Source organism: uncultured Bacteroides sp. (assembly GCF_947632445.1).
Lineage (GTDB): Bacteria > Bacteroidota > Bacteroidia > Bacteroidales > Bacteroidaceae > Bacteroides.
Genome location: NZ_CANRPM010000002.1, coordinates 1 through 57671, shown reverse-complemented (window position 1 = coordinate 57671; position 57671 = coordinate 1). Strand labels below are relative to the sequence as shown.

The 57671-nt window shown below is 47.6% G+C and carries 51 protein-coding genes, 1 tRNA gene, 2 pseudogenes and 1 riboswitch (1 of these 55 running past the window's edge); of the genes and pseudogenes, 29 read left to right on the top strand and 25 right to left on the bottom strand.

Annotated elements, in window-relative coordinates:
- On the bottom strand, nt 1-1675 hold the 5' portion of the coding sequence (gene fucI / locus Q0Z70_RS00880; RefSeq protein ID WP_298071739.1) for an L-fucose isomerase. The gene continues 101 nt to the left of window position 1, outside the view; only the first 1675 of its 1776 coding nucleotides appear in the window; the start codon lies at nt 1673-1675; its stop codon lies off the left edge, out of view.
- 87 nt (nt 1676-1762) lie between these two features.
- Entirely contained in the window at nt 1763-2746 is a 984-nt protein-coding gene (locus Q0Z70_RS00875) for a GntR family transcriptional regulator (RefSeq protein ID WP_298071737.1), read from the bottom strand.
- A 168-nt stretch (nt 2747-2914) separates the two neighbouring features.
- Between Q0Z70_RS00875 and Q0Z70_RS00870 the strand changes: the two are divergent.
- From Q0Z70_RS00870 to Q0Z70_RS00850, 5 genes and pseudogenes are all read left to right on the top strand, one after another.
- Nucleotides 2915-3155: pseudogene (locus Q0Z70_RS00870) on the top strand (ABC transporter ATP-binding protein); the annotation flags it as partial.
- Nucleotides 3156-3235: 80 nt separating this feature from the next.
- A complete protein-coding gene (locus Q0Z70_RS00865) occupies nt 3236-3655 on the top strand; it encodes a DUF6769 family protein (RefSeq protein WP_298071735.1) in 420 nt (139 codons plus the stop codon).
- A gap of 110 nt (nt 3656-3765) precedes the next feature.
- Nucleotides 3766-4944, top strand: coding sequence for an efflux RND transporter periplasmic adaptor subunit (locus tag Q0Z70_RS00860; RefSeq protein WP_298071733.1), 1179 nt, complete (start codon nt 3766-3768; stop codon nt 4942-4944).
- A gap of 18 nt (nt 4945-4962) precedes the next feature.
- Complete coding sequence (locus Q0Z70_RS00855) at nt 4963-8085, top strand: efflux RND transporter permease subunit (protein WP_298071731.1); 3123 nt, start codon at nt 4963-4965, stop codon at nt 8083-8085.
- Nucleotides 8082-9308: a TolC family protein gene (locus tag Q0Z70_RS00850; protein ID WP_298071729.1), complete on the top strand. Its 1227-nt coding sequence runs from the start codon at nt 8082-8084 to the stop codon at nt 9306-9308. Before Q0Z70_RS00855 ends, Q0Z70_RS00850 begins: the two co-directional genes overlap by 4 nt.
- Before the next feature lie 39 nt (nt 9309-9347).
- Here the strand turns inward: Q0Z70_RS00850 and Q0Z70_RS00845 are convergent, their stop codons facing one another.
- Together Q0Z70_RS00845 and Q0Z70_RS00840 are read right to left on the bottom strand one after the other, a co-directional pair.
- Complete coding sequence (locus tag Q0Z70_RS00845) at nt 9348-10829, bottom strand: rRNA cytosine-C5-methyltransferase (protein ID WP_298071727.1); 1482 nt, start codon at nt 10827-10829, stop codon at nt 9348-9350.
- A gap of 283 nt (nt 10830-11112) precedes the next feature.
- Nucleotides 11113-11694: pseudogene (locus tag Q0Z70_RS00840) on the bottom strand (IS982 family transposase); the annotation flags it as partial.
- A gap of 127 nt (nt 11695-11821) precedes the next feature.
- Here Q0Z70_RS00840 and Q0Z70_RS00835 point away from each other — a divergent pair.
- The gene (locus tag Q0Z70_RS00835; protein WP_298071724.1) at nt 11822-12883 is read left to right on the top strand and encodes an acyltransferase family protein; all 1062 of its coding nucleotides are present in this window, start codon (nt 11822-11824) and stop codon (nt 12881-12883) included.
- A 600-nt stretch (nt 12884-13483) separates the two neighbouring features.
- Here Q0Z70_RS00835 and Q0Z70_RS00830 read toward each other — a convergent pair.
- Both Q0Z70_RS00830 and Q0Z70_RS00825 read right to left on the bottom strand, forming a co-directional pair.
- Complete coding sequence (locus tag Q0Z70_RS00830; RefSeq protein ID WP_298071722.1) at nt 13484-15784, bottom strand: TonB-dependent receptor; 2301 nt, start codon at nt 15782-15784, stop codon at nt 13484-13486.
- 180 nt (nt 15785-15964) lie between these two features.
- Nucleotides 15965-16309, bottom strand: coding sequence for a hypothetical protein (locus tag Q0Z70_RS00825; protein ID WP_298071720.1), 345 nt, complete (start codon nt 16307-16309; stop codon nt 15965-15967).
- A 242-nt stretch (nt 16310-16551) separates the two neighbouring features.
- Here Q0Z70_RS00825 and Q0Z70_RS00820 point away from each other — a divergent pair, with 242 nt between their 5' ends.
- The 6 genes from Q0Z70_RS00820 (at nt 16552) to Q0Z70_RS00795 (ending at nt 20817) form a co-directional block, all read left to right on the top strand.
- The gene (locus Q0Z70_RS00820) at nt 16552-17256 is read left to right on the top strand and encodes a DUF6249 domain-containing protein (protein WP_298071718.1); all 705 of its coding nucleotides are present in this window, start codon (nt 16552-16554) and stop codon (nt 17254-17256) included.
- Nucleotides 17253-17798, top strand: coding sequence for a sigma-70 family RNA polymerase sigma factor (locus Q0Z70_RS00815; RefSeq protein WP_298071716.1), 546 nt, complete (start codon nt 17253-17255; stop codon nt 17796-17798). Before Q0Z70_RS00820 ends, Q0Z70_RS00815 begins: the two co-directional genes overlap by 4 nt.
- On the top strand, nt 17785-18111 hold the full coding sequence (locus tag Q0Z70_RS00810; RefSeq protein ID WP_298071714.1) for a DUF5056 domain-containing protein: 327 nt from the start codon (nt 17785-17787) through the stop codon (nt 18109-18111). Before Q0Z70_RS00815 ends, Q0Z70_RS00810 begins: the two co-directional genes overlap by 14 nt.
- 178 nt (nt 18112-18289) lie before the next feature.
- Complete coding sequence (cls, locus tag Q0Z70_RS00805; RefSeq protein WP_366807069.1) at nt 18290-19438, top strand: cardiolipin synthase; 1149 nt, start codon at nt 18290-18292, stop codon at nt 19436-19438.
- A 73-nt stretch (nt 19439-19511) separates the two neighbouring features.
- A complete protein-coding gene (locus Q0Z70_RS00800) occupies nt 19512-20306 on the top strand; it encodes a thymidylate synthase (protein ID WP_298071710.1) in 795 nt (264 codons plus the stop codon).
- A gap of 22 nt (nt 20307-20328) precedes the next feature.
- The gene (locus Q0Z70_RS00795; RefSeq protein WP_298071708.1) at nt 20329-20817 is read left to right on the top strand and encodes a dihydrofolate reductase; all 489 of its coding nucleotides are present in this window, start codon (nt 20329-20331) and stop codon (nt 20815-20817) included.
- Between the two features lie 29 nt (nt 20818-20846).
- Here Q0Z70_RS00795 and Q0Z70_RS00790 read toward each other — a convergent pair whose 3' ends face one another.
- The gene (locus Q0Z70_RS00790) at nt 20847-21332 is read right to left on the bottom strand and encodes an Lrp/AsnC ligand binding domain-containing protein (protein ID WP_298071706.1); all 486 of its coding nucleotides are present in this window, start codon (nt 21330-21332) and stop codon (nt 20847-20849) included.
- 145 nt (nt 21333-21477) lie between these two features.
- Between Q0Z70_RS00790 and Q0Z70_RS00785 the strand changes: the two genes are divergently transcribed.
- Entirely contained in the window at nt 21478-22755 is a 1278-nt protein-coding gene (locus Q0Z70_RS00785) for an IgA Peptidase M64 (protein WP_298071704.1), read from the top strand.
- Between the two features lie 320 nt (nt 22756-23075).
- Here Q0Z70_RS00785 and Q0Z70_RS00780 read toward each other — a convergent pair whose 3' ends face one another.
- From Q0Z70_RS00780 to Q0Z70_RS00740, 9 genes are all read right to left on the bottom strand, one after another.
- A complete protein-coding gene (locus Q0Z70_RS00780) occupies nt 23076-23540 on the bottom strand; it encodes a biopolymer transporter ExbD (protein WP_298071702.1) in 465 nt (154 codons plus the stop codon).
- Nucleotides 23540-24130, bottom strand: coding sequence for a biopolymer transporter ExbD (locus tag Q0Z70_RS00775; RefSeq protein ID WP_298071700.1), 591 nt, complete (start codon nt 24128-24130; stop codon nt 23540-23542). The genes Q0Z70_RS00780 and Q0Z70_RS00775 overlap by 1 nt, the downstream gene beginning before the upstream one ends.
- A 10-nt stretch (nt 24131-24140) precedes the next feature.
- Nucleotides 24141-24626 (bottom strand): hypothetical protein, encoded by a 486-nt coding sequence (locus Q0Z70_RS00770; RefSeq protein WP_298071698.1) that lies wholly within the window; start codon nt 24624-24626, stop codon nt 24141-24143.
- Nucleotides 24627-24646: 20 nt separating this feature from the next.
- A complete protein-coding gene (locus Q0Z70_RS00765) occupies nt 24647-25453 on the bottom strand; it encodes a MotA/TolQ/ExbB proton channel family protein (protein ID WP_298071696.1) in 807 nt (268 codons plus the stop codon).
- 80 nt (nt 25454-25533) lie between these two features.
- Nucleotides 25534-25621 (bottom strand) — tRNA-Ser (locus Q0Z70_RS00760).
- A gap of 163 nt (nt 25622-25784) precedes the next feature.
- Nucleotides 25785-26567 (bottom strand): TatD family hydrolase, encoded by a 783-nt coding sequence (locus Q0Z70_RS00755; protein ID WP_298071694.1) that lies wholly within the window; start codon nt 26565-26567, stop codon nt 25785-25787.
- Nucleotides 26567-27280 (bottom strand): hypothetical protein, encoded by a 714-nt coding sequence (locus tag Q0Z70_RS00750; protein ID WP_298071691.1) that lies wholly within the window; start codon nt 27278-27280, stop codon nt 26567-26569. Before Q0Z70_RS00750 ends, Q0Z70_RS00755 begins: the two co-directional genes overlap by 1 nt.
- 38 nt (nt 27281-27318) lie before the next feature.
- Entirely contained in the window at nt 27319-28296 is a 978-nt protein-coding gene (locus Q0Z70_RS00745; protein ID WP_298071689.1) for a polyprenyl synthetase family protein, read from the bottom strand.
- A gap of 86 nt (nt 28297-28382) precedes the next feature.
- Entirely contained in the window at nt 28383-29075 is a 693-nt protein-coding gene (locus Q0Z70_RS00740) for an energy transducer TonB (protein WP_298071687.1), read from the bottom strand.
- A 281-nt stretch (nt 29076-29356) separates the two neighbouring features.
- Here Q0Z70_RS00740 and cmk point away from each other — a divergent pair, with 281 nt between their 5' ends.
- The 3 genes from cmk to pfkA all read left to right on the top strand — a co-directional run bounded on the left by cmk (nt 29357) and on the right by pfkA (nt 32064).
- On the top strand, nt 29357-30046 hold the full coding sequence (gene cmk / locus Q0Z70_RS00735) for a (d)CMP kinase (protein WP_298071685.1): 690 nt from the start codon (nt 29357-29359) through the stop codon (nt 30044-30046).
- Nucleotides 30047-30129: 83 nt separating this feature from the next.
- A complete protein-coding gene (locus tag Q0Z70_RS00730) occupies nt 30130-31008 on the top strand; it encodes a 4-hydroxy-3-methylbut-2-enyl diphosphate reductase (RefSeq protein WP_298071683.1) in 879 nt (292 codons plus the stop codon).
- Nucleotides 31009-31083: 75 nt separating this feature from the next.
- Entirely contained in the window at nt 31084-32064 is a 981-nt protein-coding gene (gene pfkA / locus Q0Z70_RS00725) for a 6-phosphofructokinase (RefSeq protein ID WP_298071681.1), read from the top strand.
- 102 nt (nt 32065-32166) lie between these two features.
- On the opposite strand, the gene Q0Z70_RS00720 is transcribed toward pfkA, so the two are convergent.
- From Q0Z70_RS00720 to Q0Z70_RS00710, 3 genes are all read right to left on the bottom strand, one after another.
- The gene (locus Q0Z70_RS00720; protein WP_298071679.1) at nt 32167-33012 is read right to left on the bottom strand and encodes an SDR family oxidoreductase; all 846 of its coding nucleotides are present in this window, start codon (nt 33010-33012) and stop codon (nt 32167-32169) included.
- Between the two features lie 2 nt (nt 33013-33014).
- A complete protein-coding gene (locus Q0Z70_RS00715; protein WP_298071677.1) occupies nt 33015-34238 on the bottom strand; it encodes an NADH:flavin oxidoreductase in 1224 nt (407 codons plus the stop codon).
- A 166-nt stretch (nt 34239-34404) separates the two neighbouring features.
- Nucleotides 34405-35172, bottom strand: a complete 768-nt coding sequence (locus Q0Z70_RS00710) for a DUF1295 domain-containing protein (protein ID WP_298071675.1) — start codon at nt 35170-35172, stop codon at nt 34405-34407.
- A 162-nt stretch (nt 35173-35334) separates the two neighbouring features.
- Here Q0Z70_RS00710 and folB point away from each other — a divergent pair, with 162 nt between their 5' ends.
- Nucleotides 35335-35709 (top strand): dihydroneopterin aldolase, encoded by a 375-nt coding sequence (gene folB, locus Q0Z70_RS00705; RefSeq protein WP_298071673.1) that lies wholly within the window; start codon nt 35335-35337, stop codon nt 35707-35709.
- On the opposite strand, the gene Q0Z70_RS00700 is transcribed toward folB, so the two are convergent.
- Nucleotides 35698-36714 carry a glycosyltransferase family 2 protein gene (locus Q0Z70_RS00700; RefSeq protein WP_298071798.1) on the bottom strand — a complete coding sequence of 339 codons (1017 nt, stop codon included), beginning with the start codon at nt 36712-36714 and terminating at the stop codon, nt 35698-35700. The genes folB and Q0Z70_RS00700 overlap by 12 nt on opposite strands.
- Before the next feature lie 25 nt (nt 36715-36739).
- Nucleotides 36740-38059 (bottom strand): tRNA (N(6)-L-threonylcarbamoyladenosine(37)-C(2))-methylthiotransferase MtaB, encoded by a 1320-nt coding sequence (gene mtaB / locus Q0Z70_RS00695; protein WP_298071671.1) that lies wholly within the window; start codon nt 38057-38059, stop codon nt 36740-36742.
- 217 nt (nt 38060-38276) lie between these two features.
- Here mtaB and Q0Z70_RS00690 point away from each other — a divergent pair, with 217 nt between their 5' ends.
- Nucleotides 38277-38477 (top strand): hypothetical protein, encoded by a 201-nt coding sequence (locus Q0Z70_RS00690; RefSeq protein WP_298071669.1) that lies wholly within the window; start codon nt 38277-38279, stop codon nt 38475-38477.
- 416 nt (nt 38478-38893) lie between these two features.
- On the opposite strand, the gene Q0Z70_RS00685 is transcribed toward Q0Z70_RS00690, so the two are convergent.
- Nucleotides 38894-40669, bottom strand: coding sequence for a RagB/SusD family nutrient uptake outer membrane protein (locus Q0Z70_RS00685; protein ID WP_298071667.1), 1776 nt, complete (start codon nt 40667-40669; stop codon nt 38894-38896).
- 21 nt (nt 40670-40690) lie between these two features.
- On the bottom strand, nt 40691-43909 hold the full coding sequence (locus Q0Z70_RS00680) for a TonB-dependent receptor (RefSeq protein ID WP_298071665.1): 3219 nt from the start codon (nt 43907-43909) through the stop codon (nt 40691-40693).
- Nucleotides 43910-44032: 123 nt separating this feature from the next.
- Between Q0Z70_RS00680 and Q0Z70_RS13510 the strand changes: the two genes are divergently transcribed.
- Nucleotides 44033-44161, top strand: coding sequence for a DnaJ domain-containing protein (locus Q0Z70_RS13510; protein WP_366807061.1), 129 nt, complete (start codon nt 44033-44035; stop codon nt 44159-44161).
- Nucleotides 44121-44249, top strand: a complete 129-nt coding sequence (locus Q0Z70_RS00675) for a hypothetical protein (RefSeq protein ID WP_298071663.1) — start codon at nt 44121-44123, stop codon at nt 44247-44249. Before Q0Z70_RS13510 ends, Q0Z70_RS00675 begins: the two co-directional genes overlap by 41 nt.
- A gap of 250 nt (nt 44250-44499) precedes the next feature.
- Here Q0Z70_RS00675 and Q0Z70_RS00670 read toward each other — a convergent pair whose 3' ends face one another.
- Together Q0Z70_RS00670 and Q0Z70_RS00665 are read right to left on the bottom strand one after the other, a co-directional pair.
- A complete protein-coding gene (locus tag Q0Z70_RS00670; RefSeq protein ID WP_298071661.1) occupies nt 44500-47193 on the bottom strand; it encodes a transglutaminase domain-containing protein in 2694 nt (897 codons plus the stop codon).
- Nucleotides 47194-47323: 130 nt separating this feature from the next.
- Nucleotides 47324-47488 (bottom strand): hypothetical protein, encoded by a 165-nt coding sequence (locus Q0Z70_RS00665; protein ID WP_298071659.1) that lies wholly within the window; start codon nt 47486-47488, stop codon nt 47324-47326.
- Nucleotides 47489-47670: 182 nt separating this feature from the next.
- Between Q0Z70_RS00665 and Q0Z70_RS00660 the strand changes: the two genes are divergently transcribed.
- From Q0Z70_RS00660 to Q0Z70_RS00620, 9 genes are all read left to right on the top strand, one after another.
- Nucleotides 47671-47799 (top strand): hypothetical protein, encoded by a 129-nt coding sequence (locus tag Q0Z70_RS00660; protein ID WP_298071657.1) that lies wholly within the window; start codon nt 47671-47673, stop codon nt 47797-47799.
- A 143-nt stretch (nt 47800-47942) separates the two neighbouring features.
- A riboswitch (TPP riboswitch) is annotated at nt 47943-48043 on the top strand.
- A 74-nt stretch (nt 48044-48117) separates the two neighbouring features.
- Entirely contained in the window at nt 48118-48741 is a 624-nt protein-coding gene (locus tag Q0Z70_RS00655; protein ID WP_298071654.1) for a thiamine phosphate synthase, read from the top strand.
- Between the two features lie 12 nt (nt 48742-48753).
- Nucleotides 48754-50478, top strand: coding sequence for a phosphomethylpyrimidine synthase ThiC (gene thiC, locus Q0Z70_RS00650; RefSeq protein ID WP_298071652.1), 1725 nt, complete (start codon nt 48754-48756; stop codon nt 50476-50478).
- Between the two features lie 166 nt (nt 50479-50644).
- On the top strand, nt 50645-52882 hold the full coding sequence (locus Q0Z70_RS00645) for a TonB-dependent receptor (RefSeq protein WP_298071650.1): 2238 nt from the start codon (nt 50645-50647) through the stop codon (nt 52880-52882).
- A gap of 17 nt (nt 52883-52899) precedes the next feature.
- On the top strand, nt 52900-53493 hold the full coding sequence (gene pnuC, locus Q0Z70_RS00640; RefSeq protein WP_298071648.1) for a nicotinamide riboside transporter PnuC: 594 nt from the start codon (nt 52900-52902) through the stop codon (nt 53491-53493).
- Nucleotides 53490-54119 (top strand): thiamine diphosphokinase, encoded by a 630-nt coding sequence (locus Q0Z70_RS00635; protein WP_298071796.1) that lies wholly within the window; start codon nt 53490-53492, stop codon nt 54117-54119. The genes pnuC and Q0Z70_RS00635 overlap by 4 nt, the downstream gene beginning before the upstream one ends.
- A 70-nt stretch (nt 54120-54189) precedes the next feature.
- Nucleotides 54190-54963: a sulfide-dependent adenosine diphosphate thiazole synthase gene (locus Q0Z70_RS00630; protein WP_298071646.1), complete on the top strand. Its 774-nt coding sequence runs from the start codon at nt 54190-54192 to the stop codon at nt 54961-54963.
- Between the two features lie 156 nt (nt 54964-55119).
- Nucleotides 55120-56211 carry a DNA polymerase IV gene (gene dinB / locus Q0Z70_RS00625; RefSeq protein ID WP_298071644.1) on the top strand — a complete coding sequence of 364 codons (1092 nt, stop codon included), beginning with the start codon at nt 55120-55122 and terminating at the stop codon, nt 56209-56211.
- A 132-nt stretch (nt 56212-56343) separates the two neighbouring features.
- Nucleotides 56344-57671 (top strand): FimB/Mfa2 family fimbrial subunit (locus tag Q0Z70_RS00620; protein ID WP_298071642.1); only part of this gene is annotated, 1328 nt, incomplete at its 3' end.

The window sequence follows — 57671 nt, the reverse complement described above, 5'->3', positions numbered from 1 at the left end:
CTTCCACATTGTGCATGCAGACGGGAATACGCAGCATTGATGCCAGCGTTATCAGGTCCAAACCGATGTGACCATAGCTGATAGCACCATGGTTGGCTCCCCAGTTATTCATGACCGAATAGACATCCTTGAAAGCAGGTTTGTCACAGAGACGAGGAACAAACCACGTCGTAGGCCAAGTCGGGTCGGTACGCATGTTCAGTTTCTCGTGGATTTCAGGATCGATGTCCACCGTCCATCCTTCTGCTATCTGAAGCACAGGGCCGAGACCTTTGACCAAGTTCAGACGCATCATAGTGACAGGCATACCGCCTTTGGACAGGAAGTTGGACGAGAAGCCACCTCCACGGAAGTAGTCACGGTCGGCAGGATACCAGGTTGTGGCCTTCAGACAGTTGTCCACATCGGCCTGAGTCATATTCCAAGGCTCTTTCATCACGGGATTGCCTACTTCATCCACTGACTGGCCTGAACCATCCAACGTCGTAGCACCAGAGTTTATCAGATGGATAATGCCATTGGATGCCAAGCCGGTCAATTCCTTACCTGTCACACGTTTCACTGCCTCAGGACTCCAATAGGTACGCACGTCGGAGAAGATTTGTGCACGATTGGTCAGCAGATGGCCGAAAAGCATGGCTACACCGTTGCAAGCATCGTTCTCTGTAGCCAACACAAAGGCTTCGCGGATGCCATTCCAGTCGAAGGAAGTGTTGAGCAGAGCTTCTGGATAGTCGCCGTTGGGATAGAAGTCGGTCCACTGACGCTGGCCTTGGAAACCTGCGGCGATGGCATTATGACCCAATGCCTCTTCCTTGAAGCCCATTTCCCTGAGTTTCGGATTGCCTGTCATCAGGTCGCGCATGATGATCATCATCTTTACAATGAACTCCCAGTCGGCATCTTTCTGCTCACGCGTCTTGCGTTTCTCAGGACGGTTCTTGAAGTCTTCCCCTTCGTTCACTTTACAATATTTCTCAGTCCAAGCCATCGCCTTGACATATTCTTCTTTGTCGTAGATGCCTTCCGTCATGCGGCGAATAATTTCGGTCAGATCGACAGACTCGTTACGCATGCCCAAATACTCCTGGAAGAAATCTGGATTGACGATAGATCCTGCGATACCCATAGACACGCTACCCATAGAGAGGTAGGATTTGCCACGCATCGTAGCTACAGCTTGGGCAGCACGTGCAAAGCGGAGTATCTTCTCAGCCACATCTGCAGGAATCGTATTGTCATCCAAGTCCTGTACATCACGGCCATAAATGCCGAATGCAGGAAGTCCTTTCTGAGCATGACCGGCCAACACGGCAGCCAGATAAACGGCACCCGGACGCTCTGTTCCATTAAATCCCCACACGGCTTTCGGGTAGTAAGGATTCATATCCATCGTCTCAGCGCCATAGCACCAGCAAGATGTGACGGTAATGGTAGAGCCTACGCCTTCGCGTTCGAACTTCTCGGCACAAGCAGCACTTTCAGCCACACGACCGATGGTTCCGTCGGCTATCACGCACTCTACAGGGCTACCATCGCCATTCTTCAGGTTATTGCTGATTAACTCGGCCACTGCTTTTGCCAAGCTCATGGTCTTTTCTTCCAAACTCTCACGAACACCGCCCTGACGACCGTCAATGGTTGGGCGAATACCAATTTTAGGATACTTTTTCATAAACTGTTCTATTTATATCTACAATATCTTCTATGTTTATTCATTCTGCTTTTCTACACTGAACTGTACTGAAAACCATTCAAAAAATCAAAGAGAATTTCGAAGCCTAACTTCCGTAGGCAGATATTTCTGCACCACCGCATTATCTAACACAAACCGCGCCACTTCATTTCCCATCTGCTCCCAGTCAATCGTTAAAGCCGTAATTCCTTCGTCAATCACTTCATAAGAAGGAATGTCATTATAGGCCAGCAAACCGAAATCCTTCCCACATTTCAGTCCTGTCAGCCGCCCCTGTTTCACCACTTTCACCACATCCTGTTGCTTAATCGCCAAATAGGCCGTACCTTTCTCCACTTTCAGGCTTTCAACATCTTCCTCCACACTTCCGAAAAGGTTGTAATCCTGACAGAAACAAAAGAAATAGTCTTTACTGCTTTGAGGATGTTTCAAAGAAGACGGGAAAAGAAAGACAAACTTCCGATACGAAGAAAAGCGATCGTTCAAACGTTGCAAAGCCCCATAAAAGGCCTCATCAAAATCCTGACAAAGATAGGAATAGCGATTCTTTTCAAACTTTCCAAAATCGAGCAATAACAGACGAGCAGGGTTAATTTTATTCAATGAAGTGCTGAACCTTTCATTATCAAAATTCATCACAACATATTTGCTATATTTTCCGACGGATTCCCGAACGATTGTACTGAAAAGACGTTCATTATATTGATGGAAAAGCAAATCTATCTTATAATTAACAGGAAGATGTTTGGCAAAACTATTATATAAAGTTTCCTTGAAAGGGGTATATTGATCCAGCAACAACAACACATTAGTGACCTGGTTTGTTACAAAATAACCCTTACGAGGAGTCGAGTCAATAAGTCCTCTTTCCCTCAAATCACAGAACGCTTTGAAGACCGTATCACGCGACACTCCATACCGACGACTCAATTCGTTGATGGATGGCAAAGAATCCCCTTCAAGAAACTCCCGCATGGAAATTGCTTGGCTAATCAAGTCTGCCAACTGGGTAACCTTACTCGATTGTTGTCCGAACCATTTAGCGTCCATCACACCTACTAATTTGAGTTTTTCTGTACTGAACTATGCTGATTCAAAGGAAGCTATTATTTCGGAAAAGAACAACCTTAAGGCTATGTTATGCAACATAAAAAACTTTTGCACTTCGTTCGGATTGCATTATCCTTACTCCCTTAACCAAAGACATTACATTATAATATGATAAGCATGAATGAACCGGACGTAGAGTTTGGCTGCACTACCCCATTCAGTGACATCTCTTTCGTAATCAACAAGAAAGACGGCATCACCCTTATGGACAAAAACGACGTAAGCAAAAGCGCCTTGCTGAAGATTTTGGCCGGTACATACAGCCCTGATCTTTGCCCACCTGTATGAGATGAAGACCGAGATAGAACACCTGAACAAGAAACTGGAAACGCACACCGACTACAATTCTCAGGGAAGAAAAAAATGGAGTCACTTAGCGAATTGGAAAAGAAATAATTGCTATCTTTGCACAACTTCACGCTGAACGTTATGATGATACGGAAGCCCTACATTACCGCACTGCTACTTCTGCTCAGCATCTTGATGCTGGCGGTGCCCGTCATACCTCATCATCATCATGGCAGCGAGGCCATTTGCCTGAAGAATGACCTGCATATCGATTGCGATAAAACAAATCATCACCACCATCCGGCAGGCCATCCCAACTGTTGCCACGACAAGGGTTGCCTTACCCATCAGTTCGTCCAGCGTACACCGCGAGTGGAGCGTCAAACTTCCCAGTCACAGCCTGTCCTGCAACCGGCCGATCTCAGTCTGCTCGTCAGTCTGTTGTGTTCCTACACAGATTCTCATTCAACCGCTTTATATTCCACCTACATCGAATCGCTGTTCGGTGTCTACATTGCCCGTGCCTCTGGATTAAGGGCTCCTCCCAGTCTTCTTGCATAAACGCTGCCGTGTGCACCAGCACATTGCAACCCAGTTGCGGCCTTTTGGCATTATCTTTGCAACTGAAAACCAAATCTATTTATATTGCAAGAACTTAATCCAATATATCAATGAAAAAACTGATATTTCTGGGAGCCCTCGTCGCATGCTCGTTGGGCTCCTGCAACACCCAGTCCGATCATGAACATAAAGGGCACGACCATGCCACCGAAGCTCACAGCCACGAAGCAGATACACACACTAAATCCGCCCATGCTGAAGGTACCTCGGACGAAATCGTCATGCCGCCTGCCAAGGCGCAGGCCGCAGGCGTGGAGACGGACACCATAAAACCGGGCAGCTTCACCCAGATCATCAAGACCAGCGGACAGGTACTGGCCGCACAAGGCAACGAACGTGTAGTCGTAGCAACTGTAGCAGGCATCGTGTCGTTCAAGGGGAAAATTATCGAAGGTATGAGTGTACACGAAGGCATGCCGCTCATCTTGCTCTCATCGGGCAACATCTCCGAGGGTGACCCCGTGCAAAAAGCCCGTGTAGTCTACGACGTATCAAAGAAAGAATACGAACGCATGCAGGTACTCGTGGAGAGTCGCATCGTATCGGAAAAAGACTTCGCGCAGGCCAAACAGGCGTATGAGAACGCCCGAATCAGCTACGAGGCCGTGGCCAAAAACCACACTGACCGTGGACAGGCTGTCATCGCCCCCATCAACGGCTATGTGAAGAGTCTGCTGGTGAAGGAAGGCGACTACGTCACCGTGGGTCAACCGTTGGTAAGCATCACACAGAACCGCCGCCTCTTCCTCCGTGCCGACGTGTCAGAGAAGCATTATGCCTCACTACCCGCCATCACCTCGGCCAACTTCTGCACGCCTTATAATAATAAGGTATATGCTCTACAGGACCTGAACGGCCGTCTATTGTCCTACGGCAAGACCTCGGGCGAAAGCAGCTACTACATTCCCGTGACTTTCGAATTCGACAATCGGGGTGACGTAGTACCCGGATCTTTCGTCGAAATCTATCTGCTGGCCCGTCCGATGGAGGGTGTCATCAGCGTGCCTCACTCAGCCCTGACCGAAGAGCAGGGTAGCTTTTACGTTTACTTGCAGCTGGATGAGGAGTGCTACCGCAAGCAACTCGTCACCTTAGGTACCGATAACGGTCAGCGAGTACAGGTACTCAACGGGCTGAAAGCAGGCGACCGCCTCGTCGTTCGCGGTGCCTATCAGGTAAAACTGGCCGGAGCGACGAATGCAATACCGGCTCATAGTCATGAACACTAACTGGAAAGGAGAAAGCTTATGCTTAATAATATCATACATTTCTCCCTACAGAATCGCATCTTGGTGCTTGTCGCCTCAGTGCTGTTGCTCGTGGGCGGTACCTATACCGCCATGCACACGGAAGTGGATGTATTCCCCGATCTCACCGCACCTACCGTAGTCGTCATGACTGAAGCCAACGGCATGGCGGCCGAGGAAGTGGAACAGCTCGTCACTTTCCCCATTGAGACTGCCGTTAACGGTGCTACACACGTGCGCCGCGTACGTTCCTCGTCCACCCACAGTTTTTCCGTGGTATGGGTGGAATTCGATTGGGACACGGATATCTATCTGGCCCGACAGATTGTCAGCGAGAAACTCTCGCTTGTGGCCGAAGAGTTGCCAGCCAGCGTGGGCAAACCGACACTGGGGCCGCAGTCGTCTATCTTGGGTGAGATAATGATTGTAGGTCTCACGGCCGATTCTACCTCCATGCTCGATCTGCGCACGATAGCCGACTGGACCATCCGTCCACGTCTGCTCTCAACGGGCGGTGTGGCTCAGGTAGCCGTATTGGGAGGCGACATCAAGGAATATCAGATACAGCTTGACCCTGAACGTATGCGCCACTACGACGTGACACTGGGTCAAGTGCTCGGTGCCACTCGCGGCATGAACCTCAACGCTAACGGAGGCGTTATCTACGAATACGGCAACGAATACATTGTGCGCGGACTGACGGCTACGACTAATACCGAACTGCTGAGAAAAACCGTAGTCAAAACAGCCACAAATGACGGACTGCAAGCCACAGGTTCCAGCCTGCCCGTCCTACTGGAAGACGTGGCCGATGTACGCATCGGTGCGCAGACGCCCAAACTGGGGCTGGCTTCGGAGCGTGCTAAACCCGCCGTGTTGCTCACCGTAACGAAACAGCCCGCCACCAGCACACTGGAACTAACCGGCAAACTGGAAGCCGCTCTAAAGGATCTGCAGAAGAACTTGCCCCCCGACGTGAAAGTATCAACAGACATCTTCCGCCAGAGCCGCTTCATAGAAAGCTCCATCGGCAACGTGCGCAAGTCGCTCATCGAAGGCGGCATCTTTGTGGTCATCGTGCTCTTCCTCTTCCTATCCAACGTTCAAACGACAATTATCTCGCTCGTCACCCTGCCCCTATCGCTGGTTGTATCCGTACTGGTGCTCCACTACATGGGACTGACCATCAACACTATGAGTTTAGGCGGTATGGCCATTGCCATCGGTTCGCTGGTGGACGACGCCATCGTTGATGTAGAGAACGTCTGGCACCGTCTGCACGAAAACCGCCTCCTGCCGTCAGATCGCCGTCTGCCCGTGCTTCAAGTGGTGTTCAATGCCTCGCGCGAGGTACGCATGCCCATCCTCAATTCCACACTCATCATCATCGTCAGCTTCGTGCCCCTATTCTTCTTGAGCGACATGGAAGGACGTATGCTCGTTCCGCTGGGCATCTCTTTCATTACCGCCCTGGCCGCCTCGACGGTAGTGGCACTGACACTGACGCCCGTACTCTGTTCTTACCTTTTAGATAAAAAACAATCTACCGATAAGAAAAAAGAAAGAAGTGACTCTGCTATAGCAAAAGCATTGAAGAAAGCCTATAAGGTTGTACTCGAAAAAACGTTACTCCATAAACGAGCCATACTGAGTTATACTGTCGCTCTCTTCGCTGTTACCTTGGGCCTGTTCTTCACCTTGGGGCACTCGTTCCTGCCGCCTTTCAATGAAGGGTCGTTCACCATCAACCTCTCCTCCCTGCCGGGTATCTCGCTCGAAGAGAGCAATGCCATCGGACGCCGTGCCGAAGAGTTGCTTCTTACCGTGCCCGAAATCCAGACCGTAGCCCGCAAGACAGGCCGCGCCGAGTTAGACGAACACTCGCGCGGTGTGAACGGGTCGGAAATCGAGGCGCCCTTCGAACTAAAAAACCGTTCACGCAGCGAGGTGGTGGCTGAGGTGCGCGAAAAGCTCGGTACCCTGTCCGGCGTGAACATTGAAATAGGACAGCCAATCAGCCACCGCATCGATGCCATGCTCTCTGGAACGAAAGCTAACATCGCCATCAAGCTTTTTGGTGACGACCTGAACCGCATGTTCAGTATAGCCAACGAAATCAGAAACAAGATACAGAACGTCGAGGGTGTAGCCGACCTCACCGTGGAGCAGCAGATCGACCGTCCGCAGCTCACACTGACGCCCCGCCGCGAGATGTTGGCCCGCTATGGCATTACTCTGCCCCAATTTGCAGAATACGTCAACGCCTGCTTAGCGGGCGAAACCGTGTCGCAGGTCTATGAGCAGGGCAAATCGTTCAACCTCACCGTCCGTCTGCGCGATGACCTTCGTGACCAGACCGGTAAGATAAGTGACCTGATGATTGACACGGGCGACGATCGCCAAGTACCATTGAACTATGTGGCAGATATTCGCTTCTCCATGGGCCCCAACAGCATCAGCCGTGAGAACGTGAAGCGTAAGATTGTTATTTCGGCCAACGTGGCCGACCGTGACCTGCGTTCCGTAGTGACCGACATCCAGGCACGTATCAATGCCGAAGTAAAGTTACCCGAAGGTTACCACGTGGAGTATGGTGGCCAGTTCGAGAGTGAACAAGCAGCCAGCCGCACGCTGCTGCTGACATCGCTCATGTCCATCGTCGTCATCTTCCTGCTGCTCTACCACGAGTTTCGTAGTGTCAAAGAGAGCGCCGTCATCCTCGTCAACCTGCCGTTAGCCCTCATCGGAGGCGTCTTCGCCCTACTGCTGACTACAGGCGAAGTGAGCATCCCGGCCATTATTGGTTTCATCTCGCTGTTCGGCATCGCCACGCGCAACGGCATGCTCCTCATCAGCCATTACAACCACCTGCAGCGCGAAGAAGGCTACTCGTTACATGACAGTGTCATTCGCGGCTCAATCGACCGATTGAATCCCATCCTAATGACGGCCCTGAGCAGTGCCTTAGCCCTCATCCCGTTAGCCTTAGGCGGTGACCTGTCCGGCAACGAGATACAAAGTCCTATGGCGAAAGTTATCCTCGGCGGTTTGCTAACGTCGACTTTCCTCAACGGGTTCATCATCCCCATCGTTTATCTGCTAATACACACCAAAAAAGAATGAAGAAGATAATAATCATCTGTGCATGCCTTGCCCTAGCGGCAGGGGTGCACGCTCAAAACAGCATTGAAGCCATACTCCAGCAGATCGAAACCAACAACAAGGAAATACAGGCCTACGCCCACACTACGGAAGCACAGAAACTGGAGAATCGTGCCTCGAACAATTTGGCCGACCCCACCCTGTCGTACGCCCACTTGTGGGACTCGCAAGACAAGAACATCACCGTGGGCGAGCTAATCATTACCCAAAGCTTCGATTTCCCCTCGCTCTATGTCAGCCGTGCCCGCATGAATCAGCTAAAAGCCAATGCGCTCAATGCGCAAACCAATGCTCAGCGACAGAGCATCCTGCTCCAAGCACAGGAGGCCTGCCTCGACATCATCTATCTCAACCGAAAGCAACAGTTGCTGGACGAGCGGCTGAAGAATGCCGAAGAACTAGCTGCCTGCTACCGCCTCCGTATGAAAACAGGCGATGCCAACACATTGGAAATCAATAAAATCAACCTCGAACTACTGAACGTGCGTACCGAGGCCCGCATGAACCGCACGGCATTGGACAGCAAACTGAAGGAACTCACAGCCCTGAACGGCAATCTGTCGCTCGTTCCTGGCCGCCCCATGCCCGACGGCTCTGCTGCCGCTACGGTACAGAACTTGGGTTTGACAGACTATCCGTCTGTACCCCTGCCTGCCGACTTCGGCCCTCTGTGCGAAGAGTTGCTGGCCTCCGATCCCGCCCTGATCTCGATCCAGCAGGAAAACCAAGCAGCACAAAAACAAGTATCTGTCAGCCGTCAGGGTTGGCTGCCCAGCCTAGAACTGGGCTATCGCCGCAACACCGAGAGCCGCCATCCTCTGAACGGCTTAGTGGTGGGCTTCTCGTTCCCCATCTTCCAGAACCACGGCAAGGTGAAAGCCGCCCGTTCACAGGCTATCAGCGCAGATTACCGGAAAGAGAACGCCCACCTCAGCGCCAGCACCGCCCTGTGGCAGCTCTACGAAGAGGCTTGCAATCTTCAAGCCTCCATGCAGGAGTATGCCGAGATCTTCGGCCGTCAGCAGGATCTGAAGTTGCTTCGCCAGGCTATAGAAGGCGGACAGATCAGCATGATCGAGTACTTTGTCGAAGTTTCCGTCATTTACCAGAGCCAAGCTAACTTACTACAGTTAGAGAACCAATATCAAAAAGTGATGGCGAGAATATATAAAAGTAAACTTTAAGAAATGGAGAATGGGGAGTCACTCATTCTCCATTTTCAGTTAAATTAAAGTTTCTATTTTTCCCGGCAGATAGGCGCTGCGAATGCGCCACTCCTGCGGATAGAGATTGTTGGCACGGGTGCCGACATTTTTCACAAAACCAAGAGAAAAACCTCGATAAGTAAGTAATACAAAACCGCGAGGAGCCGCACTTGAAAGGGTGACGATGTCTTTACGTAGATAAGCAATAGCCGTCGGATAGTCCACCTCTTCGTTGGCAAAAGCCTCACGATGAAGCAAACAACTCATAGCCAATGCATGAGCAGGAACGCAGTCCTTACCTTTCGCCTCGGCAAGCATCACGCCAGCCTGCAGGACACGAACATGATGCTTCAAAGCCGACAAAACAGGAAGCCACGACGTAGCGAAAGCAGTCAACGTTTGCCCGTCGGGTATCAGGCTATACCCTTCCGCCTCGTTCAGCCAGCCTTGTACCGCCGCCAATTGTTCCTTACCAAAAGCCGAAGAAGACGCAGTTTTGCCACCCTTCATTTTCTTCTCTTTCTGTTTACCCGAAACAATCTTATTTACATTCATCCTCCCCATCGGTGTCATCAGCGTGCCATTCGCCTCCTCGTCACCTGCTTTGCGCAACACAGCCAGAAAAAAACCTTCGCCTTGCGTCTTATGCGGCAAGAAACGATACACGGGGAAATTTTCCCCTGTCAGAAGATTGTCGGTAATCCCCCACTCGGCAGGCACATCAAGCGGCAGCACCTCCGCCCCCAGTTCGTCGCGAATCCAGCGCACGTTCTCCTCGTTCTCTTTCGTATTATAGGTACACGTGCTGTACACTAGCAGTCCGCCCGGCTTCAAACAGGGCCAAATGTCCGTTAGGATGCGTCGCTGGCGTTGCCAGCAGATTTCTACATTCTCTTCGCTCCATTCACTGACGGCCGTCTCATCCTTACGGAACATGCCTTCTCCCGAACAGGGCACATCGGCCAAGATACAGTCAAACAGATGTTCCAATGGAGTAAACTCCGCCGAATTGCTGTTCGTCACTATCACATCGGGATGTCCCCACTTTGTCAGATTCTCCGCCAGCACCTGCACTCGGTTGCGCATCACCTCGTTAGCCACCAACAGACTGCCCGCAGGCAAGAGACTGCGCAAGTGAGTAGACTTGCCACCCGGCGCAGCACAGAAATCGAGCACCGCTACCGCTCGGTCCGAAAGATATTGCCTCACCGCCTGCTCCACAAACATGGACGACGCTTCTTGCACATAGTAGCCTCCGGCGTGGAACAGAGGGTCGAAAGTAAACGTTAGGCGATGATCCAGATAGTAGGCATCGGTAGCCCAAGGAACATTTGAAAACGAAGAATGAAGAATGAAGGATAAAGAATGAACGAACTTCTGAGGGTTCAAACGGATGCTGACAGGTTGCTCGCCCTCCAGCAAAGTAACGGACAGACAGTCATATTCTTTTTCGCCCAACAGAGCACGGGTATAATTTACAAAAGGAACGGGTAGTTGCATGGCATATCTTCTGAGATGTTCGGGTACAAAAGTAAAGAAATTGAAGAAAAGTTATTCCCCTAATCCCATAGATATTTTTCCCTAACTGAGAAAAAGAGTTTCTGACTAAAAAGAAAAACAAACCACACCGATATGGCTCGACAAACAAAAGCTTATTAAGATCAATATTATCTACGAAATAACAGTATCCGTACACACTTACTGAAACGTAAAACAATCACTTCTCACTAAATTAACGTGAGTTCGACGAATTGTAAATCCTTATAAATTAGGATGCATCGGCAAGCTTCCCATATATAAATTCCACAAAGGCTTTGCATTCAAGAGGCTTACGATCATCCACATCACTGGGAGTAATCATGAAATTCAAGAGTTCTCCGCGTTCGTTGCATATGAGATGTAATTTAAACCCGAAAACCGGCCCATGGAGCATTTGCCTCTTTGTGCGATTCCTTGGAACGTCTTATGAATATGGATTCTCCGGTTCCTACACACTCGTAAAGGAGTACTGTCAATGAAGCTGATGCCGGTACATTTACCCAAAAGGACTTTCTTGATGAACAGGGCCGGCGGGATGGCCACTTCTTTTTCCAATTCTACAAAACGGTTATAGGAGACGACTTTTAAATAGATGGCGCATATGTCTGCATACCTTTTCCTGATAGAAATGTTTCAGACAACGGTAGCCTGAATCATGAAAAAGTATCATGACGAGCATGATTTCTGCCTTTGACAGGGTTGAAACACGGTGATATTTCCGCTTTGTAGCAGGTTTAAGCGTGTATTTTGTCATCATGGCTTCAAAAAACTTGTAGAAATCATCTGCCATACAGAATAATTCTATAACTTTGCTCTCGGTGAGCATAGCGATTATTGTTCGTAATTCTTTCTTTTTTAGCACTATAAAGATACAACAATTTTCGCCAATCACCAATTTTATAAGCATTTACAATTCGTCGAACTCACGTTAAATTATGAAATAGAGAACTGACATGGCTAAAGAAAGAATCGTATGGATAGATGCGCTTAACATCATGGCTTGTGCAGGGGTATTTTTGCTCCACTGCACCAATAAGGAGGTGCATGCTTTCTCCGGCACTCCCTCGGCCAACTGGTATATAGGGCTGTTCACGCATAGTTTCGTGCTGTGGCCGGTAAATATATTCTTTATGCTGTCAGGCTTTACCCTGATGCGCAAATCGTTAATCCATGACAACAGGCAAGATGCATGGGGGGGGGTAAAAACGTTTTATATGAGAAGATGGCAGCGGCTTGGTGTTCCGCTCATATTATGGAATCTTTTCTACATGTGCGTGCACATATTCACGCTTTACTTGAAAGGAGAGCCAATGGAGACGATTCCAACGTTGGTACGGAAATTTGTCCTCTTTGAATACAATGGTTTCATGTGGTTCTTCGTGCCGCTGATACTAATCTATCTTTCCATGCCGTTTCTGGCTGTGTTCGTACTGAATGCCGGGCGGAAACTGCTGCGCCTCTTCCTGATAACCGGACTGTTGCTTAGCTGGATTCCCCCATTGGATGCGGATTTCACTGCAAGAAACACTTTGGCGGACATTTACCTTTTAGGTTCTCGGTTTTTGTATTTCACCGTTCTGGGGTATTACGTGGGACATTATGAGATAAGCCGGGCCACCGGACGTAGAATATACATGACGGGGATTTTGTCCATGATTGTCATGTATGCGGGAACAGCCTTGTTGACTCTCTACGCCCCCGGACATTACAAGTATTTCCTGCAGTACACGAATGTGCCATGCATACTGAGCGCAACGGCGGTATTCCTGTTCGTCAAGAACTATGACTGGCAAAGACTGCTTGCCCGCCTTCACATCAGGGAGGAGAGCCTGGCTCATTATAGCTCATTGAGTTTGGGGATATATCTGGTACAATCAATCGGTTTCAAGGCACTCCATTATTTCAAGATACCGGAATCGGTGATACTCATACGTTTCGTTGTGATGTATGCTTTCTGTGTCCTTATCGTTTGGGTAATGAAAAGGATTCCGTTGGTGAAAGGGCTTGTGCCATAGAATATCGGCCACAATAGGCAACGGACGAAAAACTGACGTTCTAAACTATATACATAAATAGGACTGATGACAACTGCAATTAGAAGAATCCTGGAGTATGCAGTCGTTTTCTGCATAATATTGGAATTCAATACTCCATATTTAATATTCCCGGTAGTTAAAAAATGATACAGATATTTCCTGCGATAATTTTGGTATGCCTGATTCTGATGTCAAATTATTCCATACGCAAAAAAGTCAACGGCTGGTTGTTTGTTTATTGGGCTGGCTCTCATCTGCCATGCAGAATAATTCTATAACTTTGCTTTCGGTGATCATAACGATTATTGTTTGTAAACATTTATAAATCAGCACTATAACGTTACAACAATTTTCGCTAATCACCAAATTCATAAGAACTTAAAATTCGTCGAACTCACGTTAAATTAGAACTTAATCAGTTGCTAAGTACAGAACCGCAAAAAGGAGTCATTTCACGAAAGGAAAGAGGAACGCCTCCGGTAAAGTCGAACATACGATGCAGCATATACGATAGACATGTGCCGTGCCGGGATGTTCCTCTTTTTCTTTTGCAGGAGAATCTGTATCTGCCTCTACGCATCAGTAACTGAACTTCACTCCCGCAAAGTAAGAACGGGGCAGGCCGGGACCGTAGATGTAGCCGGAGTCACGCAGCTTCCCCTGGTCGAAATCTTTCTGATAGGCGTTGAAGAGGTTCTGCACGCCGACGTTCATCTGGAGGATGATGTTCTTGTAAAGGGTGAAGTCGTAGGCGGCTTTGAGGTTCATTTCCCAAAAACTGGGTGTAGTCTCTACACGGTCTTTCTCAATGTAGCCGGTACGGTGTTCCACCAGCATGCTACCTGTATAGGTGCCCGACAAAATAATACTCAACGGTTTCACAGGACTGTAAGTCAGCGTCATATAACCATAAGTGTCGGGGGTGCGGAAGATTCGCTTCTCTAAGGGAACAGTTTCGTCGTCGCTCCACTGGCGGACTTCCTTATACTCGGCCTTCTGCAGAGTGACACCCGCCTGAAGCAAAAGGGTGGTGAGCCAGGCCAGCTTGCCTTCGAGCGTCACGCCATAGACACGGGCTCCCTTCTCATTGTAGCGCTCGTTTTTCAGAATGCCGTCTTCGGTACCGATCTCACGCAGGGCAAACACGTCGGACAGGTTAGTGTAGAAACCTTCAAGCAGCAGATTACCCTGCCAAGCTCCCCAACGGTGATACATGTCGGCAGAAAGGCTGAAGCTGTGCGACTTCTCTTCACGCAAGTCCTTAGCCAGCTGGATCATGGACACATTGCCACCCACATTCTCGACATGCAAGTCTTCATCGAATGCTTGCGGAGCACGGAAGCCCACAGAGTAGGCAGCACGCAGATTAATATCTTCCGTAAGATTGTAGCGCAGGTTGACACGCGGACTGAAGATGACATGATCCAAGAGATTGTGTTTGTCCAAACGACCGCCCACAAGGAAACTCCAACAGTCGTTTTTCCACTCATTCTGCAGGAAGGCACCGGTGATGCGCACCGTCTGATCAATATAACGGTTATAGCCCCACATATTGTCGTGCATGACATCTTGGTTGTGCTCTATGCCGCCAGTCAGGTCGGCAGGCAAGAAAAGGCAGCGGTCAAAATGGTAGACATATTGTGAACCGACCACCCACGTCAAGTCTGTAGTGGCTCCGTAGGCATTGAGTGAATGGTCGCCACCATAGTAGCTGTCGCGGTCGATATGCTGCATGGAGGCATAGACATTCACTTTATGTCTTTCGTCAGGTGAGAAGTAGTCGAACTTCACACTACCGCTGTTGATGCTGTGCTCGGTCTGTTCAGTTATGTCGGTTTCGTGAGGCGGACGGTCAAGCAAGTTGCCGCCACGACGGAGTTCCTGCAGATGATGGTACTCGAAGGTCAGTTTAGAGTAGTTGCTTGTCTTGAGGAAGGAGCGGAAACCTACGGTCTGGTTGCGCAGCTTGGGCAATTCGGTGAAGCCGTCGCCGTCATAGTCGAATCCACTACGCTGACGGTTCTGCCCAAAGACATAGATGCCTGCCTTGTGGTTATCGGTCACTAATGAGGCGTTCATCGTCGTATTATTATCAAACGACGAAAGACCGCCCACGCCCATAATGGTATATCCCAGTTGGGCAGAATTGCGTAAGGGTTCCTTTGTGATGATGTTGATGGTTCCCGCAATAGCCGACGCGCCGAAGAGAGCCGAACCGCCTCCACGCATCACCTCCACACGCTCAATCATGTTCGCCGGTATCTGCTCCAATCCGTACACCCCTGCCAGGGCGCTGAACACGGGGCGCGAATCAATCAAGATCTGCGTGTAAGGGCCGTCAAGACCATTAATGCGCACCTGCTGGAAGCCGCAGTTCTGGCAGTTGTTCTCCACACGCACGCCGGGCTGGAAGTTCAGCCCCTGAGCAAGCGTAGTGGAGTTGGTCTGCTCGAAGAGTTTGAAATCCATGACATTGACCAGCGTGGGAGCCAGGCGGCGGGTAGTCTCACTGCGGTTGGCGGTGACCACCACACCGTCCAATGTCACGAGGTCTTCCTCCAATTCAAAGTTTTCCTCCAGCGTGACGCCCTTCTTCAGAACAACTTCTCGCGTCAAGGTCTTGTAGCCCACGGAACTGACTTGCAATGTAAAGCGACCTTCAGGCAAGTTTTTCAGAAAATAGTGACCCGTGACATCGGTCAAGGTACCGATAGTGGTACCTTTCAATGAAACGGTAATATAAGAAAGGTGTTCTTTGGTATGTTTCTCCAGTACATGTCCTACGATGTTGGCATCCGAGCTTTTCAAATTCTCGGCCATAAGGGTAGCGGGCAACAGTGCACACAGCACAGCTACCACAAGAAAGATATATTTTTTCATGTGTCTTCTATCTTATTATTTAAATAAAGGAAAGAGTAGATGTACCTAAACTAATACTCACCACAGATTACGCAGATATTGTCCTCAAACACAGAAAATCAGATGGAACAATCTATAACAATCCGAGTAATCTGCGGTGAATCCATGAACACCTACCGGTCACAACTATAAATCGGTCAATCAGAGGACATAAACGGGAGGAGCACGCAGACGGATGCCATCCTCCAACTTCGACAAACTAAGACGCGCCCTGCGAGGAACAGCCAGCATGCCCAACAAAGCACAGAAGCAGGGAATGGCAACCAACAGCACAGGAACGGAAGAAGCCACGTAGTGATCGAGAAAGAAGATGGTCTCGGCCTGACCCTGAGTGTGCTGATGGCCGGTTTTGAAGGGATGCGAATGCACAATGATGACCCCGTTCACCACATGTGAATGGGTGAACAGCAAGACTCCTCCCCAATACGTCAGAAACAACAGGGGAAGAAAATACTTCATGATGCGGCGCAGTTTCTCCAAAAACATTTGTCTATAATAAATTGTGGCGGCAAAGATAGGGGTATTTATACGACCAAACAAATTTTCAGTCTACCCACTTATAGGGATTTAGTGTACGATTAAAATGTCTCTGCGACTTTTATGGGAAAATAGGAGCTATCCGAAGAAATCTGAAAAAAAAGTTGTCTCTTTGCAACTTGGCGGGTGTATATTCCGTCTGACAGATAAAGAAAACAAAAAAATAAGCAACGAATAAAAGACTGACGAATATGAAACGTATCCTTATCCTATTCGGCCTGATGGCCGTCACCAGCCTGGGCATGCAGGCCGGAAACAGAACTGTAACTATCACTGCAAATGACATGAAACGCGTCATCGAGCTGCAAGACACCGTGATAGACGGCCAACGAACCACCGACACTCTGAGCATTACCACTTACGAAGGCACCGACTCCGGTGAAGCCGACAACGACGGCACCTACCACCACCGTCACGACAGCAGCAGCCCGCAATGGACGGGCTTCAACTTCGGCGATGATGTATCGGAAACTATCGTCGCCATAACGGCTATCATCTTCGTATTTGGCCTGCCCGCGCTACACATCTTCATCATCTTCTACTTCCGCTACAAGAGCCGAAAGGCCAAATATCGCCTGGCCGAACAGGCATTGGCTGCCGGACAACAGCTGCCTCCCGATTTTTTCAAGGATGCCAAGGAAACAGGAACAAAAGATCTGCGCAATCGAGGCATCAAGAACATTTTCTTAGGCATCGGGCTTTTCATCTTCCTGTGGGCCTTTACAGACGAATTCGGTCTGGGCTGCATCGGACTGCTCATCATGTTTACGGGATTCGGACAGGTGACTATCTATTATACCCAGCCGAAACAAGGCGACAGCCAGCCTATCACCCGCACGGAGCATAACGAAAAAAACACGCTTAATGCCGAAGACACAAACGAACCGGAAGCATGAGCCAACTCAACGACATATCGCTGATTACGCAGGTCGTGGTGTTCCACAACACCCGCGCCTTCGACCAACTGGTCAGGAAATACCAGTCGCCCGTAAGGCGCCTCTTCCTGAACCTGACCTGCGGCGACAGCGAACTGAGTGATGACTTAGCGCAAGACACCTTTATCCGTGCCTACACCAACCTGGCCTCCTTCAAGAACCTGTCCAGTTTCTCCACCTGGCTCTACCGCATTGCATACAACCAATATTATGATTATCTTCGAAGCCGAAAGGAGACAGACGATTTAGATACGGCGCGGGTAGATGCCCAATGCTGCGTGCGCCAGCCGGACACGGGCCTGCATTCAGACCTGCACCGTGCGTTGGCCACACTGAGAGACATCGAGCGTACCTGCATCACCCTCTTCTACTTGGAAGACCAAAGCATAGACAAGATCGCGAGCATTACCGGATGCCCCACGGGAACCGTAAAAAGCCATCTTTCGAGGGCCAAAGGAAAGATGGCAACATACTTAAAACAGAATGGTTATGACGGAAAATAATGACAAGTTACTGGAAAACTTCTTCGCCGGACAAAGGCAGGAAGTGGCCGACAACGGATTCACACGCCGCGTGATGCGCCGCCTGCCCCATCGAAGCAACCGCCTGGCACACCTATGGACAGCCGGAGGATTTACGCTGGCCGCCGTGCTGTTCGTCCTGCTGGACGGAGTGCAACTGGTGTGGGATACGCTGCGCGAGACGTTCACCACCACTATAGAAAACGGTATGATGCAGACAGATCCCAAATCACTGGCAGTGGCTGTTGTCGTACTGCTGTTTCTTATGTACAAAAAAATAGCTTCTTTGGCATAAAAACGACTTTTTCCCCTGCACAAAGAACCGTATTGTCCGTGAGATGTTATATCTTTGCTATCGTAAAAAAACTGACATGGCAAAGAAAGGTTTTATATATCATTTATTACTGACAACGGCATTACTATTCCATACGGGACATACCGTTGCCCAAACCATCCATAGCGACAGCATCGTCATGCACCGTCTGAAAGATATGGGTGCGCCGCTGGCTTACAATAACCGGGTGAAGCTACTTATGAGCGGCGAAGACAAGTTCATTGACCTGTTTGAAGCGATCCGAGGTGCACGCCACCATGTCCATTTGGAATACTTCAACTTCCGCAACGACTCCATTGCCGGAGCCCTTTTCCGGCTATTGGGCCAGAAGGTCAGGGAGGGTGTAGAAGTGCGTGCACTGTTCGATGCCTTCGGCAACCTGTCGAACAACCAGCCTCTGACAAAGGAACACATGAAAGCAATCCGCGAACAAGGCATCGAGATTGTCAAGTTCGACCCGATTACCTTCCCCTGGTTCAACCACGCCATACACCGCGACCACCGCAAGATCGTAGTCATTGACGGAAAGACAGGCTATACGGGCGGAATGAATGTGGCCGACTATTATATCAAGGGCCTGCCCAAGATCGGGGAATGGCACGATATCCATGCCCGAATCGAAGGCGATGCCGTCCGCTACCTGCAAGGTATCTTCCTGACCATGTGGAACCGTGAGACGGGGCAGCACATCGGCGGACCGGAATACTTCCCCGACGCACCCCAACTGCCGGACAGCATTGCTGAGGAGATTATGATTGTAGACCGTATGCCACGTGAGACACCACGCTCCATCAGCCGTGCGTACGCCACTTCCATCTGCGAAGCCGACAGCCTGATACGCCTCGTAAATCCTTACTTCGTACCTACCAAGTCCATCAAGAAAGCCATTAAACAAGCATTGAAGAAGGGGACGGAAGTGGAAATCATGGTTCCTTCAGTATCCGATGTACCCTTTACGCCCGAAGCGGCCTTCTACATCCTGCACAAACTGATGAAGAAAGGTGCCAAGATATACCTGTTCAACGGCGGTTTCCATCACTCCAAGGTTATGATGGTGGACGACAGCTTCTGCACCGTAGGTACGGCTAACCTAAACAGTCGCAGCCTGCGCTACGATTATGAGACGAATGCCTTCATCTTCGACCCCGAAACGACAGCCGAACTCACTGAAATGTTCAACAAAAACAAACAGAACAGTACGCTGATGACACCCGAATATTGGAAAGAACGATCGGCATGGAAGAAGTTTGTGGGGTGGTTTGCCCATCTGTTCACGCCGTTCCTCTGAAAATTCCCTACGGCCGTCTCTTCATTCTTTGCCTAAAAAGGTTACCTTTGCATCCCAATAAAGGAGTTACGCCATGAAACAATATTTAGACCTGCTCAACCGCATACTGACCGAAGGCGTCGAGAAAAGCGACCGGACCGGCACGGGCACCCTCAGCGTGTTCGGCCACCAAATGCGCTTCAACCTGGACGATGGGTTTCCCTGTCTCACCACCAAGAAGCTGCATTTGAAATCCATTATCTACGAACTGCTTTGGTTTCTCAAAGGTGACACCAACGTGAAGTACCTGCAAGATCATGGTGTACGCATCTGGAATGAATGGGCCGATGCAAACGGCGACTTGGGACACATCTACGGATACCAATGGCGTTCGTGGCCCGACTACCAGGGTAACTTTATCGACCAGATTAGCGAAGCCGTGGAAACCATCAAGCACAACCCCGACTCGCGCCGTATCATCGTGAGCGCTTGGAACGTAGGGGATTTGAACAACATGAATCTGCCGCCCTGCCACGCTTTCTTCCAGTTCTACGTAGCCAACGGACGACTGAGCCTGCAACTGTACCAACGCAGCGCGGACACCTTCCTGGGCGTACCTTTCAACATCGCTTCGTATGCCCTACTGTTGCAGATGATGGCACAGGTAACGGGTTTGAAGGCGGGCGACTTTATCCACACGCTGGGCGACGCACACATCTACCTGAACCACTTGGAGCAGGTGAAACTGCAACTGACGCGCGAACCTCGCCCCCTGCCGCAGATGATAATCAACCCGGACGTAAAGAGTATTTTCGACTTCCGGTACGAGGACTTCGAGCTGGCAAACTATAACCCGCATCCGCACATTGCAGGCAAAGTATCCGTATAACCCCGAAACAGAAAGAAAAGACATGATCAGCATCATAGCCGCCGTAGATCGCCGCATGGCCATCGGTTACCAGAACAAACTGCTCTTCTGGTTACCCAACGACCTGAAGCACTTCAAGGCACTGACCACTGGGCATACCATCATCATGGGCCGCAAGACCTTCGAATCGCTACCTAAAGGCGCCCTGCCTAACCGGCGCAACATCGTACTCTCGTCCAACCCCGCTGCCAACTGCCCCGGCGCAGAAGTATTCACTAACTTGGAAGAAGCCTTAGGACATTGCAGTACTGACGAAGAGGTCTATATCATTGGCGGCGAAAGCATCTACCGGCAGGCCATGCTGCTGGCCGACCGTCTCTGTCTGACAGAGATAGACGCAGAAGCTCCACAAGCGGACGCTTACTTCCCGCCGGTACGGTCTGAGACATGGCACGAAAAAAACAGGGATGTCCATCCTGCCGATGAAAAACATCCCTGTCCGTATGCTTTTGTAGACTATGTCAGGTACTAATGCCTGACATATCACAGCTTCCCCTTCATTCAATCTTCTTTCTGCTCCTCATCTTCTATCAGAATCGGCATCTGGCGCTTAATCACTTCGTGGAAGGAAATCAACGTTTCCGTCCGTGCCATGCCCAGCGGCTGTAGTTTCTCCTGAATAATATTCTGCAGGTGATGGTTGTTGCGGGCATAAAGCTTGATGAACATGTCGTACTTACCGGTAGTGATATGACACTCCACAATCTCAGGAATATTCTTCAAAGCCTTGATAACCGTATCTGATGAGGAGGGGTCTTTCAAATAGATACCGATGTACGCACACGTTTCATAACCGATCTTTTCGGGGTCAATGACATATTCCGAGCCTTTCAGTACTCCCAGATTGGTCAGTTTCTGAATGCGTTGATGAATGGCAGCGCCAGACACATCACAGACACGAGCCACTTCCAAGAAAGGAATACGGGCATTATCAGCTATCAGTTTCAGAATCTGCTCGTCCAAAGTATCCAATTGATGATGTCCCATTTTTAATTCTCTTTAATTATAATGACTAAAATTACTACGCTGCAAAGTTAGCGTTTTTTTCAGCAAAAAAGAGCGGGATTGTTACTTTTCTTGTATATATATGATAAAATCTGTATCTTTGCGTTTCCCATAAAAAGAAAAAGGTATGAAAAAATATGCATGCATGCTCATTCTGCTACTGACTGCCGGTACACTGGCTGCGCAGGACTTTTCGCAATATTTCACGGACATGACTCTCCGTGTGGACTATTTCTTTACCGGCAACGCCGAACATCAGGAGATCTGGGTAGACGAGCTGTCGGTACTGCCCGGCTGGAGCGGACGCAAGCACAATCTGGACCGGCTGCCCCTCACCGGCTGCGGACAAATAACGGTTCGCAAACAGGAAAACGGGACAGTCATCTACCGCACGTCTTTCTCTACCCTCTTTCAGGAATGGCTGGAAACCGACGAAGCCCACAAGGTGCAAAAAGGTTTTGAAAACACGTTCTTACTGCCTTATCCCAAACAACCGGTTGAAGTAGAAGTAACCCTCCTCGATAAACGTCTGAAGCCGAAAGCCAGCATGAAGCATACGGTAGATCCTGCCGACATCCTGATTCATCCGAAAGGATTTAACGGCGTGACGCCCCATAAATATCTGGTGCAAAGCGGGAACTCAGCCCGATGCATCGACGTAGCCATCCTGGCGGAAGGCTATACGGAGGCCGAAATGGAAACATTCTATCACGATGCATCCACTGTCTGTGAAAGTTTGTTCGGACACGAACCGTTTAAGTCGTTGAAGAACCGCTTCAACGTAGTGGCCGTAGCCAGCCCGTCGAAGGACAGCGGCATCAGCATTCCACGCCTGAACGATTGGAAACAAACCGCTTTCGGTTCACACTTCAGTACATTCTACTCCGACCGTTATCTGACAACTTCGCGCGTAAAGTCCATTCACGACGCACTGGCCGGCATCCCCTACGAACATATCATCATCCTGGCCAATACGGATGAATATGGCGGCGGAGGCATCTATAACGCCTATACACTAACCACTGCCCACCATCCGATGTTCCGCCCTGTGGTGGTGCACGAATTCGGACACAGTTTCGCCGGACTGGCCGATGAATACTATTATGACGACGACGTTATGACCGATACCTATCCGCTGGACGTGGAGCCGTGGGAACCCAACATCAGCACCCGCGTAGACTTTGCGTCGAAATGGGAAGATATGCTCGATAAGGGAACACCGATTCCCACCCCAACGACGGCAAGCAAAAGTTATCCGGTAGGAGTGTATGAAGGAGGAGGCTATTCCGCGAAAGGAATCTACCGCCCGGCTGACAACTGCCGGATGCGTACCAACGAATATCCGACGTTCTGCCCCGTCTGCCAGCGGGCCATCCAACGGATGGTGGAATTTTATACCGAATAAAAAACGATCATACATCCATAAACAATACACAAAGGACATATCCTTTTGCAGAACACCTACTCACGCAGTGCTTTGTGAGGGTTTCACACAGTGCTTCATGACAGGGTAACACAGTGCTTCATGACAGGGTAACACAGTGCTTCGTGAACCCCTCATACAGTGCTGAATGAGGATCTCATGCAGTGCTCCGTCAAGGGCACAAGTCATACATTGTAAACAAGCCACACTAAAGTTCCGGTACATAATATTCCCTTATAAAGGAAACAAAAAAGGGCACATCCATTTGGGATATGCCCTTTTTCCAATATTTATATCAACTATTACTCACGCGGCTTCGCAGAATAGTTAATCTTCAATGCATAAGCTTGACGGAGAGCCTCCTTGATTTCAGTAACAATACCCATCTTGGTGTCTTGGTCAATCTTCAAAGAAACAGTCATGTTCGGCTGATCCTCTTCTTTCATACTGGCACGCTCACCGTTGATGTAGTCGTACACTTCAGAAACTTCAGCAAAGCTGTCGTTCAATTGGATACGGCTCTCATCACCCAACTTCTTACGAAACTCAGCAGTCGGTTTACCTACATATATAAACGTCACCAAAGATTTCTTCTCAAGCTTTTCCAACTCTGTAGCTTGCGGAACCTTAAACTCAACCTTCAATGTTACCTCACGCATTGTTGTTACAATCATAAAGAAGAACAACAAAGAGAAGATAAGGTCAGGCAGAGAAGAAGTGTTCAACGCCGGCATTCCGCGTTTACCTGTTTTACTAAATTTTCCCATTACTTCTTTTCTCCGTACTTTTTAGGTTCTGCCTCAGAGATTACCTGAGGATAAATCTGACGTATAGCATCCTGCTGCTCTTCATTCAAATCAGCATAATCTTTCTGCCACTTAGACTGTGCCAGTTCATTACGCAATTCATTGTAGGCAACTACCAGTTCATTCTGTACAGCAATATATGCTTTATAGGACGTACCGCGGTCACAACGTAAAGAGATAACGTGGAATTTAGTTACCATCTGAGTTCCAAAGAAAGGAACTTCGACAGAGACTTTTTCCGGTAACTTTTCATCGTTGTATGGATTGGCAATGAATTCCTTTGCCTTTTCGCGCAGTTGTTCTACACTGACATAGTCACTTCCACACATCAACTGGTCATTAAAGTTCACGAAGACCTGCAAAATGTTGCGATCCTTAATTTCCTTATCTTCCTGCTTCTGGTTTTCCTGCGGTGGTTCGGGTAAACGTCTTGCCAAACCACGGTCGGTATCCATAGAGGTGGTAATCAAGAAGAAGATCAGCAACAAGAAAGCCATATCCGCCGTTGAACTGGAGTTGATTTCTGGAGTGCGTCTTTTTCCTTTAGCCATTTGTCTCTAATTATTTAAATTTCTTTGTAATTCCAAATCCGATGATTAACAATACTGTTACACCCATCAGAATATAGATCGTGTACAAGAACATATCGCTCAGTTTCAACCAGAAAGGAACGTTTTCACTTCCATCATAACCTGGTATTGCCAAAGCCTGCTCGCTGCCGATTACCCATGAGAAAATCATAACGACAACCAAGAACACTACTCCAAGAAGCGACTTGATGGTAGCCTTCGGAGAGTCGATGAAATTGGTAACCAACTGATAGATTGCAGCAACCAAAGTAACTGCGACCGTGACACCAAACAATATGTACATCCAATAGATAAGGAGATCTGTTTGTGCAGGCTCTGACAAAGAAGGATCTGCGACCAAACGTTGCTCCATCGGAGTCTCACCACCAAAGAAGAACATGGCTATCACAACAACTGTGAGAAGCAGCATGACCAACAAGGCTGAGCCCGAAATATTTTGAATTTTAAACTTCTTCATAATATCGCAGACAGTATAGATTATTTCTTATATTTCAAATCGTATTTGATAATCATATCCAACAGCGTGATAGAAGAATCTTCCATTTCGCTAGTCAGAGCTTCAATCTTAGAAAGGATGTAGTTGTAGAATACCTGAAGGATCAAGGCTACAATCAAACCGAAGATAGTAGTAATCAAGGCCACCTTCATACCACCTGCAACAACCGTCGGAGAAATATCACCTACCTGCTGGATCTTATCGAATGCCTCCACCATACCGATTACCGTACCCAAGAATCCCAGAGACGGAGCCATCGCGATGAACAGCGTGATCCAAGAACAACCTTTTTCCATGTAGCCGGCCTGAACACCACCGTAAGAAACTACGGACTTTTCAACTACATCTACACCTTGATCAAGTCTCATCAGACCCTGATAGTAGATAGAAGCAATAGGACCTCTTGTGTTACGGGCAATGTCTTTGGCACCTTCTACATCGCCTTTTTCCAAAGCTGCTTCAACAGCACCAACAAACTTCTTTGTGTTAATTTCAGCCAAGCTCAAGTAAACGATACGCTCGATACAGAATGCAAGACCGATAACCAATGCAATAGCAGGGAAACTCATGAAGAATGCAGAACCTTCGATAAACTTGGTCTTCAATTCTTTGTGAATACCACCTTCTTCTACCACTGCAGGAGCAGCAGCATCGTCAGCAGCTGCTTCTACGGCAGGAGCAGCCTGTTCTGTTTGTTCCGCTACAGGAGCATCCTGAGCTTTAGCAAGTTGAGTTGAGCCAAATGTTAAGACTCCCATCACAGCAACAATTGCAAATAACTTTTTCATTGTGTGTCTAATTTTTAAGATTAATTAATTAAATTGTTTGTTATTATGTTCATTTACTATTCGCCTTTTATTGTCTGTTGCGGAGAGAGGGGGATTCGAACCCCCGATACCCTTTAGGGGTATACACGCTTTCCAGGCGTGCCTCTTCAACCACTCGAGCATCTCTCCTTATCCATAATTTCCTCAAATCGGCTGCAAATTACAAAAAAAATTGCGAACCATCAGCATTTTCAGCTACAAATGTATTCTTTTTTTTGTTCTTGCATCGCATTCTTCGCGTATAATCTTTAATAAAATCCCTAAATTAATAAACTTTAAAATCTTTGCGTCCTTATTTGAGCATTCCAAACACTTTTAAAGCGCTTTCAGCTGTTTGCTTTGCTACCTCATCGGGCGTACACTGACAAGCCTCAGCAACCTTCAGCAAAACATACTGTATATAGGCGCTTTCATTTCTGCGTCCCCGATAGGGAACCGGAGTCAAATACGGAGAGTCTGTCTCCAACAAAATACGATCCAAAGGAACAGATGACAGCAATTCGGGCAGATGGGATTTCTTAAAAGTCACCACACCATTCACTCCTAAATAAAAGCCTGGAAATTCCAAGATACGCTGCGCTTCATCGGCTGTACCCGTAAAGCTGTGAAAGACTCCCCGAAGATTGGTAGAACGATAGTCTTCCAATACCTTATATATAGGTATAAACGCTTCACGGCAATGGATCACAACCGGCAAATCATAATCCAAAGCCCAATCCAACTGACGACGAAACACCTCCTCCTGCTCTTTCCGAAAAGTCTGATCCCAATATAAATCCATACCAATCTCGCCAATGGCTACATACTTCCGGTCTGCAGCCAATTCACGGGCAACCACAGCCAGTTCATTTTCATAATCTTCGGCACGGACAGACGTAGGATGAAGCCCGATCATCGGGAAGCAATACCCTTCATAGCGACGGCAAACATCCAGCATCGGCTGGAGAGTCGTACTGTCAATATTAGGCATAAAGATATGACTGACACCCGCCTGGCGCGCCCGTTCTATCACTTCAGGCAAGTCGTCGGCAAATTCTTCCAAAAAGAGATGGGAATGTGTATCAATTATTGTCATCAGTATTCTCCTTTTACTTTCATTTTCTCACTGGTTCGATAATAATAAACCAGTCCATACGAACGGCAAAGTTCGAGACGTTTTTCATTGGGAACTATCTGCTCAAACTTCGCTTCCACCTGATTCCAAATATCTAAAATCAGCGCATCGGCTTCCTGACGCATGGCTGCCAAGGCCTCCAAAGCACGAGCTGTGGCCGACTGAAAGTTTTTCTGCCTTTCGTACCCCTCTACAAAAATATCATAATGGACTTTCACCTTGGCAATGGTAGGATTATAAATAGGAATGCCTCCTTGTGAAACACGGCGGTTCTCTCCCTCGATTACCTTGCGCCCCCACTCTACCAAGGCCTGTTCGCTGGACAAATCGGGAAGGGAGTTTTGGGCATCCATGCCATAATATGCCTTATGAGAGAGACGTATCTCCGAACGTATCACGGCCAAATTGAGTACCTGAATGAAATGAGAAAGATATAGACGCGCCTTTTTTACATGCGACTGATGTTTCTTTCCAGCAGCAGCCTGCCTTTCATAACACTCCATATAGAAGAGGTGGGCTGCCTCAAAACGAGGCAGAAAATTTCTTGCAGCTCCAAGTACTTTGAAACTGAAAGGAATTCCATACGGATTGTCATAGGCATCGGCTTTTTCTATCGCAGCTTTCAAAGCCCGAATGCGAGCCTGATCCGTATTGGGTAATCTTCTATAGGGCATTTATATCTTACTAATTTAGACTTTCACAATTATGCCAATCACGACTCTCGATGCACCAGGGTTTCCAGCAGTACCTGCAACTCATGTTTGCGTTCGCCTGCCACCCCTACCTGCAAAAGGCTTTCTTCCGCCAGCCGGGTGTATTCATGGATTTTTCGCTCACACAATTCTTTGATGCCAATCTCGTCATACAGGCGCGTTACCGCTGCAATTTTCTCGGCCGGTACAAAATCAGCAGCAGCCAACCAATATTCCAATTCTTTCCGCTGGTCGTCAGAAGCACGTTCAAAAGCCTGTATCAACAAGTAGGTTTTCTTATTGCACAAGATATCACCACCAATATTTTTACCAAAGACTTTCGGGTCGCCATAAACATCCAGCAAATCGTCCTTCAACTGAAAAGCCAAGCCCATATCGACGCCATAGTCATACAGACGGTCAGCATCTTCCTGCAAAGCGCCGCCCAACAAGGCTCCCAACTTCAGACTGGCCGCAAGCAGGACAGAAGTCTTAAGCCGAATCATTTCCAGATACTCCGCTTCCGATACATCGCTGCGACTCTCAAATTCCATGTCAAACTGTTGTCCTTCACAGATTTCAAGGGCCGTCTGCCCGAACAAATCCATGACCGGCTTCAAAAGGTCGGCAGGACACCCTTCGGCCATATACCGATAGGCCAACACCAACATGGCATCGCCCGAAAGAATGGCCGTATTTTCATTCCAAACCTTATGTACTGTCGGCTTACCACGACGACGGTCTGCATTGTCCATCAAATCATCGTGCAATAAGGTATAATTGTGATACACCTCGATTCCCGTTGCCTGATTGAAAATTGTTTCTACATCTTCTTTATATAAGTTGTAAGCTAACAACATCAACACCGGGCGTATGCGCTTCCCTCCTAATGAAAGGACATAAGACACTGGTTCATAGAGCCCTTCAGGATGACGGGTAAACTGAAGGCCGGCAATATGGGCATTGATTTTTTCAAGCAGTTCGGATGATTTAAACATAACTAATCTCGGAAAGAAAAAGGAAGGGATAAGAACGAAAAGAGGCTGCTCATACGGCAACCTCTTCCCTTATTATCAACTATAAATTACTGCAACCTGAACATTACAGGTACCGTATATTTCACACGTACAGCCTTACCACGTTGCATACCGGGTTTCCACTTCGGCATGGAGTTAATCACGCGGAGAGCTTCCTTATCCAAATAGGGGTCCACACCACGGATAACCTTGGCATCTACGATACTACCGTCTGCATTTACTACGAACTGCACGGTTACACGACCTTGCGTACCGTTCTCCTGTGCGATAGTCGGATACTTGATATTCTTGCTCAGGAACTGCATCAAACCAGCCATACCACCATTAGGGAATTCCGGCATTTGTTCAACGACTTCAAAGATTTCCTGCTCTTCCACTTCTTCTTCCTCTACCGTAGGAGGCACGTAAGCGATTTCTACAGCCTGACCCGTTTCCTCAGAAGAAGCGATTTCTGTTGACTCGATATCCATATCGTCATCCACAATTGTCAAAGTCTCGACAATGGCGGGTGCTTCAGGAGGAGGCGGAGGAGTATTCATTTCCGGTTGTTCCGTAATAGGAATTTCAATTTCCTCTTCAAACACAAGGTCAGCTACAGCCTGGCTCATGTCAATCTTCACGTCACGGTCCGCCCATTCTAAAGAAACGAACATGAAAGCGAGCACAATCACATAACCGATGAGCAGCCAAGTCGATTTCTTATTCTCCAGGTCTGCCTTAGGCGATTTTTTTACTTCCATAATTTATTATTAATTTTAAAGTTTTCCATTGGGGGCAAATATAGCACTTTTCCTTCGAAATGTCACACACGGATGTTTTTTTTTACACATTCCATACCGCATTTTCATTTTTTTAATTGTTCAAAAGACTACATTCGCTTTTATGCTACAAATGTAACGAGATATTTTAAAAATACCCTTATCTTTGGCATGTTTTTTTGAACAAAAAAATGAAATGTTTTTGTTTTACGACGAAGAACGTCCCATTTGAACAGACAACCACCTTATTATATATAGGAAAAATGAGAAAGATAACTATCGCTATTGACGGATTTTCCTCCTGCGGCAAAAGCACCATGGCCAAAGACCTGGCCCGCGAAATCGGCTATATCTACATCGACAGCGGAGCCATGTACCGCGCCGTTACTCTGTACTGCATCGAGAACGGACTCCTGCACGACGGGCAGATTGACGTGGAAAAACTTCGGAACGAGATAAACAACATCCACATCACGTTCCGACCCAATGCGGAAACCAACCGTCCCGACACTTTCCTGAACGGCATGAACGTGGAGAACAAAATCCGCACCATGGAGGTTTCCTCGCATGTAAGCCCCGTGGCTGCCCTTGATTTCGTGCGCAAATACATGGTCAGACAACAGCAGGAAATGGGCCGTCAGAAAGGCATTGTAATGGACGGACGCGACATTGGCACCACAGTCTTCCCCGATGCCGAACTGAAGATATTCGTTACTGCCTCGCCTGAGATACGCGCCCAGCGCCGTTACGACGAGCTGAAAGCCAAAGGACAGGCCGTAAACTTCGCCGAAATACTGGAGAACGTGAAGCAACGCGACTACATCGACCAGCATCGAGAAGTAAGCCCCCTGCGCAAGGCCGATGACGCCCTGCTGCTGGACAACAGCCATCTGACCATCGAGCAACAGAAGACTTGGCTGACTGAGCAGTTCAAACGCGTGGCCGGCCAATAGGCCTCAACCTTTCTTGACTTGAAAAGCATTGCTTTCTAACCGGGAAAGCAATGTTTTCCAACCCGTAAAATACCGTTATATATATGGCAAAAATAGAAATAGACGAAGGATCGGGCTTCTGCTTCGGAGTGGTCAACGCCATCAGCAAAGCCGAAGAGGAGCTGGCCAAAGGCGGCATACTGTACTGTCTGGGCGACATTGTGCACAACAGCCGGGAAGTGGAGCGCCTCAAAGGAATGGGACTCGTCACCATCAACCACGACGAATTCAACCGCCTGCACAACGCCAAGGTGCTGCTCCGCGCCCATGGCGAGCCGCCCGAAACCTATGAAACGGCCCGCCGTAACCACATCGAAATCATAGATGCCACCTGCCCCGTAGTCCTCCGCCTGCAGAAAAAAATCAAGCAAGAATATACCCAAAATGCAGAAGAAGACAAGCAGATTGTGATTTACGGCATGAACGGGCATGCCGAAGTGCTGGGACTTGTCGGCCAGACGGAAGGAAAAGCCATCGTTATCGAGAAGCTGGAGGAAGCCAAGTCGCTCGACCTAAGCCATGGCATACGCCTCTACTCGCAGACAACCAAGTCGCTCGACGAATTTCAACGTATCGTAGAGTATATCAAAGAGCACATCTCGCCCGATATAACCTTCGAATATTACGACACTATCTGCCGGCAGGTAGCCAACCGCATCCCTAACATCCGCAAGTTTGCCGCCTCGCACGACCTGATATTCTTCGTCAGCGGCAAGAAGAGCTCCAACGGCAAAATGCTGTTCAGCGAGTGCCAGAAGGTGAATTTCAATTCGCACTTAATCGACAGCCCTGAAGAAATAGACACTTCCCTGCTGACAAAAGCATCCTCCATCGGCATCTGTGGAGCTACGTCCTCCCCCAAATGGCTGATGGAAGAAATCGCGGCTACAATCGAAAAGAAACTCCAAACTTCGGCAAATTAACGAAAATTATTACAGTGGCCCTAAGCTTTTTCGTATCTTTGCCACGTCATTTACTAACTCTAAAGAAAGATTGTTATGGGAAAAGTTAAGTGCATCGGCATCCTAACCTCCGGTGGAGACGCCCCGGGCATGAACGCAGCCATCCGTGCGGTGACACGCGCAGCCATCTACAACGGACTTCAAGTGAAAGGTATCTATAGAGGATATAAAGGTCTGGTGACCGGCGAAATCAAAGAATTCAAGAGCCAGAATGTAAGCAACATCATCCAGCAGGGAGGAACCATTCTGAAAACGGCCCGCTGCAAGGAATTCACCACGCCAGAAGGTCGTCAGCAGGCCTACGACAACATGAAGAAAGAAGGTATCGACGCCCTCGTTGTCATCGGAGGCGACGGTTCGTTGACCGGTGCCCGCATCTTTGCACAAGAGTTCGACGTGCCCTGCATCGGCCTGCCCGGCACCATTGATAACGACCTCTACGGTACAGATACCACTATCGGATATGATACGGCTCTGAACACTATCCTCGACGCTGTCGACAAGATCCGCGATACGGCTACGTCGCACGAACGCCTGTTCTTCGTTGAAGTCATGGGACGCGATGCAGGATTTCTGGCCCTGAACGGTGCCATTGCATCGGGTGCCGAAGCAGCCATCATCCCCGAATTCAGCACGGAAGTCGACCAATTGGAAGAATTCATCAAGAACGGTTTCCGCAAGTCAAAGAACAGCAGTATCGTACTGGTAGCCGAAAGCGAACTGACAGGAGGCGCCATGCACTATGCCGAACGTGTAAAGAATGAATATCCGCAATACGATGTACGTGTTACCATCCTCGGCCACCTACAGCGTGGTGGAAGCCCTACGGCTCACGACCGCATCTTAGCCAGCCGATTGGGCGCAGCCGCCATTGACGCCATTATGGAAGGACAACGCAATGTAATGATTGGTATTGACCATGATGAAGTGGTTTACGTACCCTTTACCAAGGCAATCAAAAATGACAAGCCCATCAAGAAAGAGTTGGTCAATGTATTACGGGCACTGTCTATCTAAGAAAAGCAATAGAAATCTCCAAAGTTTCCAACTAAAAGCCGGACATTCTCCATACGGAATGCCTGGCTTTTCATTTGAAACCGTTACACTCTCCTTCCGAAACTAAAGCCATTTCTTTACAAGCTGCTCTGTCCGCTCCCACAATTCCTTCGTCTGCTTGTGGTGTATAAATTGTTCAGAGAGTTGTTTAGGATGACAACTGACATTTAATGTCCCTGTACGTTCCCCTGCTTCCTTATCCAACAAAAGGCTGACCGCCGTTGCCGCCCCTTGACGTGGTGTACGGATAAAAGGGCGGAAAAAAATATCAGTCAACGGATCGAACCACATGTGCATCGTAATAATATCCGTCGAAACGACACCCGGATCAGCCGCATTGACCACAATCCCCTTGTCTTTCACACGTTCGGCAAGTTCAAGTGTAAACAAAGTCAATGCCAATTTAGTATTACTATAAATAGGAATACGCCAAAAACTACCCTTCTTGCCTCTCAAAAAGAAATCCGGGAAATCCAGCCGTCCGATAGCATAAGTACATGAAACCATATTGACCACGCGGGTTCCCTCCCCCATCAGCGGAAGTAATTTTCGTGTCAACAAATAAGGTCCGACATAATTGACACTAACTGTACGCTCCAATCCGTCTACCGTTATGCGACGTTCCGTCTCCATTGTACCGGCATTGTTCATTAGCAGAGATACGCTTTCGCCACGTTCCAACAGGTAATCGGCAAAAGCTGCTACCGTTTCCAACGAAGCAAGGTCAATTCTCCGCACCTCGATATCTGCATTTCCTGTTTCTTCGATCAGCTTTTGTCTCTTTTCTTCTGCCTTCTGCGGCTCATAGCATGCCATCAATATACGATAGCCGGCCAATGCAACAGCACGGGTTATTTCCGTTCCCATACCTCCATCGGCCCCTGTTATTACAGCTAACTTCTTTTCCATTATTATCCTCGACTTTCTATTCGTTCGATTTCTTTTTTCAAACAAGGAGGAAGCTCCTCCTTCAGATGCTGATGACAAGCCATATCGACAGTGTACATGCGAGCAATGCAATAATTACTATGCCTGCAAGAACAGCGGGCATGTTCCTCTTCACGCATACGATTGACAAAGCCTGGCTCATTAAGCAGGGCGCGTCCCATCTGTACGGCCTCGAAACCCTGCTCCAACACTTCGTCAATCTTTTGCCGGGCCACCAGTCCGCCTACATAAACCAAAGGCATATCAAGCGCAGCTCTGAATTTCAAAGCATCTTCCAAGAAATATGCCTCCTTGAAAGGAACAGCAGGTATCATCCACTTACCCACCATACGGACTCCGTATTTCAACCACCAACAGGTCATGTAGTGGGTCATCGTGCGGATAGGCATCTCACCACGCATCACATACATCGGCGCCTTGCTGACAAAGCCTCCACTCAACACCAAGGCATGTGCTCCTGATTGTTGCAGTCTGCGGGCCACCTGCAAGGATTCGCCCAGCTCCATTCCTCCACGAAAACCGTCGCGCATGTTCATTTTCACCAATACAGCCATGTCGTTGCCGGCTGCCTTCATCACTTCATCCATCACCATATCCATGAAACGCATGCGATTTTCCAGCGAACCTCCAAATTCATCCTTTCGATGGTTAGTGGAAGGAGAAAGGAACTGGCTGATAAGATAGCCATGACCTGCATGAATTTCTACCGCATCGAATCCGGCCTCACGAGCCCAATTAACCGAACGGCCATAGGCACGCGCCATCTCGGACAACTCATCTGCCCGAAGTCCCCGAACGAATGTAGGAGAATACAAATTGAATCCCGTACTCGCTCCCACCGGCAAGCAGCCGCAGATACTCTTGTGGGACATGTTGCCACAATGCCCCAACTGGATACTGACGGCAGCTCCCTCGGCATGAACAGCATCTGTCAGGCGACGAAGCCCGGGGATAATCTCAGGACGCATCCACAACTGGCGGTCGAATGAAAGCCCGCTACGGGTCACGGCCGCATAGGCAACAGTCGTCATGCCTACCCCGCCGGCCGCAACCGAACGATGATAATCGAGCAACTGCTCTGAAGGTTTATTGCCCGGGCACATGCTCTCAAAGGCCGCTGAACGGATAGTACGATTACGTAATGTCAGCGGTCCGAAGGTAATTGGAGTAAATAGTTTCGAACTCATAATTCTATCTGATTTTAGAAAAGTATGTTTTAAGGAAGTGATTGCAGTCTTTCAAGACCCGGAAAGCATCGTTTTATAAAAGCCATGTCGCAAGCCTTCTCTGAACATAGCAATACATCACCTCTATTTTCTACAACTCAAAGCATCTTTTCTCCTTTTTTCATCCTCAATATATATAAGGTATAATCCGTTTTCTACGCCCCACTGCTTCGTTACCGAACTCCTTACGATAATGCTTGTGTATAGCATCGGCTCGAGGAACCAGATTGGCTGCCGTCCACCAAACAAACACCCACGCCGCAGGCGAAGCAGTCAGCAAGGCGAAACCCGTCCACTCTACCAGTTCTCCGAAATAATTGGCCGACGTAACATAACGGTACATCCCCTTGCAAGGCAGATAATGCCGATTGTCACCCGGCTTGCGCAAGTGACGGATAACGTGGTCGGAATGCAGATTGATGCCCATACCTGCAATGAACAACACGAATCCTATGACGGAAAGGGGACGCATCAACCAAATCCATCCATCGGCATACCCTTCGGGCGCGTACCAGAAAATTCCACCAGCCTGCATCAATCCGTTCAAGACATTGAACACAATACCCATCGCCATAATAGCTAACGGCATGCGGCTGCGTCCTTTCATCAATAATGGAAAGACAAACGAGCGCTGCAAATAATGCAATTCAAACAGAAGCAGGAACAAGAATTGTGGAGCAGAAAAACCAACCCCGCTTACCGTCCACAAACCCAACATTACAAAAAAGACAGGAGCCTCCATCAGTACCCAAGCCACTTTGTTGGATATAGACCAACCCCACGAAGCTGTACGAAACATGCCGTAACCCGCTTTTACATAATAGAGGGCTATGAAAACGAGCAATGCAACACCGCTCATTACCCATAAAAAAAGATGAAATTGATGCAAAGACATAAGTATTCTCTATTTAAGACACACAAATATAGCGAAAAAAACATTGCAACGCCCTTCTTTTATTTTATCTTTGCACTATTGTAACAGCAACTGTCCAATAAAACATTTTATTGATAAAAAGACTGATCTATTTTTAATATATCCCTATCGAAACAAGCAGGCATGACAAGTTATATTCTTCTCGAAAACATCCGTTTTTTTTCTTATCACGGCGTAGCTCCCCAAGAAACGACCGTAGGCAATGAATTCGTCGTATCACTGCGATTGAAGACAGACATTACGCGTGCAATGGGAAGTGACGACGTTGCCGATGCTGTCAATTACGCAGAAATCCACCAGGCCGTAAAAGAAGAAATGGACATTCCCTCCAAACTGCTTGAACATATTGCAGGACGTATTGTCCGTCGTCTCTTCAACGATTTCCCGACTATCGAAAGCATTGACCTGAAACTGTCCAAACGCAATCCGCCTATGGGAGCTGACATTGAGACGGCAGGAGTAGAGGTGCATGCAGAAAGGCAGGCATTACAAGCCTGAAAAACGCTTTTTCCCCTTCAGATAGTAACGTATCAGAATGCTGTAACCCGCACGCTCAGGTATCACCGACGTACATGCTTTCTTTTCGTTCTCCTCCCGCGACAGGCGGAAAGAGGAACGAAGCCGGCCATACTCCTGACGGGCCTGCCATACGGCACGGGCATTGTTCCGCCGGCCCTTCAGCAGGAAAACAAGAGCGGCCACTTGGTCGAACAGCCAACGGACACGCATCACCCTGCCCAATTCTTCGGAAGGCAGGTTCTTATAGAGCATCAACAGATTGTTACGGAAATTCAGGAATGTCTTTCGGGGATCTTCTTTCTTCAGCGTGGCACCGCCTACATGGTAAACTACACTTTGAGGAATACATACCAACTGACGGCCTCGGGCACGAAGACGCCAACATAAATCAATCTCCTCCATGTGAGCAAAGAAGCGGCCATCCAGTCCACCTGCCGCCCAATAATCTTTCAGACGAATGAACAAAGCAGCCCCTGTTGCCCAAAAGACAGGAACAGTCGTATCGTATTGCCCCTCATCCTTTTCAACGACGCCCATGATACGGCCGCGACAGAAAGGATAACCATAGCAATCAATGAAACCGCCGGCTGCACCCGCATACTCGAAAGCGGTCTTGTCGTGCCAGCTCAGTAACTTGGGTTGGCAAGCAGCGACCTCCGGGTGAGTATCCATATAGGCAAAAAGCGGCTGCAACCAATGAGCCGTCACCTCCACATCCGAGTTCAACAAGACTACATATTCCGCCTCCACCTGCCGCAAGGCCTTATTATAGCCGTCGGCAAATCCCCAGTTCTTTTCCAACAAAATAAGACGTACCGTAGGAAATTCTTCCCGAACAAGCCGGACTGAAGCATCCGTAGAACCATTGTCAGCGACATATACAACGGCCCCCTCCGCTTCGGAATGAGCCACAACCGAAGGCAGGAAAGAACGAAGCATTTCGCATCCATTCCAGCTTAATATTACGACAGCCACCTTTTCCATATTCTCCATCGTTCTTTTCTGCGGTTTATTTTAAGGGAAAGCCTTTCAAGGCGGTACCCTCCCCGTTCCATTCACCCAACCGAAGAGTGACTACACAGTTGTCGAACGCATCATCATGGGGTACTTCTACCCGTATGTAATTAGGTGTAAAGCCGTGCATAGATGCACCAGACTTGGATTTTTCCAACAATACAGGCAGGGTCTGTCCGACATGCTTTTCGTAGAAAGCCCTGGTTTTCATATCAGACAGATCCAGCAGACGCTGGCTGCGGCGATGTTTTTCATCGGCCGCCACGACGTAGTCTATCTTCAACGCCTGCGTATTCGGTCGCTCGGAATAGCTGAACACATGCAACTGGGTGACATCCAGTCCTTCTATAAAGCGATAGGTTTCCTCGAAATACACTTCCGCCTCGCCACGCGTTCCCACAATGACATCCACACCGATAAAAGCGTCGGGCAGCACTTCCTTGATTTTCCGAACTTTCGCGGCAAACAAAGCTGTATCGTACCGACGACGCATCAGCTTCAGCACTGCATCCGAACCCGATTGCAGCGGAATATGAAAATGGGGCATGAACCGCTTGGAATGCGATACGAAGTCGATAATCTCATCGGTCAGCAGATTAGGCTCGATGGACGAAATGCGGTAACGTTCAATGCCTTCTACCTCGTCCAGCGCCTTTATCAGGTCAAAGAATGTCTCGCCGGTAGACTTGCCGAAGTCACCGATGTTGACTCCCGTCAATACGATTTCTTTTCCACCCTCGGCCGCTGCCTGCCGTGCCTGTTCCACCAGCGAAGCAATGCTGCCGTTGCGGCTGCGGCCACGGGCAAAGGGAATGGTACAATAGGAACAGTAGTAATCGCATCCATCCTGTACTTTCATAAAGAAACGGGTGCGGTCGCCACGCGAACACGACGGAACAAACGAACGGATGTCTTTCAAAGCCGACGTAAAGGCTTCACCTGCCTCATGCTTCTGGAGGTTGCCCAAGTATTGCAGCAAATCTTTTTTCTGCTCGGCTCCCAAAACCACGTCTACGCCTTCGATATGGGCCACCGCATCCGGCTTCAGCTGCGCATAACATCCCGTCACTACCACAAAGGCACCCGGATGTTGCTTCACTAACCGATGAATGGCATGACGGCACTTCTTGTCGGCCACTTCGGTCACCGAACAGGTATTCACCACGCATATATCGACCTTTTCCCCTCTTCGGGCTGTACGCACTCCGGCTTCCTTCAACATCTTGCCGATAGTAGACGTTTCCGAAAAGTTCAGCTTGCAGCCCAGTGTATAATATACTGCTGTCTTATTCTGATATATATTGGTATCAATCATATTTTGCTCACATAACTTTTGATGCGGATGCAAAGTTACACATTATTATTCTATATTTCATTATTTCATCACCCGACATAGGCCATTCAGAGGCAGGCATTGAAAAAAATATAAAAAAAGTTGGGCTTTCGAGAATAACGTATCTAAAAAGTCTCTATCTTTGCCGACGTTTTAATAAGGCAATTGATTGTAGTACATTTTTTAAAGTAAAAAGAAAATGAAAAAATTAGTTTTGATGGCAGTAGCTATCGTAGCAGTATCTTTCGCATCTTGTGGTAACAAAGCAGCTAACGCTGAACAAGCAGCAGCTGATTCTATCCGTATCGCTGACTCTATCGCAGCTGTTGAAGCAGCGGCAGCTGAAGCAGCAGCCCAGGCAGCTGATACTGTAGTAGCTGACACTGTTGTAGCTGAATAATTCAGCACAATAAACGGAGAGAGAATTGAAAGTCTGACGTGCGAAAGCACACCAGACTTTTTTAATTTTATACACCCTTTATGAAAACTATTATCAAGTATTAGGCCTAAATGAAGGTGCAACATTATGACTATCTATAACAGCATTAACAATGTGCACCGAGACGTTCGCAGTTATGTTTCCATCTATTCTTTGTGGAAAAAGAACCGTTGAATTGGGAATGTAAGGACGAAAATGTAACTTTGCCATAATGAAAAAACTAATACCTAAAGTTACAAAAACTTTGTGCAGAAAAAAGGTTGTGCCAATATCTGACACAACCTCTCCTTGCTAAGAATGTCTATTTTAAAACCTCCCGATCTTACTCATAGACCAGTTTCTCAGAGTTGTAAATCTATGATAATCTTGTTTGTTTATTAATATCCCGGATTTTGATCGGCAGAAGTCAATTCTTCGTTTGCATCAATTGCTGCTTGTGGAATAGGCCATAAAAATTTCCCTCCGATAATTGATGCGGCATTGCCTTTCAGATGGGGATTATACAAGTTGTTGTATTCAACGAGTTTACCTGTACGGCGGAGATCCATACGGCGGTAACCGTTTCCGTACATTTCGCAAGCTGATTCTTTCAGAATGGCATCAATGTCAATGCTTGTTGCATCGGCAAGGCCTGCGCGTTTGCGTACAGTGTTCAAGCGTGCGAGTGCTGTTCCGTCATTTCCTGCCTTGAGATAAGCCTCAGCAGCGACGAAGAAGATTTCGGGCAATGTGATGACATGCAAATCACGAAAGCTCTTTCCAGCACTGTATTGTGCAGTCTTGCTGTCGTCGAACTTGCGACAAGGATGCACCGCCCAACTTTTCTTTTGTGATTCTTCGAAATCATATTTTGTAATGATGCCGTCAGGATATTCTTTGAGGTCTTCCATGTAAGTTGACATTGGTTCCATTTGGGCTGTCATTTCACTTTGCGGAATAATGAATGTCTCAGCGCGGTTAACTGGGTCTTCGGCACGCCATGCAGCAACCGATGCTGCATCACATTCCCAATATGCAGGATAATATACACCGACCATTTTACCCATTGCTGTATTTCCGTTGCTATAATAAGAGAAATAGTCTCCCAATGGTGATCCGTTCTCTTTGAAGCCCTGCGCAGGATCCCATGCTTTCTTCACTAATAATGTTTTCAAAAAAGTGGCATCGTAGCGTTTGTCCCCTTTTTCAAAACATCTTAGTGTATGCATGAGAGGAATACATTGTGAAGAACCGTTCTTCATGCCTTCTTCAGCACCACCGTAGTAGTTGGAGTAGAACGACTGCCAACGGTTACCTGCATTCTGATCATGAGCACTGTTATAATCGTATTCTATGTCAAAAATAAATTCGGCATCATCGTCACCCGAACTGTCAGCTGCCCATAAATCGGCAAATTCAGTAGTTAATGAACGACCATTGATAACCTCGTCGGCATATTTGGCAGCTTCGGTAAAGTAAGATTGGTTATTCAGGTCCCATGCAGCAGAAAGATAGGTCTTTGCCAGCAATGCTTTAGCGGCTTCAATACTAGCTTCCCCTCCGCCTTTTGTTGCACTGGAACTTGTCAGTCTGTTATTGGAAATGATGCTTTTCAACTCATCTATAATATAAGTATATATTTGTTCAGCTGTTGCACGCGGATAACCTTTGATAGCTGTACTGGTATACTCTGTGACTAACGGTACACCACCGTAATTATTAACCAACAGGTAGTAGAACATGGCCTGTACAAAGCGGCCTTCATCTATTGCCTTTTGCTTTACATCATCACTGACATTTGCTGCCGGTGCATAGTATTGAATGGAAAGGCAAGAACGGATACCATCATAACACTCGGTATAGAAAGTTTTAACCTTGCCATGTTCTGGAGTAAAGTTTGACCAACGGTGGAGTGCAGCATCAATATCGTTGCGTCCGTCTTGATAAAGGTCAGTCCCCGCGTTAAAATATACCGGTGCATCTGCACTGTTATATATATCAGTCAGTTGGGCGTATGCATCATAAACGAGAGATTGAAAACCTGACGCAGTACTGAAATAATCAATATCCGTCACAGAACTCTTATTATCCGGTGTAAGAAAGTCATCACAACCAGCCAATGTCATGGAAACAATCATGAACATTGCATATGGTAATTTTTTATATATTTTCATAGCTCTTATGAATTTGTATTGTTAGAATTTAATGTTCGCACCAATCTGGTAAGTAACAGAAGCAGGGCCGCCGTTAGTCAAGTTTGCATTTGCCCATTCAGGATCAAAACCTTCGTAGTCGGTAAAACAGAAAGGATTGATTACATTCACGTAGAGGCGCAGATGTTTTACGGCAACTTTGCTCAACCATGCTTTCGGGAAAGTGTAACCCAGTGTGATGTTTTTTACTTTCACGAAAGAAGTTTTGTGATAATACACAGCTGCACTGTTCTTGCTGAAATAACCACCCCCTGTCTTTTCTGTATTGTTCGGATAAGGATATTTTCCAACATGTGCCTCTGACAGATAGATTACATCTCCTGTGCTTTTATCCAGAACCGGAGTCCCTGCAGGGATGTAATAATCAAAACTCATTTTTTGACGTCCGCGGTCGCTGTAGTCCATATATTGTTGGTGAAAATAGCTGCGTGACCATTGTCCTTGTTTCGTATAAAGCATGAAGGAGAAGTCGAATCCTTTGTATGTCATGGTAGAGCTTAAACTGCCTGTCCACTTTGGATCTGTACAACCGAAGATTTGTTTATCTTCATCGTCAATTTTACCATCGTTGTTCCAGTCGTTTACAGCCATCTGGCCTTCGTACCACTTCAAACCTTGACCACCGGGCCCGAAAGTGTCATATACTTCCTGGAGGGTATAATGACGGTCACCGTCTTTGGTACGCATGGTAATACCATCGGTAGTAATGATACCGGCACTTGTGTAGTCACGCAAAACGTTCAGGCGTTCACCGATGAACCAGTTGTTGCTGACGTCATCTCCGTTAGGTAATTCGGTGATTTTGCTCCAGTTGCGGGCAAATGCGAGATTTACGTCCCATGTGAAGTTTTTGTTGCGGATAACACCAAGATTTAATCCTAACTCAATACCAGTATTACGCACAGCGCCAATATTTGTTGTAATAGAACCTTCACCAGTTTCCAGAGGCACAGTGGCTTTCATAATTTGTCCGTCGGATAAACGGCGATAAGCATCTGCTGTTAAGTTTATGCGGTTTTGGAGAACAGAGAAGTCAATACCGAAGTTGAATTCTTTAATCTTTTCCCAGATCAGATTCCTGTCAATCAAACCATTGGCATAGTAACCTTGATATTCTTGTCCACCAATAACAGAATAAGTAGGGCCGGAAGCAGAAGATGCAGTAGCATAATCGCCCACATTGTTATTACCCGTGATACCATAAGATACACGTAGTTTCAGGTTATCCAGCCATTCTACATCTTTTAGAAAGTCTTCTTCCGAAACGCGCCATGCTAAGGCAGCAGAGGGAAACCAGCCCCAACGGTTATCTTTGGCAAAGCGTGAAGAACCATCAGTACGCATGGTAACGGTAGCCATATAGCGTTCTTTGTAGGCATAATTCAGACGGGCGGCTACAGATACCAAGGAAGATTCTGTATAAGTAGATTTGATGGTCTTTGTACCCGAACCTTTTTCCATAGCATGGTATGAGAGTTTATCATCTGAAATATTTGTCACGGTCTGAGTATAAGTTTCCTTATTAGTGGCATACATGGAGAACAGTCCCATTGCGTTCAATCTGTGCTGTCCCCATGTTTTGCTAAAGTCAATTTGGTTATCCCATGTCCAGTCTAAGCGTTCCGTATTGACTACGGATGCTTGGTTGTGCTTTTGGTTTTGATAATAAGCTGTTCCCAAAGGATATTTTTCAGAAACACCGGTACCCATAAAGATGCCTTGACGGCCATGATAATAATTGGGTGATAGGGTGGTTGTGAATTTCAAACCGTCCATAATGTTAAAACGCATATAAACATTACCGAAGACGTGGAATTTACGAGTCTCATTCTCGTAAGCGTCAAGTTCGAAGTCTACCAACGGAGAAGGTGTAGAAGTCAATGACATATTACCGACTTTTGCCGGGATAGCTAACAGATTACCATCTTCATCCCAGGGTGAAACGACCGGAGCAAACCAGAATGCGTTGTTGTAGGGAGAATAAGAGTTGGAAGTATCGGTAATCCAGTCGTTCTGTACGTCGTGTACCAAATTGATGGCCATACCCGCTTCTACAATCTTTGACAGTTTGCTGTCGAAAGATCCTTTGATATTGATACGATCATAATCGTTCTTTTTAAATACGTTCTCCTCACTTTGATAACCGATACCTAAGCGATAATTTGTTTTTTCAGTTGCACCGCTTGCACTGATGAAATGGTTTTGTTGAGATGCCGTTCGCAGTACCATGTCTGCCCAATCATAGCCCTCGTTGTTCATCCAGCTATTATATAAAGGAGAACCTTTCCATTCAGTGCCATTTTGAAACACAGATTGCAAGTCGCTGTCAGTAATCTTATACACAGCACGTCCAGTTTCATCGGAGCTACCTGTTGTGTAGCGTGCAAAACGATAGTTCATCCATTCGGTTGCATCCATGAAATCCGGCATACGTGCTACCTTACGGATACCGTAGTAACCGTCATAAGTGATTTCCACCGGTTGAGCTTTGCTTTGTCCTGCTCCGGTTCCTTTTGTAGAAATAATAACCACACCCTCTGAGGCACGTGAGCCGTAGATTGCTGTAGAGGAAGCATCTTTCAAGACGTCAATGCGTTCAATGTCTTCGGGATTCAAGAAGTCGATAGAAGAAACCACCATACCGTCTACTACATAAAGCGGACCGCTTGTATTATTGATAGAGGCTTGGCCGCGGATTTGGACGTTGAAACTACCGTTGGCACGGCTGCTGGACTGGGTAATATTAACGCCGGGTACCGAGCCTTGCAATGCATCTTCTATACGGAGTGCACCACGTGCAACCAGTTTTTCAGCAGATACCGAAGATAAGGAACCTGTTACGTCATTTTTCTTCATAGAACCGTAACCTACGACAACCACTTCATCAAGCGCCTGTGCGTCATCTTTTAAAGTAACTTTAATGGTGCTTTGGTTACCTACCGTTATGGTTTGTGTAATGTAACCGATAAAAGAAACCTGAAGTTTTGCATTGGGCTGTACTGTCAGGCGGAAATTACCGTCAATATCAGTAATTACTCCATTGGTAGTACCAACTTCCAATACATTTGCGCCTATCACCGGTTCGCCCGAATTATCAATTACAGTACCTGTAACTTGGCGACCTTGTGCAAAAGCGACTAAACACAACATACTCAATGATAGAGTAGCTAATGCTCTTTTGGCAAGTTTTTTTAAATTCATAATAATGTTTTTTATGGTTATTTTATTAAAAACAAAGAAAGCAACGATGTGCCTTATCTTTTCGTTATTAAGTGCAAAATTATTGGTTGATAGAACCATACATGTGTAAAAATCGGTTGTTTTATGGGAAATATTGTTTTATGTAGATTTGACGAGATAAAAGCTGCTTATAAATTATATGCACTTAAGTTTCATCCAGATAAATATAAGGATGATGAATTCTTTAAAGAAAATTTTCAAGAAAGCAGCTAACACTGAACAAGCTGCAGCAGATTTTATCGCAGCTGTTGAAGCAGCCGCAGCTGATACTGTAGTAGCTGACACTGTTGTAGCTGAATAATTCAGCACAATAAACGGAGAGAGAATTGAAAGTCTGACGTGCGAAAGCACACCAGACTTTTTTATGCCCATACGGTTCGTATATCCTCCTTTTATTGACTCACATTTCCACACTATACGACATGGGTCCGCCATGAAGTGCTGGATGAGGGTCTAACGAAGTGCTTCCTCATCCTCTCACGAAGCACTGCATGAGAAGGTGAGGAAGCACTGTGTCAGAACCCGACGAAGCACTGTGTCAGGAGGAGCGGTTACAGACCCTTTACCGTCCGCATCAACTGTTCACCCAAACCGATGGTATAGCCCTGCGAAACGAACACCACGCGGTTGAACGTGTCGGCAATCACAAATACCGGCAGCGTGTCTTTATGCTTTAGTTTCATATTCTCTATAATCTGGGTGGCAATGCCATGACTGTCGATGCCGTAGACAACGGTAGACGGCAGACCGGGGAAGTCCTGCGGACGGAACTTGCCATACTTCCCGGCATCGGGGAAAAGCAGTACCATCTTGCGCCCCCATTTCTCCAGTTCCTTGTTTAGTTTGGCAATATCCTTCAAGGCATGGTTGGTAGGCTCCTGCCCCACTCCCAATACGCCGACCACGAAATAGCCGCGACCGCATGCCGTCAATAGGCTGATGGGATTGTCGGCTACGGCACCGTCAGCAATGGGCGTAAAGAGCGACTCGGAATTGAAGCTGCCAATCACCTGTATCTGGTCCTTACTTTCGCGCATCGCCAAGGTTGTATTCACTGTCTTGTCCGCCTCTACATTCAGGCCGCTCATGTGTACCAGCACGCCTCCGTTAGCCAAGCGCGTACCGCTTACCATCACATAATAGCCGGCCGGCATCTGCAAAGGCCGACGCAGCAGCGTGTTCCATGAAGCATCGTTTTCATCGTAATTCTGCAAGCGGAGTACCCCGTTCTCGCAACGCGACAAGGTGAAATGGCTGTAGTACTTAGGATCGTCAACAAACTTGGTCGGCCGGAACGCCGCCACTAAGCTGCCTACCGGCGATGCCGTCTGTGCACCACCCACATTGAAGTCCACATGATAAAGTTCTCCGTTCTTTAAATTCGGATGATTAGCCAAATCCAAATAGCATACAGCCCCAGTCACTTCGTCAATCCAGGCAGGAATGCCCAGACTGCGGGCTACGGCCACAAAGAAGATGTCACGCGAATAGGTATCGGCTACGCGGGCGTTCCACACGCCCGCGGGCGACATGGGGATGCGTTGCGAATTTAGAGTATCGTTCAGAACGATATTCTCGCGGCACCAGTCCACCAGCTTCTGCGGATGCCGCAGATAGTCTTCTGCCGTCGGCCCGTCAATGGCTTGCCGGAAGAAAGATTTATAGGAGGTCAGTTCTTCTGTAGCAATACGCGGATTCAGCAACGCCGACACACTCTGCTCACAAGGAACAACAGCCGTATTCAGCAAATGATCTTTCAGAATGAGGAAACGGGCGTCGCGCAAGTCTTTTGCAGATACAGCTCCCAGCATCTCTACGGCCCGGCTACCCTGTCCCTGCTCCAACGCAAAAGAGACAAACGACTTGATGACAGCATGATTGCCGCGCGAAGCAACCAAGAAGTCGGCCACACGCTGCTGTTCCGTTTCGTTCAGTTCCTTCCGGGAAGAAGCCCAGGCACACGCCGCCTCAGGCGTCATCATCGTAGCCACGTAGGCATTACGGATGGAGTCTTCTACGGCCATACGACGGTCGTTTTCGGCACGCTGTTCAGGCGTAACAATCGGAAGGTTGGCCGACTCAATAGGCGGAACGATGTACAAATCCAACTCAAACGTATCGCCGTCGCGACGGTCGAGTTTCACGGTCAGGGCATCCTGCTTGCCGAACGAAAGCTTTTGGAAGCCGAAACGTCCGTCCTTCGATGCCCACACCAGCATATCGCCCTTGCCGGCCGTGAGCGAGGCCTGCCCCAAGGCATCGGTCTGCTTGCGGGCTACGGTATAGAACTCGGCATAGTTGTAGAGCTTGAACTCCACCAACGCTCCGCTGATGGGCTGTCCGGCCTCGTCGGTCACGGTCACCGTGGCCTGAGCGGTGGAAGCATAGTTGTCGATAACGTTGATCTCGGTATAGTTGGGTGTGACGGACATCACTTCTTCCGGCCCTTCGTAGCGACCGAAGACTTTGGTGTGCATCAGCATACCACGACTGGCAGGCGCATTGAACCATCCTAAGTTGAGCACCGGTTCGGGCTCACAGGCACCGAGGAAGTACCACTTGCCGTCGGCCCAGGCTTCCACCCAGGCATGATTGTCGTCGGTATGTGCCCAGCGGGGTGTATAGACCTGGCGTGCCGGGATGCCCACCGAGCGCAGGGCAGCCACCAGAAAGGTAGATTCCTCGCCACAACGTCCGTAGGCAGTGCGGACGGTGGCCAGCGGCGAACTGGTGCGAGCATCACTGGGCTGATAGACAGCCTTCTCGTGGCACCAGTGATTCACCTCCAGAATGGCATTACGCATGGGGAGGCTCTGCACACGCGGCTTCAGTTCCTCGTAGAACACCATGCGGGCACTATCCAGCGGCTCGTTGTTCACCCGCACGGGGAGGACGAAGTGCCGGAACAGCTCTTCGGAAACTATCCGACCCCAAGGCATCTCTTCGGAAGCACGGCGGGCGACCTGCACGTTCATCAGATGGAAACTGCCGGAATAGTCCGTGATGTCGGCCAGCGGCATGTAGGCATAAAGGAATTCCAGTGCCTCGCGCTCGTAAAGCGTCAGGTCGGTATCAAAGATCGCAAACAGATTGCCCTTGGACAGGATGGCCTGCTTCTGCTGGAAGTCCTGCTCCACACGGGCACGATAGGTTGGGTCACTGATAAAATGGGCCTGTTTGCTGCTACACGAGGCAAGCAGGCATGTCAGCCAGACTAAGCTGAAGATGTAGACGATGTATTTCATAAATAATAAGGTGTTATGCTGACAAATGTACAATAAGTTTTCCATTCCACCAACCGTAACTCCTGAATATACCGACAAAACAAATCAAAAAAGGCCGAACCCAAGGCCCGTTCCTCCCTTGACTAACTTTTTACTTGCCTATATCCATCAGATACTTGCCGTCCACTTTCACCAGCTTCCGACTGTCTTTTTCCTCGCCGTTGCCGTAAATCTGCTTGTATTTCGCCACAGCCGAATTGCCCATCCTCGGCATCTCTTCCGACAGGATTTCAGTAACCACCACACGGAAACACATCCAGGATTTCTTCAGAAAATCGGCCTCAGAAGGCAAATTCCAAGAGAAATAACAATATTTTTATGTTATAGAACATATTTATCAAAGATAATTCGTATCTTTGCAGCGTTATTAGAAGAGAAAACAAGAAAAGATGTACAAACCGCCTTCCGAAATGCGGAAGGCACAAAACTAAGATGATTATGAGAAAAAACGTAAATGAAATTATGATGTTACAGTACCGTATCAAACGCTATCAAGCAATGGGAAACGGTGCGATGTGCCAAGTTTTGAATGGCAAACTTCAGAAACTGCTTGCACAACAAGCATGACTTAGTAAACAACCCTTTAAACAATATGAAAAGAAAGAGAGCGCATCTTCGTGAAGTGCTCTCTTTTTTGTAGGTGATAAATAATCTTAAAAAGGGGCGATCCCCTATGATATTCCGTTTTTTATTCTGTTATTTGCCACAGATTTCAGAAAAGGGGGTGCCTTGTGCGAACGCAAAGGCTGAGATTATACCCAATGAACCTGATACGGATCATACCGGCGTAGGGATTTTTTTGAGTGTTTATTTCTGTTTTTTCATCAAAGCGTCGTGTGCGGATGCTCCTTTTCTATCGTTTATGTTTAATGCGAAAAGGAGCTTATGTTTCAAGTACAGTTCATTACTCATTATACCGATACCATTGGTTATGCCGAGTCAGCCCGCATTGCCCTCGAAGGCGGATGCCGTTGGATTCAGTTGCGTATGAAGGACGCCTCGGACGAGGAGGTGGAGCCCGTAGCGCGACAAGTTCAGAGTATGTGCCATGATTATGGCGCTTTTTTGGTGCTGGACGATCGTGTGGAGCTGGCGAAACGTCTTCATACGGATGGTGTTCATTTAGGCAGGCTTGATATGCCCGTCGATGAGGCACGAGCCTATCTGGGGCCTGAATTTATTATCGGCGGCACGGCGAATACCTTCGATGACATACAACGTCTTCATCATGCCGGGGCCGACTATATCGGATGCGGCCCTTTTCGTTATACGACAACTAAAAAAAATCTGGCACCCATTCTTGGTTTGGAAGGGTATCGTAATATCCTGTCGCAGACGAAGGAACATGAAATCAACCTGCCTATCGTAGGCATCGGTGGCATCAGGGCAGACGATATAGCCGATTTGAAAGCCACAGGCTTAAACGGCATTGCCTTGAGCGGTAGTATTTTGCGAGCTTCAGACCCGGTGGGAGAAATGAAACGAATCATAGAATTAACTCAAAAATAACAGTATAAACTTATGGAAGACAACATTAAAATAACCTATCCCGACTCGGAGAAAGTCTATCTGAAGGGTGAAATCCATCCCGATGTGCGAGTAGCTATGCGCCGTGTCAATTTGACTCCGACTGTCACCGTCGAAGACGGCCGTCGGGTGACACGTGAAAATGCTCCCGTTTATGTCTACGACACGAGCGGCGTCTACAGTGATCCTTCTGTAGAAGTAGACTTGCGTAAAGGCTTGCCACGCCTGCGCGAAGCCTGGATACGCAGTCGTGATGTGGAAGTGCTGCCCGAAATCTCCTCGGAATATGGCCGTGAACGTCTGGCTGACAAGAGCCTTGATCATTTGCGTTTCGAACATATTTGCCTGCCTTACAAAGCGAGAAAAGGTTGTCAGGTATCGCAGATGTACTACGCCAAGCAGGGCATCATTACGCCTGAAATGGAATATGTAGCCATCCGCGAGAATATGAATAATCATGAATTAGGCATTGAATCTTATATTACTCCCGAATTTGTGCGCCAGGAAATTGCGGCCGGACGTGCTGTTCTGCCTGCCAATATCAATCATCCTGAGGCCGAACCGATGATTATCGGCACCCGCTTCCTGGTGAAGATCAATACCAATATTGGCAACTCTGCTACGACTTCGACCATTGAAGAAGAAGTGGAGAAAGCCATCTGGAGTTGCAAGTGGGGTGGCGATACGCTGATGGATCTCTCTACAGGAGAGAATATCCATGAAACGCGAGAGTGGATTATCCGCAACTGTCCTGTCCCTGTTGGTACTGTACCCATGTATCAGACAATGGAGAAAGTAAAAGGAAAAGCAGAAGACTTGACGTGGGAACTTTTCTGCGATACGCTTATTGAGCAGTGCGAGCAGGGGGTAGACTACTTCACCATCCATTGTGGTATTCGCCTGAAAAATATCCATTATGCCAATGATCGTCTTTGCGGTATGGTGAGCCGTGGTGGAAGTATCATCTCACAATGGTGTAAGGTGCATCAGAAGGAAAGTTTCCTTTATGAGCATTTTGATGACATCTGCGATATCTGTGCACAGTACGACGTAGCCCTTTCGCTGGGCGACGGCCTTCGTCCGGGTGCCATCTATGATGCTAACGACCGCGCTCAATTTGCTGAACTCGATACGATGGGCGAACTTGTGGAGCGTGCCTGGGCTAAGAATGTGCAGGCATTCATCGAAGGGCCCGGTCACGTGCCTATGCACAAGATTCGCGAGAATATGGATCGTCAGATCGAGAAGTGCCACGAGGCGCCTTTCTATACTCTGGGCCCTATTGTCACCGACATTGCTCCCGGCTATGATCATATTACGAGTGCCATCGGGGCCGCTCAGATTGGTTGGTATGGCACAGCCATGCTCTGTTACGTCACGCCGAAGGAGCATCTGGCTTTGCCGCAGAAGGAAGATGTACGTGTAGGTGTGGTTACTTACAAGATTGCAGCCCATGCTGCCGACCTGGCCAAGGGACATCCGGGTGCCGAGGTACGTGACAATGCGCTTAGCAAGGCCCGCTATGAGTTCCGTTGGAAAGACCAGTTCAATCTGAGCCTCGACCCTGAGCGGGCATTACAATACTATAAGGAGGCCAATCATCTGAATGGAAAGTACTGTACCATGTGCGGTCCTCACTTCTGTGCCATACGTATCAGTCAGCGCCTGACTGATTGTGATTATACAGAACAGGAAACGGTAAAGGATAAGTATTCGTGACCCTTGATAAAGGGTATTCGTGACCCTTGATGAAGGGTATTCGTGACCCTTGATAAAGGGTGTTCGTGACCCTTGATGAAGGGTGTTCGTGACCCTTGATAAAGGATAAACAAGATAAGATGATTATCAACTGCTGATCGCATAAATAAATAAATAAATAAGCGAAATGAAAAGAATGATTATGATGACTGCTGCCTTCTTAGGCACAAGCATCGCTATCCATGCACAAACGAGTGTGACTTCAGACAGTCTGGAAGTAATAAATCTGCAAGAAGTGCAGGTGGTGTCTACACGTGCCACCTCTAAAACTCCTATAGCTTTTACCAATATCGGTAAAGACGAGCTTAAAAAAATAAACTTCGGACAAGATATTCCTTACTTGTTAAGTATGTCACCTTCTACTTTAACGACTTCAGATGCCGGAGCAGGTATCGGTTATACCACACTTCGTGTTCGTGGTACGGACGGTACGCGCATCAATATTACCGTAAACGGAATACCTATGAATGATGCCGAAAGCCATAACTTATTTTGGGTAAACATGCCGGACTTTTCTTCTTCCGTAAAAGACATACAGATACAACGTGGAGCCGGAACATCCACCAATGGCGCAGGTGCTTTTGGCGCCAGCGTAAATATGCAAACCGAAGGTGCTTCCATGAAACCGTATGCAGAGTTCAACGGCTCTTATGGCTCGTTCAATACGCATAAAGAAACTGTAAAAGCAGGTACAGGATTACTAAACAATCATTGGACTTTCGACGCACGCCTCTCAAATATCGGTACGGACGGATATATTGACCGTGCTTCTGTCAATCTCAATTCATATTACCTGCAAGGAGGATATTTTGCCGGAAACACATCAATAAAGTTGATTACATTTGTCGGAAAAGAAAAAACATATCACGCCTGGGGATATGCCACTAAAGATGAGATGAAGGAATTCGGAAGACGTTATAATCCTTGTGGAAAGTACACAGATAAGGATAACACCGTTCATTATTATGACGATCAAACGGACAACTACCTACAAAAAAACTACCAACTACTTTTCAACCATACCTTTTCCAATGTATGGAATCTGAATGTGGCCTTGCATTATACGAAAGGAGACGGTTATTATGAAGAGTATAAAGAAGACAGATCATACCTGGAATATGGCTTGAAACCTTTCATCTATAATGAGAAAGAAGTGGAAGAAAGCGACCTTGTACGTCAGAAAAAAATGGATAATAAATTCGGAGGCGGAGTATTCTCTCTCAACTATACTGACAATCGTTTGATTGCTTCTTTGGGTGGCGGGCTCAACCAATATCGGGGAAACAACTTCGGAAAGGTAACTTGGGTAGAAAATTATATAGGTGAACTTTCTCCAAATCATGAATACTACAGAAACAAATCGAAAAAAACGGATGGGAATATTTACCTGAAAACCACTTATGATCTGATTAGCGGGTTGAGTGCTTATGCTGATTTACAATATCGCTATATTGATTATACGATTGACGGAACAAACGACAAATACGACTGGAACAAAAATACTCCTCAGCCGTTAGCAGTAGATAAGAAATTCAATTTCTTTAACCCCAAAGTCGGATTAAACTGGAATATTACTCCCAATCATCGTGCTTATGCCTCTTTTTCCGTTGCACAGAAAGAGCCAACGCGAAACAACTATACAGACGGTAATCCCGATTCATATCCTAAAGCAGAAAAATTACTTGATTACGAAGTGGGATATAGTTTCTCAAATCCTCGGCTAACAGCAGGAGCCAACTTCTATTATATGGATTATACCGACCAGCTTGTCCTGACCGGAGCATTAAACGAGATAGGCGAACCGTTAACAGAAAACGTTCCGAACAGTTATCGCATGGGATTAGAGCTGATGTTAGGTATCAAACCATGTGAATGGTTTCAATGGGATATCAATGCTACATGGAGTAAGAACCGGATTAAGAACTTTATAGAAACCATTCCTATATACAATACGGAAGGATATTTATCGGATGTTGTCAGTATTCAACATAAGAGTACCCGTATTGCATTTTCTCCCGACTTTCTGCTCAACAATCGTTTTTCGTTCCATTTCAAAGGATTCGAAGCAGCATTACAATCTCAATTTGTGGGAAAACAATATATGACGAATGCAGAAGTGGAAGCACTGACATTGGACAAATACTTTGTTAGTAACCTAAATCTTGCCTATACATTCAAACCAAAGAAATCAGCAAAAGACATTACTTTCGGAGTTATTATATATAATCTGTTCAATGAAGAATATGAGAACAATGGCTGGGCTTCCAGCTCTTACGAGAATGATGTAAATCATAGAATAGATAGTGCCGGTTATGCTGCACAAGCAGGAACCAATGTTATGGCAAATCTTTCCTTCCGTTTTTAATTGTATTATAATCTATTTTGGAACTGAATTATCTCGAAATATTCGGAACAATCGTTGGCTTGGTCTACCTATGGTTAGAATACCGGGCAAGTATCTATCTGTGGATTGCAGGTATTGTCATGCCCGCTATTTATGTCTTTATTTACTACAAAGCGGGACTTTATGCCGATTTTGGTATAAATATATACTACTTGGTTGCCGCTATTTATGGTTGGTTTTTCTGGATGTGGGGACACCGAAAAGAAAAAACAGAAACAGCCGGCAAGCCCACAGAATTACCCATCGTACATGCTCCAGGGAAATATTATCTCCCATTGACATTGGCTTTTCTTATTTCCTTTTTCGGCATTGCCTGGATATTGATTAAATATACGGATAGCAATGTCCCCTGGCTGGATAGTTTCACTACTGCATTAAGTATCATAGGGATGTGGATGCTGGCACGTAAATACATTGAGCAATGGTTTGCCTGGATTCTTGTTGATATTGTTTGCTGTGGACTTTATATTTATAAAGAACTTTATTTCACCTCTGCATTATACGGGCTTTACTCCGTTATTGCTATCTTTGGCTACTTCAAATGGAAAAAACTGATGAGACAACTGCCATGATAAATGACCCATTTATACCAGAAGCTGTGGTACTTGCCAATGGCGAATATCCAACAAATCCCCTTCCCATAAAGATACTGAAGGAAGCTAAGTTTGTAATTTGTTGTGATGGCGCTGCCAACGAATATATCGCTCAGGGACATATTCCTGATATAATCATCGGAGATGGTGATTCTCTTTCCCCTGTCAATAAAGAGCGTTTTTCCTCTATCATACATCATATCTCCGATCAAGAAACAAATGACCAGACAAAAGCAGTCTATTTCCTTAAAGGAAAAGGATTTCATAAGATTGCCATTTTAGGAGCTACTGGAAAGCGGGAAGACCATACGCTTGGGAATATTAGTCTGCTTATTGATTATATGAAAAGTGATTTGGAGGTCAGGACAATCACGGATTATGGCATGTTTATTCCGGCACAGCATACGCAGACTTTCGCTTCACAACCAGGTCAACAGGTTTCTATTTTTAATTTCAGTGCCAAAAACTTAAAGGGAGAAGGCTTGGTTTATCCGTTAAGCGACTTCACAAATTGGTGGCAAGGCACTTTGAATGAGGCCCTGACCAATGAGTTTACGATACATTGCAATGGAGATTATCTTGTTTTTCTCGCCTATCGAATTTGAAAAAGAAGCTATTCTAATTTTTAACTCAGGAATTTTGCATTAATTATAACATTCTAATTTTAAGAACAAAATGATGGAAACAAAAGTATCACAGGGTATTATCAGTACCTATTTTGAGAAGTTGGAGAAGAACCTCGACCTCGATGTAGCTATCGTAGGTGGTGGGCCTTCGGGTATCGTGGCTGCCTACTACTTGACCAAGGCCGGTTTGAAGGTAGCCCAGTTCGACCGCAAACTGGCTCCCGGCGGTGGTATGTGGGGAGGCGCCATGATGTTCAACCAGATTGTCATTCAAGAGGAGGCTATGGACATCGTGCGCGAATTCGAAATCAACCATGCACCTTTTGCCGACGGACTCTATGTGATGGATTCAGTAGAGAGCACCTCGTCTTTGCTCTATCATGCCGTTCATGCAGGTACCACTATCTTTAATTGCTACTCAGTGGAAGATGTCATCTTCAAGAACAACCAGGTGAGCGGTATCGTAGTCAACTGGACACCTGTACTTCGCGAAGGTTTGCATGTCGATCCGTTGAATATTCTTGCTAAAGTCGTTGTCGACGGTACTGGCCACGACAGCGAAATCGCCGCTACCGTTGCCCGAAAGAACGGTATCCGTCTGGCCACAGAGACAGGTGCAGTCATTGGAGAGCGTTCGTTGGACGTTGTGTCGGGGGAGGAAGAAGTTGTGAATGGCACGAAGGAAATCTATCCTGGCCTTTACGTTTGCGGTATGGCAGCATCGGCCGTATCGGGTACTCCGCGTATGGGGCCTATCTTCGGTGGCATGCTGATGTCCGGCAAAAAGGTGGCCGATGAAATCATTGCCCGCTTAAAGAAGTAACTTGTTTTCAAGATAGAGTAAGGCACGGATGATGCGATTTGCATTATTCGTGCTTTATCTACCGATTATCCATCTTCAGAGATGAACGAATTGTTTTGGCTCTTCACTTACCTTTGCGTATCTTTGCTTCGGTCCGGCAACAAGGAGAGCGAATCAATGACTGAACGTAAAATCATACATATCGACATGGATGCTTTCTATGCATCCGTGGAGCAGCGTGACCATCCTGAGCTGCGTGGAAAGCCTATTGCCGTAGGACATGCCGAGGAACGTGGAGTGGTGGCTGCTGCCAGCTATGAGGCGCGTCGCTACGGGGTGCATTCGGCCATGTCGTCGCAGAAAGCCAAACGGCTCTGTCCGTCACTCATCTTTATACCCGGCCGTATGGAGGTGTATAAGGAAGTATCGCGTCAGATACACGAGATTTTCCACGCATATACGGATGTCATCGAACCAATCTCGCTTGATGAAGCCTTTCTTGATGTTACAGACAACAAGCCCGGTATTCCATTGGCAGTGGACATCGCGCGTGAAATCAAGCAGAAGATACGCAGTGAACTGAACCTTGTGGCTTCGGCCGGCGTGTCCTACAACAAGTTCTTGGCAAAGATTGCTTCGGACTACCGCAAGCCGGACGGGCTTTGTACCATCCATCCCGACCAGGCACTCGACTTCATTGCGCATTTGCCTATTGAGAATTTCTGGGGTGTGGGGCCTGTCACGGCCAGACGGATGCATCTGCTGGGTATTCACAACGGCGGCCAGTTGCGTACCCGTTCGTTGGAGATGCTGACCAGGGAGTTTGGCAAGGCAGGTGCGATATATTATGACTTTGCGCGCGGCATCGACTTACGTCCTGTCGAGGCGGTGCGTGTACGCAAATCCATCGGGTGCGAGCATACGCTGGAAAAGGATATTAACCGCACTTCGTCGGTCATTATCGAGCTGTATCATGTGGCGGTAGAGTTGGTGGAACGCCTTCAGCGGAAAGATTTTCGCGGCAATACGCTGACGCTGAAAATCAAGTTTCACGACTTCCGTCAGATAACCCGCAGCATCACGCAGAGCCGGGAATTGACGGAACTGTCTGTCATTTTGCCCCTTGCCAAGCAGCTGCTCCGCGAGGTGGACTATGAGGAGCATCCCATCCGGCTCATAGGTTTGTCCGTGTCCAATCCGCACGATTCGGAAGCCGATCGTCATGGAGTATGGGAACAGCTCAGCTTTGAGTTCAGCGACTGGGAATAGGGCCGTTTTGCAACAAATGAAAGAAAAAAAGTATGAATATTGGACTATATCGGATAAATAATATTAATTTTGCGGCCATAAGTTAAAATCCCGACAGGGGATGAACCCTATTAAAGAATAAAACGAATTACCATGAAAAACACTTTCTTCTTGCTGCTTGCCCTTTTGTCTTTGCTGGTCGCGTGTAAGAACAACAGTCTGAACGAAGAGAACGAGAACTTTTCGGAGTCCACATTGAGAATAGAGACACGTGGATGGACATCTCTCCTTACTTATCCTATCCATATCTACGCATTCTCGGACGACGGGAAGTTTGCGGCTTCTACGGAGCTGCATTCTGAAGAAGAGAACAGTGCGATAGAGCTTTGCCTTGATGCGGGAAATTATACGGTAGTGGCTTTGTCCGGCGGGGACAGCTATTCGTTTTCTGACAGGCCGGATATATCGGATGTCGTGACATTTTCCAGCCCACGGATGGCTGTAGAAGCTTTGATGTACGGCATGGCCCAGGTGCATGTAGACGGGAATGCTTCGACCAACATCGCGCTGACGGCCGCTGTAAGCCGTCTGGAAATCGAATTGCATGCGCTCCCCGATGATACGGAATCGGTACATGTAACCGTCGGCCCCGTGTATGCTTCGTTTGCCATGGACGGCACCTATGGCGGAAGCGTTTCGTTGACAAGAGCCTGCAACGATGCGGGCAGAGGGGTGTGGGCCCCTCCCATACTGTATGTCTTCCCTTCGGTCGATCGTGCCAGGGTGTCGCTTTCCATTGCTTTGACCGATAGTACAGGTTCCGTTTCCACCTACAGTTATACCCTGTCCGAACCTTTGGTTGCCAACACTCCTTATCTGTTAAAAGGTACTTTCGCCACAGGCTTCAACCTGTCGGGCGAGATTACGGTTGACGATTGGAATGATATGCACAACATACGCTTCAACTTCGGCAACGCGGCAGGCGATGACGATGAGGGTGACGGCGAGGGGGATGCCGAGATAAGCGGGACGGATATTCCTGCCGCCGGCACGTTGTGGAACGGGCATCTGGTGGCGCTCTCTACACCCGACGATCATGGAGGCGTCACTTTGCTCCTGCTGAGTACGAAAGAATGGACGGATGTCCCCTCCGCCTCAAGTACGGTAAATCCGGGCGAGGCAGCCGGCTACGTCAATGCCTATACGGAAGGCGGACTCGGCGGATGGCGTTTCCCCACAGCCGACGAGGCGAAGGCCATGCGAAATGCGATAGGCGGAAGTCGCTTGTCGCAGACTAACAATCTGCTGTCCGGTAAGGGATTGGATACTCTGCTATCGGGCGATGAACCGGAGAAAAAGAATACACCTGTCCGTTACCTTTGCGATGAGGGTATGAAAACGTATGCCTGGGATGAGGGAAGCATCTCCAAAGCCGGTTCTTCACGTACTTACCGCCTGCGAGCTGTCAAGGAAGTCACCTT

Excerpts from the sequence above, each read along its gene's own strand:
- Q0Z70_RS00825 (WP_298071720.1), bottom strand. The coding sequence starts at position 16,309 with ATGTTTTTGGAGAAACTGCGCCGCATCATGAAGTATTTTCTTCCCCTG.
- Q0Z70_RS00680 (WP_298071665.1), bottom strand. The coding sequence starts at position 43,909 with ATGAATTTAAAAAAACTTGCCAAAAGAGCATTAGCTACTCTATCATTG.
- Q0Z70_RS00780 (WP_298071702.1), bottom strand. The coding sequence starts at position 23,540 with ATGGGAAAATTTAGTAAAACAGGTAAACGCGGAATGCCGGCGTTGAAC.
- Q0Z70_RS00820 (WP_298071718.1), top strand. The coding sequence starts at position 16,552 with ATGAAACGTATCCTTATCCTATTCGGCCTGATGGCCGTCACCAGCCTG.
- Q0Z70_RS00770 (WP_298071698.1), bottom strand. The coding sequence starts at position 24,626 with ATGAAGAAGTTTAAAATTCAAAATATTTCGGGCTCAGCCTTGTTGGTC.
- Q0Z70_RS00785 (WP_298071704.1), top strand. The coding sequence starts at position 21,478 with ATGAAAAAATATGCATGCATGCTCATTCTGCTACTGACTGCCGGTACA.
- Q0Z70_RS00655 (WP_298071654.1), top strand. The coding sequence starts at position 48,118 with ATGTTTCAAGTACAGTTCATTACTCATTATACCGATACCATTGGTTAT.
- Q0Z70_RS00860 (WP_298071733.1), top strand. The coding sequence starts at position 3,766 with ATGAAAAAACTGATATTTCTGGGAGCCCTCGTCGCATGCTCGTTGGGC.
- Q0Z70_RS00750 (WP_298071691.1), bottom strand. The coding sequence starts at position 27,280 with ATGCCCTATAGAAGATTACCCAATACGGATCAGGCTCGCATTCGGGCT.
- Q0Z70_RS00730 (WP_298071683.1), top strand. The coding sequence starts at position 30,130 with ATGGCAAAAATAGAAATAGACGAAGGATCGGGCTTCTGCTTCGGAGTG.
- Q0Z70_RS00810 (WP_298071714.1), top strand. The coding sequence starts at position 17,785 with ATGACGGAAAATAATGACAAGTTACTGGAAAACTTCTTCGCCGGACAA.
- Q0Z70_RS00755 (WP_298071694.1), bottom strand. The coding sequence starts at position 26,567 with ATGACAATAATTGATACACATTCCCATCTCTTTTTGGAAGAATTTGCC.
- Q0Z70_RS00685 (WP_298071667.1), bottom strand. The coding sequence starts at position 40,669 with ATGAAAATATATAAAAAATTACCATATGCAATGTTCATGATTGTTTCC.
- Q0Z70_RS00665 (WP_298071659.1), bottom strand. The coding sequence starts at position 47,488 with ATGTGTTTCCGTGTGGTGGTTACTGAAATCCTGTCGGAAGAGATGCCG.
- Q0Z70_RS00745 (WP_298071689.1), bottom strand. The coding sequence starts at position 28,296 with ATGTTTAAATCATCCGAACTGCTTGAAAAAATCAATGCCCATATTGCC.
- dinB (WP_298071644.1), top strand. The coding sequence starts at position 55,120 with ATGACTGAACGTAAAATCATACATATCGACATGGATGCTTTCTATGCA.
- Q0Z70_RS00645 (WP_298071650.1), top strand. The coding sequence starts at position 50,645 with ATGAAAAGAATGATTATGATGACTGCTGCCTTCTTAGGCACAAGCATC.
- mtaB (WP_298071671.1), bottom strand. The coding sequence starts at position 38,059 with ATGATTGATACCAATATATATCAGAATAAGACAGCAGTATATTATACA.
- Q0Z70_RS00670 (WP_298071661.1), bottom strand. The coding sequence starts at position 47,193 with ATGAAATACATCGTCTACATCTTCAGCTTAGTCTGGCTGACATGCCTG.
- Q0Z70_RS00795 (WP_298071708.1), top strand. The coding sequence starts at position 20,329 with ATGATCAGCATCATAGCCGCCGTAGATCGCCGCATGGCCATCGGTTAC.
- Q0Z70_RS00720 (WP_298071679.1), bottom strand. The coding sequence starts at position 33,012 with ATGGAAAAGAAGTTAGCTGTAATAACAGGGGCCGATGGAGGTATGGGA.
- Q0Z70_RS00690 (WP_298071669.1), top strand. The coding sequence starts at position 38,277 with ATGAAAAAATTAGTTTTGATGGCAGTAGCTATCGTAGCAGTATCTTTC.
- Q0Z70_RS00715 (WP_298071677.1), bottom strand. The coding sequence starts at position 34,238 with ATGAGTTCGAAACTATTTACTCCAATTACCTTCGGACCGCTGACATTA.
- Q0Z70_RS00800 (WP_298071710.1), top strand. The coding sequence starts at position 19,512 with ATGAAACAATATTTAGACCTGCTCAACCGCATACTGACCGAAGGCGTC.
- Q0Z70_RS00830 (WP_298071722.1), bottom strand. The coding sequence starts at position 15,784 with ATGAAAAAATATATCTTTCTTGTGGTAGCTGTGCTGTGTGCACTGTTG.
- Q0Z70_RS00630 (WP_298071646.1), top strand. The coding sequence starts at position 54,190 with ATGATGGAAACAAAAGTATCACAGGGTATTATCAGTACCTATTTTGAG.
- Q0Z70_RS00855 (WP_298071731.1), top strand. The coding sequence starts at position 4,963 with ATGCTTAATAATATCATACATTTCTCCCTACAGAATCGCATCTTGGTG.
- Q0Z70_RS00835 (WP_298071724.1), top strand. The coding sequence starts at position 11,822 with ATGGCTAAAGAAAGAATCGTATGGATAGATGCGCTTAACATCATGGCT.
- cmk (WP_298071685.1), top strand. The coding sequence starts at position 29,357 with ATGAGAAAGATAACTATCGCTATTGACGGATTTTCCTCCTGCGGCAAA.
- Q0Z70_RS00875 (WP_298071737.1), bottom strand. The coding sequence starts at position 2,746 with ATGGACGCTAAATGGTTCGGACAACAATCGAGTAAGGTTACCCAGTTG.
- Q0Z70_RS13510 (WP_366807061.1), top strand. The coding sequence starts at position 44,033 with ATGGGAAATATTGTTTTATGTAGATTTGACGAGATAAAAGCTGCTTAT.
- folB (WP_298071673.1), top strand. The coding sequence starts at position 35,335 with ATGACAAGTTATATTCTTCTCGAAAACATCCGTTTTTTTTCTTATCAC.
- Q0Z70_RS00660 (WP_298071657.1), top strand. The coding sequence starts at position 47,671 with ATGAGAAAAAACGTAAATGAAATTATGATGTTACAGTACCGTATCAAA.
- thiC (WP_298071652.1), top strand. The coding sequence starts at position 48,754 with ATGGAAGACAACATTAAAATAACCTATCCCGACTCGGAGAAAGTCTAT.
- Q0Z70_RS00700 (WP_298071798.1), bottom strand. The coding sequence starts at position 36,714 with ATGGAAAAGGTGGCTGTCGTAATATTAAGCTGGAATGGATGCGAAATG.
- cls (WP_366807069.1), top strand. The coding sequence starts at position 18,290 with ATGCACCGTCTGAAAGATATGGGTGCGCCGCTGGCTTACAATAACCGG.
- Q0Z70_RS00845 (WP_298071727.1), bottom strand. The coding sequence starts at position 10,829 with ATGCAACTACCCGTTCCTTTTGTAAATTATACCCGTGCTCTGTTGGGC.
- Q0Z70_RS00865 (WP_298071735.1), top strand. The coding sequence starts at position 3,236 with ATGATGATACGGAAGCCCTACATTACCGCACTGCTACTTCTGCTCAGC.
- Q0Z70_RS00710 (WP_298071675.1), bottom strand. The coding sequence starts at position 35,172 with ATGTCTTTGCATCAATTTCATCTTTTTTTATGGGTAATGAGCGGTGTT.
- Q0Z70_RS00850 (WP_298071729.1), top strand. The coding sequence starts at position 8,082 with ATGAAGAAGATAATAATCATCTGTGCATGCCTTGCCCTAGCGGCAGGG.
- Q0Z70_RS00740 (WP_298071687.1), bottom strand. The coding sequence starts at position 29,075 with ATGGAAGTAAAAAAATCGCCTAAGGCAGACCTGGAGAATAAGAAATCG.
- Q0Z70_RS00765 (WP_298071696.1), bottom strand. The coding sequence starts at position 25,453 with ATGAAAAAGTTATTTGCAATTGTTGCTGTGATGGGAGTCTTAACATTT.
- Q0Z70_RS00675 (WP_298071663.1), top strand. The coding sequence starts at position 44,121 with ATGATGAATTCTTTAAAGAAAATTTTCAAGAAAGCAGCTAACACTGAA.
- Q0Z70_RS00815 (WP_298071716.1), top strand. The coding sequence starts at position 17,253 with ATGAGCCAACTCAACGACATATCGCTGATTACGCAGGTCGTGGTGTTC.
- pfkA (WP_298071681.1), top strand. The coding sequence starts at position 31,084 with ATGGGAAAAGTTAAGTGCATCGGCATCCTAACCTCCGGTGGAGACGCC.
- Q0Z70_RS00635 (WP_298071796.1), top strand. The coding sequence starts at position 53,490 with ATGATAAATGACCCATTTATACCAGAAGCTGTGGTACTTGCCAATGGC.
- Q0Z70_RS00775 (WP_298071700.1), bottom strand. The coding sequence starts at position 24,130 with ATGGCTAAAGGAAAAAGACGCACTCCAGAAATCAACTCCAGTTCAACG.
- Q0Z70_RS00790 (WP_298071706.1), bottom strand. The coding sequence starts at position 21,332 with ATGGGACATCATCAATTGGATACTTTGGACGAGCAGATTCTGAAACTG.